Below are 56,619 nucleotides of genomic sequence, written 5' to 3'. Positions count from 1 at the left end.
GCAGTGGCTGCTGAAGCACGGGATCGACCCGCGCTGAGCACCGGCCGGTCCCGCCGCCGCGGGACCGGGACGGGGACCGGGACTGCAACCGCTAGAGCTTCTCCACCGGCGCGTACCGCAGCAGCAGCACCTTGGGCCGCTCGTCGCCGAAGTCGATGGTGGCCTTGGCCTTCTCCCCGCTGCCGTCGACCGCGACGACTGTGCCCAGCCCGAACGTGTCGTGCGTGACCCGGTCCCCCACCGCCAGCGAGATGACCGGGCGGTCCTGGGTGCGCCGCGTCGCGAAACCGGAGGGACCGCTCTTCGACGGGGAACGCGACAGCATCGAGGCCGCCGCCGTCACCGAGGCGGAGGGCGCCGCGGAGGCACCCGTGCGCTTCCACTCGATGAGCGGCTCCGGGATCTCCTCCAGGAAGCGCGAGGGCGGGTTGTACGAGGGCTGGCCCCAGGCGCTGCGCATGGTCGACCGCGTCACGTACAGCCGCTGCCGTGCCCGCGTGATGCCGACGTAGGCGAGCCGCCGCTCCTCCTCCAGCTCCTTGGTCTGGCCGAGCGCGCGCATGTGCGGGAAGACCCCGTCCTCCATGCCGGTCAGGAAGACCACCGGGAACTCCAGGCCCTTGGCGGTGTGCAGGGTCATCAGCGTTATGACGCCGCCGCCCTCGTCGTCGTCCGGGATCTGGTCGGAGTCGGCGACCAGCGCGACCCGCTCCAGGAACTCGGCGAGCGTGCCGGGCTCCTCCTCGGTGCGCTCCTGCTCGAACTCCAGGGCCACCGCCGCGAGTTCCTGGAGGTTCTCGATGCGGGTCTCGTCCTGCGGGTCGGTGGAGGCCTGGAGCTCGGCCAGATAGCCCGTGCGCTCCAGCACCGCCTCCAGGACGGTGGCGGGGCCGGCGCCGGAGTCGACGACGGTGCGCAGCTCCTCCAGGAGCTCGTTGAAGCGCTTGACGGCGTTGACCGAGCGCGAGGCCATGCCGAAGGCCTCGTCGACCCGGCGCAGCGCGGCGGCGAAGGAGATCCGCTCGCGTGAGGCCAGGGCGTCGACCATGGCCTCGGCGCGCTCCCCGATACCGCGCTTGGGCACGTTGAGGATGCGGCGCAGCGGGACGGTGTCCTCGGGGTTGGCGAGCACCCGCAGGTAGGCCAGGACGTCCCGGACCTCCTTGCGCTCGTAGAAGCGGACCCCGCCGACGACCTTGTAGGGCAGGCCGACACGGATGAAGACCTCTTCGAAGACACGGGACTGCGCGTTGGTCCGGTAGAAGACCGCGACCTCGCCGGGGCGGGCTTCGCCGGCGTCGGTGAGGCGGTCGATCTCGTCGGCGATGTACTGCGCCTCGTCGTGCTCCTGGTCGGCGACGTAGCCCGTGATGACGGGGCCCTGCCCGGCCTCGGTCCACAGGTTCTTCGGCCGCCGGGAGGCGTTGCGCTCGATGACGGCGTTGGCGGCGGAGAGGATGTTCTGGGTGGAGCGGTAGTTCTGCTCCAGCAGGATGGTGCGGGCCTGCGGGTAGTCCTCCTCGAACTGGAGGATGTTGCGGATCGTGGCGCCGCGGAAGGCGTAGATGCTCTGGTCGGCGTCACCGACCACGCACAGCTCGGCGGGCTCCTCGCCCTCGCCTTGGCCCTCCCCGCTCCCCGTGCCGACCAGTTCGCGCACCAGGGTGTACTGCGCGTGGTTGGTGTCCTGGTACTCGTCGACCAGGACGTGGCGGAAGCGGCGCCGGTAGTGCTCGGCGACGTCCGGGAATGCCTGGAGCAGGTTGACCGTGGTCATGATGATGTCGTCGAAGTCGAGCGCGTTGGCCTCGCGCAGCCGCGACTGATACATCGCGTAGGCCTCGGCGAGCTTCTTCTCGAACGGGTTCTCGGCCTGGTCGGCGAAGGTCTCCTCGTCGATGAGCTCGTTCTTGAGGTTGGAGACCTTGGCGCTGAAGGACTTCGGCGGGAACTGCTTGGGATCCAGGTCCAGGTCGCGGCAGACCAGGGCCATCAGGCGCTTGGAGTCGGCCGCGTCGTAGATCGAGAAGCTGGAGGTGAAGCCGAGCCTCTTGGACTCCCGGCGCAGGATGCGGACGCACGCGCTGTGGAAGGTGGAGACCCACATCACATTGGCTCGCGGACCGACCAGCTGCTCGACACGCTCCTTCATCTCCCCGGCGGCCTTGTTGGTGAAGGTGATCGCCAGGATCTGCCCGGGGTGCACCTTGCGGGCGCCCAGCAGGTACGCGATGCGGTGGGTGAGCACCCGGGTCTTGCCGGAACCGGCACCGGCGACGATGAGCAGCGGGGAGCCGGTGTGCTCGACGGCGGCGCGCTGCTGCTCGTTGAGCCCGTCGAGCAGCGCGGCCGGGTCGACGGCCGGGCGGGGGGCGCCGTCCCGGTAGTAGGCGTCCCTGTCGACGGGCGCGTCGAAGCGCCCCTCGAAGAGGTCGTCGGGGACCGTGCCGGGCTCGTCCTCGGGAGGCGGCGGGGGCTCCTCCTCCCTCGGTTCGAGGCCGGCCAGGAAGCTGTCGTCAAAGAGGCTGCTCATCGCCTCCCGAGTCTAGGCCGTGGGACGGACAGCGTTGCGCCGCTTGCCCGACCCCGACCCCGTCCCCGTCCCCGTCCCCGTCACGACCCTTCGCGGCCCGGATGGTGAAGGTCACGAAATGATTGCGGACAATTCGAGCACCAGGGTTCCCACAGGCCCCCGCAGTTGACTACCGTGCCGGATCAGGCGGTCCGCTCCACGCGGCGGCGACCGTGCCGTCACGGGCCGCCTCCGCTGAGTCCGGCGACCGCCGGAGCCGGGGACCCAACGACCTTGGGGTGAATCGGTCCGTACGAGCGCGACGCGCCCGCACGGACCGTAGGGCGGCCTTCCGAAGCCCGAACCCGACAGCTAACCCGGTAGGCGGTCCACGGAAGGAGCCGCCTGACTTGGCGACGCACCGCAAGCCGCGCCCGCGCGCGCTGACCGTCCCCGGTCCCCGGACCGCGGTGGGCCTCACGACCGCCGCGCTGGCGACCGTCACTCTCTTCGGCGAGAGCGCGAGCGCGGCGCCCGCCTCACCCGACAAACCCTCCATCACCGAGGTCAAGGCCCAGGTCGACAAGCTCTACCACCAGGCCGAGGCCGCCACCGAGCGCTACAACGGCGCCAAGGAGCAGACCGAGCAGCAGCGCACGCGCGCCGACGCGCTGCTCGACCAGGTGGCCCGAAAGACCGAGACGCTCAACGCCGCCCGCCGCACCATCGGCGAGTACGCCGCGGCGCAGTACCGCGGCGGCGGCCTGGACGGGACGACGACCTTCCTGCTCACCTCCGACCCGCAGCAGTTCCTGGACCAGGCGCACCTGATGGACCGCCTGTCCGACCGCCAGGAGCACGCGCTGGAGACCTTCCGCTCCGAGCAGGCCGAGACCACGGCCAAGCGCGCCGAGGCCGTCGAGAGCCTGCAGAGGCTGACCGAGGCGCAGCAGCGGCTGAACGCGGAGAAGACCGCGGTCAAGCAGAAGCTCGCCGCGGCGCAGAAGCTGCTGAACAGCCTCACCGCCCAGGAGAAGGCGCGGCTGGCGGCGCTGGAGAAGAAGCGCCGGGAGGAGGCCGCCGCGAAGGCCGCGGAGATCGCCGCCAAGGAGAAGGCCGCGCAGGAGGCGGCGGCGAAGGAGGGGGCCTCATCGGGCTCGTCCACCGGCTCGACGGCCCCGGCGTCCGGCACCTACGCCGCCAAGGCGGCCAAGGCGATCGAGTTCGCGCGCGCCCAGCTGGGCAAGCCGTATGTGTACGGCGCCACCGGCCCGAACTCCTACGACTGCTCCGGCCTGACCCAGGCCGCCTGGGGCGCCGCGGGCGTCTCGATCCCCCGCACCACCTACGACCAGGTCGACTTCGGCAGCCGCGTCGGCGCGGACCAGCTGCAACCCGGCGACCTGGTCTTCTTCTACTCGGACGTCACCCACGTCGGCCTCTACATCGGCGGCGGCGAGATGATCCACGCCCCCCACACCGGGACCGTGGTGAAGATCGCCCCGATCACGGAGATGCCGATCTACGGCTACGCCCGGATGGCCTGACCCCCGCCCGGACGGCCTGAGCCCGAGCCCGGCCCGTCCCCGCGGCCGGGTTCAGGTCCACAGCACCGCGATGAAGATGTTGGCGGTGGTCAGCGCACCCACGGTGCCGAAGGCCGCCGCCGGCACCTTCTCCTCGTCCCGCTTGACGTAGACCAGGCCGAGGATCACCACCAGGATCGCGAGCTTCACGCCGATCTTGATGTTGTCGACCGGCTGGTCGTCGGCCTGGTTGAGGCCGACCAGCAGCGCGCCGGTGACCAGCATGGTCAGCGCGCCGTGCAGCATGCCCGGCACGAAACGGGCCTCGCCGCGGCCCATGGCCTTCATCTGGGTGAGGAAGCCGCCCAGCAGGGCGGCGATGCCGATGATGTGCAGACCGACGATCAGGTTGATGAGTACGTCCATGACTCAGGACCCTAGCCAGGCTCTTATCAGCAACCGGCACCGAGGTCGCCCTCTCACGTCATATCGGTCACGGCCGGACCACAAGTGACCAGGTCACCCGTCGAACAGCGGTCATCCGTGGGCAGACCGCGGCCGAATCGGACCAGTCCCGTACAGTCCGGAGCCCCCTCGGGCGGCCAGGTTTAGCGTCCTGCACCAGGTGGCCGATCCCCACTGCCGCGAGGACCCCGTCCCCGGCACGGCCGCCCCCGCCGAAGGTCCGGCGGTGGACGGCTCCCCGTCCGCCCGCCGCCGGACCGCCGGGGGGCGTACGGACAGCCCGGAAGGAGTGACGGCGCGTGGCGTCGCACAGAAGGCCCAAGCAACGCGGCCTGTCAGGCACGACCGCGCGCACCGCGGCCGGTCTCGCCCTGGCGGGCGCGGCCTCCGTGACCTTGTTCGGGGAGGCCGGGCACGCCGAGCCCCGGCTGACCACGGACGAGGCCAGGGCTCGGGTGGACCGGCTGTACGAGGAGGCCGAGCAGGCCACCGAGCGGTACAACGGCGCGAAGGAGAAGGCGGACACGGCCACCGAGCGGATCGAGAGCCTGCAGGACGAGCTCGCCCGCAGGACCGAGCGCCTGAACAGCACCCGCGACGGTCTCGGCTCCCTCGTCACCGCGCAGTACCGCAGCGGTGGCATCGACCCCGCCGTCCAGCTGGCCCTCGCCTCCTCCCCCGGCGACTACCTGGAACGCGCCGGGATGCTGGACCGGATGAGCAGCCGTCAGAATGCCGCGCTGCGCGCCCTGTCGGCCCAGCGGCGGGACATCGAGCAGCTGCGCGCCGAGGCGGGCGCCGAGCTCGACGAGCTGCGCGGCACCCGCGCAGAACTCGCCCGCCACAAGCGCACCGTGGAGCAGCGCCTGGCCTCCGCGCGGCAGTTGCTCGGCCGTCTCACCGCCGGCCAGCGCGCCGAGGTACTGTCCTCGGGGGGCCACGGTTCCGCCGACCCGGCCCGCGTCGGCCGCGGCGCCGCCGGCTCCCGCGCCGGCCTGGCGCCCGCCGCCGCCCCCAACGCGCGCGCCGCCCGTGCCGTCTCCTTCGCCTACGACTCCCTCGGGCTGCCCTACGTCTGGGGCGCCACCGGGCCCTCGTCGTACGACTGCTCGGGCTTCACGCAGGCCGCGTGGCGGGCGGGCGGGGTGTCCCTGCCGCGCACGACGTACACCCAGATCAACGCGGGCACCCGGATCCCCCGCTCCCAACTGCAGCCCGGTGACCTGGTGTTCTTCTACTCAGGGATCAGCCACGTCGGCCTCTACGTCGGCAACGGCATGATGATCCACGCCCCCCGCACCGGTGACGTCGTCAAGCTCGCCCCGGTCGACCAGATGCCCTTCGCGGGCGCCACGCGTCCGGCGTGACACCCGCGGCGTGACACCCGCGGCGTGACACCCGCGGCCGCGGGGCCTCAGACCAGCCGGCGCGCGGTCGCCCAGCGGGTGAGTTCGTGCCGGTTGCTGAGCTGCAGCTTGCGCAGCACGGCCGACACGTGCGACTCGACCGTCTTCACCGAGATGTAGAGCTGCTTGGCGACTTCCTTGTACGCGTAGCCGCGCGCGATCAGCCGCAGCACCTCGCGCTCGCGCTGGGTCAGCCGGTCCAGGTCCTCGTCGACCGGCGGGGCGTCGGTGGAGGCGAAGGCGTCCAGGACGAATCCCGCCAGCCGGGGCGAGAAGACCGCGTCGCCGTCGGCGACCCGGAAGACCGAACTGACCAGGTCGGGACCGGTGATGGTCTTGGTGACGTAGCCGCGGGCGCCGCCGCGGATCACCCCGATGACGTCCTCGGCGGCGTCGGAGACCGACAGCGCCAGGAAGCGCACCGGGTGTTCGGCGTCGCCCATGAGCCCCGCACAGCGCTTGAGGACCTCGACCCCGCCGCCGCCCGGCAGGTGGACGTCGAGCAGGACGACGTCGGGCCGCGTGGCGGTGATGACGGAGACCGCCTGGTCCACGTCGGCGGCCTCGCCGACCACGTCGACCCCGGTCCGCTCGGTCTCGCCGATCTCGGCCTGCACCCCGGTGCGGAACATCCGGTGGTCGTCGACGAGGACGACCCTCACGCGTCGCTCCGTGCTCATGACGACCTCCCTGGTCCCTGGGCCCTGTCCATCTCCAGCTCCACTTCCGTCCCCCCGCCCGGTGCGGAGCGCAGCCGCGCCTCGCCGCCGTTGCGCCGCATCCGGCCGATGATCGACTCCCGGACGCCCATCCTGTCCGACGGTACGTCCTCGAGGTCGAAGCCGGGGCCGCGGTCGCGGACCGATACGAAGACCTTGCTCTCCTCGACCTCCGCGTACACCTGCACGGCTTCGTCCCCACCGTACTTGGCGGCGTTGACCATGGCCTCGCGGGCCGCCTGCATCTGCGCCACCAGCCGTTCGTCGAGCGGGCAGTCGCCGACGCACACCACCTCGACAGGGACGCCGTGCGCGTCCTCCACCTCGGCCGCGGCCCGGCGCACCGCCTCGGCCAGCGTGGCGGGCTCGTCGTCCTTGCCGTTGCCCTCGGGCCGGTAGAGCCAGGCCCGCAGCTCCCGTTCCTGCGCGCGGGCCAGCCGGGCGACCTCGCGAGGGTCCTCGGCGTGCCGCTGGATGAGGGTCAGGGTGTGCAGCACGGAGTCGTGGACGTGCGCGGCGACCTCGGCCCGCTCCTGCGCGCGGATGCGGGCGAGACGCTCGGCGGACAGGTCCTGGGTCATGCGCACGAGGTATGGTCCGGCGATCAGCGCCGCGCCGACCAGCACGGCGAGCGCGGCCTGGAGGATGGTGCCCAGGTGGCTGACCGAACCCTGCACGACGAGGAAGCCGGTCACGCCCACGCCGACCAGGATCACCCCGGCGGCGCCGCGGGCGAACGGCAGCAGCCTCTTGCGGCGGCTCAGCTCGGCCCATCGGGCGCGGCGGGCGTTGTCCGCCTGCCGCCACACCAGGGCGACGCCGAGCCCGATCAGCAGCAGCGGCCAGACGTAGGCGTTGGCCCTGCCGAGGTTGAGGTTGTCCAGCAGGATGCCGAGGCCCATGGCGAGCGCGATGAGCGCGACGATCTGGCCCCGGTCGGGCCTGCGTCCGGCGAGCCAGGAGCGGGCGTCGCGCGGCTCCTTGGCCTCGACGACCCCGCCGACGCCGAGCGGCACCACGAACCAGAAGACCGCGTACAGCAGGATGCCGAGGCCCTGGATGGTGGCCAGGACGACGAAGACGACCCGCACCCAGGCCACGGGCAGTCCGAGGTGCCCGGCCAGCCCGCGGGCGACGCCGCCGATCATCCGGCCCTCGGAGCTGCGGTAGAGCCTGCGGACCGGGGACTCGGCCGGGTCCGGCGGCGCGAAGTACGACGCCCCGTTGGGCGGGCTGGTCGGCGGTCCGGCGGCTGGCATGTCCCGATCGTCACACGTTTCGCCCACGGTGGGTATCAGGGTTGGCCCCCATGCGGCGTCAGGGTCGTTCCGGATACCGGCACACGTCCCGGGCCGCCACCATGGAGCCATGACGGAGCAGTACACGCAGACGGAGGCGGCCGGCTCACCGCCGGGCCGGCGGCTGGCGCGCTGCCGCGAGCGCAAGGTGATCGCCGGCGTCTGCGAGGGCGCGGGACGGTACTTCGACATCGACCCGGTGGTCTTCCGGATCGTGCTCGGCGTCCTGGCGCTCACCGGCGGCCTCGGGCTGGTGGCCTACGGCCTGGCGTGGCTGCTCGTCCCGCTGGAGGGGGACACCGAGAGCGAGGCGCACCGGCTGCTGTCCGGGCGGGTGGAGGGGACCGCGCTGACCGCGGTGCTGGTCGCGCTGGTCGGCTGCGGGCTGTTCCTGTCGATGCTGGGCAGCGGTGGCAACCTGGCCTTCTCGCTGGGACTGCTGGCGGCCTTCGCCGGCGCCGTGTACTGGTCGGTGCACCGGCGCCAGGCGACCGAGACGCCGGCGCAGCCGATGGCACCGCCGCCGACCCAGCCGCCGCCGCGCCCCGCCACCGCGGCGTGGTGGAAGGAGCCCTCGGTCGAGGACGCACCCCCGGTACCGGGGCCGGGCGGCTATCTGTGGGGGCCGGACGACGGTCCGGCGGACGCGGAACGCGACCGCCGCGAGTGGCGGGACCGGCGGCGGGCGGTGCGGCGCGAGAGCGCCTGGCTCGGTGTGCTCGTGTTCTTCCTCGCGGCGGCGGCCGCCGCGGGCGGCCTGGCCGCGTCCTGGTCGTCCCAGCCGCTGGCCACCAGCGTGCAGATCGGCCTCGGCTGCGCGCTGGCCGTGTTCGGCCTGGGCTTCGTGGTCAGCACCTGGTGGGGGCGGCTCGGCGGCGGCACCGTCTTCGTGGTGCTGCTGACCGCGGCGCTGCTGGTGGGCTCCACGACGCTGCCGCGGTCGGTCGGCACCGACTGGAAGCAGCGCACCTGGACGCCCGCCACGCTCTCGGCGGTGCGGGACTCGTACGAGCTGGGCACCGGCCGGGCGACGCTGGACCTGTCGAAGCTGCAGCCGGGCGGACGCACCGTCGCGACGCGGGCCCAGGTCGGCGCGGGGCAGCTGGTGGTCAGGGTCCCGGAGGACGTCACGCTGCGGATGCACGTCCAGGTGGGCGTGGGCGACGTGCAGTTGCCCGGCGAGAAGGAGAAGGACATCGACGTCCAGCCCGGCCTGAACCGCAAGGTGACCCTGGACCCGGTGGACGGACGGAAGTCCGAGGGCACGGTGGAGCTGGACGTCGAAGTGGGCGTCGGACAGGTGAAGGTGGTGCAGTTCCCGTGAGACGGCATCGGTTCGCGCCCTCGGCGCTCCTGACCGGCCTGGTCCTGCTGGGGCTGGCCGCGGTGTTCCTGCTCGACGCCGCGGGCGAGGTGTCGCTGTCCCCGCGCGCCGCGGTGCCCCTGACCTGTGCGGGTCTGGGACTCGCGGCACTCGGGGCGGTCACCGCGCGGGTGGCCCGGGGACGGGCCGCCGCCCGGCGCTCAGGCCGGCCCGCGCCGTCCCCCGCCGCGCCGTCCGGCGATCATGGCGTCGAGGGACAGTAGCGGGGCGCCGGCGAGGAGCAGCGGCAGCCAGGCCATCAGGTAGGCCAGGTCGTTGCCGTAGTAGTACGGCTGGGTGGCCCAGCTGACGGTGAGCCACAGGCTCAGCGAGATCAGCACCCCGCCCAGGGCGGCGATCCTGCTGAGCAGGCCGACCAGCGTGCCGATGCCGACGGCGATCTCGCCGAGGGCGATCGCGTAGCCGAAGCCGTGCGGGTTCTTCAGGGCCAGGTCGACCATGGCCGGGATCGCGGCACTGCCGCGCACCGCGTTCAGGGTGCCCACGAGCGATCCCGGGGCACTGTCGTTGAGGAAGGTGTCGGACATCAGCTTGTCGAAGCCGGCGTAGACGAAGGTCACGCCGAGGAAGATGCGCAGCGGCAGCAGCGCGTAGCGCCGTGCCGTGTCCCGCCACGGTCCCTGGCTGGGGTACCGCTCCGTGTCTCTCGTTCCGCTCATGCCCGTTATGCCCGTCACGCTCATGACGTCCGCCCTCTCACACCGCAGGTGCCGTGAACCCCCTCCCGGACCGATTCTCCAGGAGCGCCCTGAGAGATACGTGGGCGAAGCGGCCGTTGTTCAATCGAAAAGCTCTGAATTATCGCGAGCTATCCGTTCGTAGGTGGGCTGGTAGTTGATCCAGGCGACCAGATCGTGTCCCAATTGCTCGCGCGTGGCGAGCGCGTCCTCGTGCGCGATCCACACCGGCTTGCCCGCCGCCTTGGCGCTGAGCTGCACCTGGCAGGACTTCTCCATCGTCATGAACCACCACGCCGCCGCGTCCACGGTCTCGCCGACCGTCAGGAGCCCGTGGTTGCGCAGCACGACCGCCTTGTACGCGCCCAGGACCTCCGCGATGCGCCGGGCCTGCGCCTCGTCCACGACGACCCCGGTGTAGGTGTCGAACAGGGCGTGGTCCTCGTAGAAGGCGCAGGCGTCCTGGGTGATCGGCTCCAGCCGTTCCCCGACCGCGGCCAGCGCCCGGCCGTAGGTCGAATGGCTGTGCGCGACGGCCGTCACGTCGGGCCGTGCGGTGTGCACATGGGCGTGGATGGTGAAGGCCGCCTGGTTGACGTGGTGCCGGCCCTCGACGACGGCGCCGTACTGGTTGACCAGGATCAGCTCGCCCACGGTGAGGTGCCCGAACGGCACCCCGAAGGGGTTCACCCAGAAGTGGTCCGGCAGCTCCGGATCGCGCACGGTGATGTGCCCCGACACTCCGTCCTCGAACCCCAGCTCCGCGAACGCCCGCAGCGCCACGACCAGCCGCTCCTTGCGGTGCCTGCGCTCGGCCGCGGGGTCCTCGAAGGTGGGCGGGAGGGCGAAGTGCAGCTGATCGGGGGGTACGGGTCGGGGCGCGGTGTCGGTCATGGCGCGGAAGTTACCCCGAGGTACCGCAGATGAACAGGGGCGATACCAGGTTTCCCCGGTATCGCCCCAAGCCTGCCCCACGCCTGGGGCTACTCCCACTCGATGGTGCCCGGGGGCTTGCTGGTGACGTCCAGCACGACGCGGTTGACGTCGGCCACCTCGTTGGTGATCCGGGTCGAGATCCGGGCCAGCACCTCGTACGGCAGCCGCGACCAGTCCGCGGTCATGGCGTCCTCGCTGGAGACCGGGCGCAGCACGATGGGGTGACCGTAGGTGCGGCCGTCACCCTGCACGCCCACCGAGCGGACGTCGGCGAGCAGGACGACCGGGCACTGCCAGATGTCGCGGTCGAGGCCGGCCGCGGTCAGCTCCTCGCGGGCGATCGCGTCGGCCTCGCGCAGCAGGTCGAGGCGCTCCTTGGTGACCTCGCCGACGATGCGGATGCCCAGGCCCGGGCCCGGGAAGGGCTGGCGCTGGACGATCTCCTCGGGCAGGCCGAGCTCCTGGCCGACCATGCGGACCTCGTCCTTGAACAGCTTGCGCAGCGGCTCGACGAGCTGGAACTGCAGGTCCTCGGGGAGGCCGCCCACGTTGTGGTGGGACTTGATGTTGGCCGTTCCGGTGCCGCCGCCGGACTCCACCACGTCCGGGTAGAGGGTGCCCTGCACCAGGAACTCCACCGACTCGCCGTGGGCGCCGGCCTCGGCGACGATCTCGCTCGCGGCCTGCTCGAAGACCCGGATGAACTCCCGGCCGATGATCTTGCGCTTCTCCTCCGGGTCGGACACCCCGGCGAGCGCGGTCAGAAAGCGCTCCTGCGCGTCGACGACCTTCAGCTGGACGCCGGTGGCCGCCACGAAGTCCTTCTCGACCTGCTCGGACTCGCCCTTGCGCATCAGGCCGTGGTCGACGTACACGCAGGTGAGGCGGTCGCCGATGGCCTTGTTGACCAGGGCCGCGGCCACCGCGGAGTCCACGCCGCCGGACAGGCCGCAGATGGCGCGCTTGTCGCCGACCTGGGCGCGGATCGCGGCGATCTGCTCCTCGACCACGTTGTGCGTGGTCCAGTCCGGGGCGATGCCGGCGCCGCGGTAGAGGAAGTGCTCCAGCACCTGCTGGCCGTGGTCGGAGTGCAGGACCTCGGGGTGGTACTGGACGCCGTAGAGCTTCTTCCCGTCGTTCTCGAACGCGGCCACGGGCACCAGGTCCGTGGAGGCGGAGACGGTGAAGCCCTCCGGGGCGGCGGTGCAGGTGTCGCCGTGCGACATCCACACCGACTGCTCCGCCGGGGTGCCCTCGAAGAGCGTGGAACCGGTCTTGCCGACGTGCAGCGGGGTACGGCCGTACTCACGGGCCCCGGTGTTGTCGACGGTGCCGCCGAGGGTGATCGCCATCAGCTGGAAGCCGTAGCACATGCCGAAGACGGGGACGCCCGCCTCGAACAGGGCCCGGTCCAGCCGCGGGGCGTGCTCGGCGTACACGGACGAGGGGCCGCCCGACAGGATGATCGCCGCGGGCCGCTTGGCCAGCATCTCCTCGACCGGCATCGTGCTCGGCACGATCTCGCTGTAGACCCGGGCCTCGCGGACGCGGCGGGCGATGAGCTGGGCGTACTGCGCCCCGAAGTCAACGACGAGGACGGTGTCGGGGGCGGCTGGGGTCGCTGATGCCACGGTGGGCCTTCCGGCGGTGTCGAACGTGGGGTCCCCACCGAGTCTACCGGGGCCCACGGCTTTACTTCCCCGGCCCAAGGGCCCACACTGTGCGACATGCTGCACAGCACGCACTTCGCGTTTACCTATGGCACCGGCTGGTCCGGCTGCCACGGTCGTGCTGTCTGAGCGAGGAAACGCATCCAGACGTCACCAGGCGCCCCGGGCCACAAGGCCCGGGGCGCCTGGCGTTTCCCGTCCCGGGCGGCCCGGGGGGCCCGGCCCCCGAGGAGGAACCCCATGAGCGGCACCCCGGCAGCACCGCGCACCACCGACCCGACCGCCGTCATCGCGGACGCCCGCGAGCGGATCGACGACCTCGACGCGCGGATCATCGCGCTGGTGAGGGAACGGATGACGGTCTCGGCCGGCATCCAGCGCGCCCGCATCGAGTCCGGCGGCCGCCGGGTGCACCTCTCCCGCGAGATGGACATCCTCCGCCGCTACAGCGACCAGCTGGGCAAGCCCGGCACCGCCCTCGCCATGACCCTGCTGGAGCTGTGCCGCGGCCGGGTCTGAAACCCGCGTGGCACCGGCCCTGTGACCCGTTCGGGGGGCATCACCCGTACGGCACGTGACCGCCTACGGATGCCTTCGTTGAATCCGGTGTCCGTGCCAGCCAGGCGCGGTCACCCTGGGCCAGGGAAGCAAGGACGTCGAACACCACGCGTGGACACCGCTCAGACGCAGCTGGGCGGGGTGCCACCGGAGCGATGAGGCGCGCCCGCGCGAGTGGAAGCAATGCGGCCGCGTCGTGGGACCTCGCTCCGGTGATCAGTGACCGGACGGCAGGGGACAGCAGCCCGGTCGCGACTCAAAGTGGCGGTCGGTTCCGGGGACGCCGGGGACCGGCCGCTCTGCGAGGAACACACTACTCATTTCGCGGCACTTGAGCAGGTATCCGACCCTCGATCGAGTGAGTCGGACCACACGTGGTGCTCCCCGCGCGGTCCGGTACCCCGGCGGAGAACGGCCGAGGGGGCCGGGTCCCGGACGGGCGCGGCCCCCTCGGCGTCCGGGTGTCCGGCGGGGTCAGGCCTTGGGCGGGACCGGCGGGACGGGGAGCACCGGCAGCCGCAGGGCGCCGAAGGCGTCCGCGGGGACGACCGGGTGCTTGGGCTCGACGGCGGCGACGCGCCGGTAGGCGTCGCCCTGCGCCGGACGCGGGTCGGCGTCGCCCTTGTTGGGCCACAGGGACATGGCGCGTTCGGCCTGCGCGGTGATGGTGAGCGAGGGGTTGACGCCCAGATTGGCGGAGACCGCGGCACCGTCCACCACATGGATGCCCGGGTGCCCGAACAGCCGGTGGTACGGGTCGATCACGCCGTGCTCGGCGTCCTCGCCGATCACGCAGCCGCCCAGGAAGTGCGCGGTGAGCGGGGTGCCCATCAACTCGCCGACATTGCTGCCCGCGAAGCCGTTGATCTCCTCGGCGAGCAGGCGCGCGGCCTCCGCGCCCTCGGGGATGAAGGCGGGGTTCGGCGCGCCGTGCCCCTGCCGGGCCGTGAGCAGGCCCTTCCCCAGGCCCTTGGGCTTGCGGAAGGTGGTCAGCGAGTTGTCCAGGGACTGCATGACCAGGCCGATGATGGTGCGCTCGGACCAGCGGCGGTTGGACAGCGACCGCATCAGCAGGACCGGGTGGCGCGCGCAGTGCGCCAGGTAGGCCAGCCCGCGCGGAAGCCGGGTGCCGTGCGGGACCTGCAGGATGGACAGGCCGCCCATCGAGTTGGAGCCCTTCCCGTAGCGGACCGGCTCGATGTGGGTGTTCTCGTCGGGGTGGATCGAGGACGTGATGGCCACGCCGCGCGTGAAGTCCACCCGCTGCTCGCCCGTGCGCTTGCGGTAGCGCCGGCTGTCGGTCTGCGCGCCCACCAGCGCCTCGGAGTTGGTGCGGGTCAGCTCGCCGAGCCGCGCGGACAGGCCGGGCAGCCGGCCCGCGTCGCGCATGCGGTGCAGCAGCGTCTGGGTGCCGTAGGTCCCGGCGGCGACGACCACGTGCCCGGCGCGCAGCACGCGCGGCTTGGCTTTGCGGCGGCGGTCGGTGGGGACGACGGTGACGTCGTAGCCGCCCTCGGGGTTCTCCGACAGGGCAGTGACGGTGGTCATCGGGTGGATCTCGGCGCCCGCCTTCTCGGCGAGGTAGAGGTAGTTCTCGTTGAGGGTGTTCTTGGCGCCGTGGCGGCAGCCGGTCATGCACTCCCCGCACTCCGTGCAGGCCCGCCGGGACGGGCCGGCGCCGCCGAAGTACGGGTCGGGGACCTCGACGCCGGGCGCGGCCTTGGCGTCGCCCGCGGCGTCCCGTCCGTCGCCGAAGAACACGCCGACCGGGGCCATGTGGAAGGAGTCGCCGACGCCCATCTTCTCGGCGGTCGCCTTGAGGTGGACGTCCGAGGGGGTCATGGTCGGGTTGAGCCGCACGCCGAGCATGCGCTTGGCCTGGTCGTAGTAGGGGGCCAGCTCCTCCTGCCAGTCGGTGATGTGGCCCCACTGGCGGTCCTCGAAGAAGGCCTTCGGCGGCACGTAGAGGGTGTTGGCGTAGTTGAGCGAACCGCCGCCGACACCCGCGCCCGCCAGGATCATGACGTTGTCGAGCAGGTGGATGCGCTGGATCCCGTACAGGCCGAGCGCCGGGGCCCACAGGTAGTCCTTGATGTGCCAGGAGTTCTTCGGCAGCGACTCCCGGGTCCAGCGGCGGCCCGCCTCCAGGACGCCGACCGTGTAGCCCTTCTCGGTCAGGCGCAGTGCCGACACCGACCCGCCGAAGCCGGAGCCGATCACGATCACGTCGTAGTCGTAGGACATGCGCTCCCCCTCCATCAGCGGAGCCTCAGCGTCTTCATCACGCGGAGGCTGCGGCTCATGAAGGCCGCGTACGCCGCGTCGTCCATGCCCAGCGACGGGGCCATCGGCAGCAGGCGCTGCGTCGCCACGGTCTGCGCCTCGGTGTACTTGAGGATGCCCTCGGAGCCGTGCCTGCGGCCGAGCCCGGAGTCCTTCATGCCGCCCATCGGGGACTGCACGCTGCCGTAGGCCGGCGCGTAGCCCTCGTTGACGTTGACGGTGCCGCTGCGCAGGCGCGCGGCGATGCGGGCGCCGCGGCGGGTGTCCTTGGTCCAGACGCTGGAATTGAGGCCGTACGGGGTCGCGTTGGCGCGCTCGACCGCCTCGTCCTCGTCGGTGAAGCGGTACACGGACACCACCGGGCCGAAGGTCTCCTCCGCGCACACGGCCATCGGCGGCTCGACGCCGTCCAGGACGGTCGGCTCGAAGAAGTACGGGCCGACGTCGGGCCGCGCCCTGCCGCCGGTGAGGACGGTGGCGCCCTTGGCGACGGCCTCCTCCACGTGCCGGGTGACGGTCTCCAGCTGGCGCTCGCCGGCCAGCGAGCCCATCCCTGCGCCGTAGGCGAGGGCGGTACCGAGCTTGAGGGCCCTGGTGCGCGCGGTGAAGCGCTCCAGGAAGGCGTCGGCGACGGAGGCGTGGACGAAGAGCCGCTCGATGGAGATGCACAGCTGGCCCGCCGAGGAGAAGCAGGCGCGGACCGCGCCCTCGGCGGCCTTGTCGAGGTCGGCGTCCTCCAGCACCAGCAGGGCGTTCTTGCCGCCCAGTTCGAGGGAGGCGCCGATCAGACGGGCCGCGGCGCGCGTCGCCACGTCCCGGCCGGTACGGGTGGAACCGGTGAAGGACACGTAGTCGGCGTGCTCCACGACCGCCGGGCCGACGACCGGGCCCTCCCCGACGACGACCTGCCAGACGTCGGCGGGCAGCCCGGCCTCGATCAGTTGCTCGCGCGCCCACAGGGCGGTCAGGGCGGTCTCGGTGTCGGGCTTCATCACGACGGCGTTGCCGGCGGCGAAGGCGGGCAGCGCGTCGCCGATGGAGAGTTCGAGGGGGTAGTTCCACGGCGCGATCTGGCCGACGACACCGCGCGGGTGCCGCAGCTCCCGCACCTTGGTGAGGGTCGGGATGGCGCCGGTGTGCCGCTTGGGCCTCAGGTACGAGGGGGCCTTGACGCCGTAGTGCCGGGCGGCGACGGCGACCGCCTGCACCTCCTCGTGCGCGTGCAGCCGCGTCTTGCCGGTCTCCAGCTGGATCAGGTCCAGCACCTCGGACTGGCGGGCCAGCACGAGGTCGTGGAAGCGGAGCAGCACCGCGGCGCGCCGGCGCACCGGCGTCGCCGCCCAGGCCTTCTGCGCCTCCCGCGCCCTCTCGTAGGCCGCCGCCACGTCCTGCGGCGTCGCCTCGGGGAGCTCCGCCAGCTTCTCGCCGGTCAGTGGCGTGTGGTTCACGGTCCGGCCGCTGCCGACGACGCCCCGCGTCAGCCGCGCCACGAGGTCCGGGGTCACCACGTCCGCGGCGGTCCTGGTGCCGGAGGGGGCGACCGGATTGCCGTTACCGGCAGTAGGAGAGTCCGTCATGGCGGGAGCGTACGACGGGGTGGCACCGCGTGCATACCCGTCAGTAGCCGGTTTTCACAATTACGCCAGCAAAAGCTGGCACGAACGCCGCGAGCCGTCCCCGGCCCCTCCCCGCCGGGGCGTCACCCGGGGGGGTAGGTGACGCGTGCGGTGCCGGAGTAGTCGCGTCCCCGCTCGGCCGGCTGGAGCGGCGAGGAGACCCCACAGGTCGTACCGGCGGCCGTCCTCATCCCGGCACGACGTCCTGGGCCTCCCGGACCCGTCCCCTGCCGCCCACGGCCCCTGCGACGCGCGCCGGACCCGCACAGTTCCGGTCCGGGCGCCCGCGCTCAGGTGGTGCGGTAGGTCTCCGCGGCTTTCTCGAAGTACCGCTTGACGTCGGCGCGCCGGCCGTCCGGCCCGATGACCAGGACGACGTGGTACCTGCCGTCGCGGATCATCACCAGATTGCGCCCGAACAGCTGCCGCCCGGAGCCGTCGCTCCAGCTGAACTCCCCTTCCGCGGCCGCGATCCCGCCCATGTCGAGCCGGCGCAGCCCGGACGCCGAGGACCAGCCGGAGGCGCGGAAACCCGCCAGCTCCGGCTCGTCGTTCTGGTAGACGATCGGGTCGCTGCCCTTGTCGGCGACCGTGTCGCGGCCGGGCACGACGAGCATCTGGTAGTCGCCGCCGGTGTAGCGGACCTGCCCGTCGCCGTTCCTGCCCGCGCGCTGCCAGCCGTTGGGGACGGCGAGGCTGAAGCCCTCCGGGTCGGTGCGCAGCCGGAAGTCGCCGCCGAGGCCCGTGGTGGCGGCGTCGTCCGCGGGGGCGGACCGCGTGGCCGGTGGGGCGCTCGTGGCGGGGGCCGTGCTCCGCGGGGCCTTGGTGCCCGGCGGCTTGGTCGTCTGTGGCCGCTCGTCGCCGCCGGGCACCTGCGCGGGCAGGGTCCGCGTGGCGCCGGCCGCGCCCTCGTCGTCCGTGGCCCCGCCGCGCGGCATGAAGAGCACGGCGTACAGCACGGCGGCGGCCATCAGCAGCAGCACCAGCCCGACCAGGGTGATCCCGAGGCTGCGCGGCCCGCGCGCCGACCGCTGCCCGGGCTCCTTGGTGCGCTTGTGGCGTCCGTGCGCGGGATGGAGGGGCACGGGGTCGGCGGCGGCCTTGCGGCGGCGCACCAGTTCGCCCCGGCGCCGTACGACGGGCAGCTTGTGCGGATCGTCGACAGGCACCGGCACCGTGCTCAGCCCCAGGTCCGGCTCCGGCGCGGACCGGACGAGCGAGCGCAGCCAGCCGCGCAGCTCCTCCACGCCGGGCCGCTCCTCGGGGTCCTGGCGGAGCAGGGACTCCACGACGGGCCGCAGCGGGCCGCACTCCTCGGCGTACGCGGGCGGCTCGGCGACGACCAGCTGGACCAGTTCCGCGGTGCTCTCCTCCGGGAACGGCGGATGCCCCTGGACGCTGCGGAAGAGCAGCGACCCCAGCGCCCACAGGTCGGCGGCCGGGCCGACGGGCGGGGCGAGCTGCCAGTTCTCGTGGACCTCGGTGGCCTGTTCCGGGGCCCACCGCTCGGTGACCGGTCCGACCACGGTGAGCCGGGCCTGCCGGGCGCGTTCCAGCTCCAGCGCGGAGTGCGGCCCGTCCCAGCCGCCGCCGGGCGTCCGGCCGCCGCCGGCCATGGCGGGCACCGGCACCGGGTTGTACCCGCACAGGGCCTCCTGGGCGGCGCCCACGGCCAGGCCCGAGAGCATCGCCCGGCCGTCGTCGCAGACCAGCACGGTCCGGCCGGTGACATTGCGGTGGACCCAGCCGTGCGCGTGAAGCACGCGCAGCGCGGTCAGCACGTCCGAGGCGACCTCGGCGGCACGATACGGGCTGAGCCGCTTGTCGGCGAGGATCGCGGCGAGCGGGCGGGCGGCGATCAGCTCGCTCACTATCCACACGCTGCCGTCCTCGACGAAGATGTCGAAGACCTGCACCAGCCGGGGGTGGTCGGGTATCGCGGCCGCCGCCCGCGCCGCCTCCAGGGCCCGGCGGGCGGTGTCCCCGCCGTCCCCACCATCACCGTGGTGCGGCCCGGGCTCGGCGCTGACGACCTCGGGCAGCAGGACCTGGCGTATCAGCACCTCCTGGTCGCTGAACGTGTCCCAGGCCCGGGTCTCCACCAGTTCGAACTCGTCGGCGGGCGGCCGCGGCAGGCGGTAGCGGTCGGCCAGTACGCGTCCCGCGTAGTCGTCCACGACGCCTCCCCAAAGCGTCAGATCCGATCCGTTCTGGATGCGGACAGTCCGCAATGATTCACGATACGTGCTCGGGCGGCGTCACTTGGCCGGTTTGAAGGTGTTGAAGAAGCTCGCCAGCATGGCCTGGGTCTTCGGACTGTCCCAGTCCGCGGCGGGCGCCGTGAACAAGATCGCGTAGCCGTGGCGGTCGTCCACCACGAAGCCCCGGTTCACCGCGCGCATCTTCGTGCCGCCGGAGGTGAAGGTGAACTGCCAGTCGGCGGCCGTGCGGTAGCCGCGGTAGTCGACCGTCTTGATGAACAGTTGCTGGTAGCCGGGGTATCCGCTCCTCGACCGCGGCTCCTGGTCGCGCCAGGCGGCCGCCGCGTCCCTGCCGGGCTTGCCGGTCCAGTCGATCTGCACACGCGGCCGCTTGCCGGCGTTGAATATCCGGCCGCTGCCGTATCCGTTGTCGCGGCTGTTCTCGGCCCAGCCGTCGGGCAGCGCTATCGAGAAGTCACCGGCCGAGGAGGTGTAGGTCTTCCAGCCGACCGGAACGGCGCCGGTGCCGTCCTTCCCGTTGCCGGAGCCGTCCGAGGAACCGGAGGAGGAACTGCCCGAACCCTTGCGGGAGTTGTCGTCCTTCCCCTTGCCGGAGCCGTCACCGCCCTTGCCCTGGCCGTCTCCGCCCTTGCCGTCCTGGACGCCGTCGTCGCCGGACTTGGGGTTGGCGGAGGCCGGCGGCTTGGCGGGATTGCGGGAGCCCGCGTCGTCGTCGCCCCGGGCGGCCCAGACGCCGATGCCGGTCCCGAGCAGCGCGAGCGCCACCAGGATCGCCGCGAAGAGCACTCCCCGGCGGCGGCGCTCGTCCAGCGACGCCAGGAGCGGCAACCGGGGGGCGGGGGCCGGGGCGGCCGCCGGCACCGGGGCGGGCGCGACCGGCGCGGACACGGTCGCCGGGGCGGCCGCGGGCTCCGGCTTGGCCTTCGCGGCCCGCAGCGCCGCCTGGTCGGCGGCGGCGGCCCGGGCGGCCGGGGGCGCGTCAGTGGGCGTCGGCTGCGGGTCGGAGGGCGGCAGCGGCATGGTGCGCGTGGCCTCGGCGACCGGGACGTCCGGCGCGTGGGCGACGCCCGTGAGCAGGGGGCGCACGCCCGCGTCGTCCAACCGCAGCTCTGGGTCCTTGTTGAGCAGCCCGTGGATCGCGTCGGCCAGCGGGCCCGCGTTGCGCGGGGTCCGCAGCGGCTCGGTCATGACCGCGGTGAGCGTGGCGATGGCCGATCCCTTGTCGTACGGCGGCCGGCCCTCGACCGAGGCGTACAGCAGCGCGCCCAGCGACCACAGGTCGGCCGGCGGGCCCGGCTTCTGGCCGCGCGCCCGCTCCGGTGAGATGTACGAGGGAGCGCCGACGAGCATGCCGGTGGAGGTGACCGACGGGTCGCCGTCGATCTGGGCGATGCCGAAGTCGCTGAGCACGACGCGGCCGTCGTCGGCGATCAGGACGTTGGACGGCTTCACGTCACGGTGGAGGATGCCCTCCTTGTGGGCGGCCCGCAGGACGTCCAGGACGGTCAGCCCGACCTCGGCGGCCCGCTTCGGGGAGAGCGGCCCGTCCTCGCGGATCGCGTCCGACAGCGAGCGGCCCTCGACCAGCTCCATGACGATCCAGGGCCGGTCGTCCTCCTCGACGACGTCGAAGACGGTCACCGCCCCGGTGTTGCGGATCCGGGCGGTCGCCTTGGCCTCGCGCAGGGTGCGGGTGACCAGGCGGCGCTTCTCGTCCTCGTCGATGTTGTGGGGGAAGCGCAGCTCCTTGACGGCGACCGTGCGACCGAGCGTCTCGTCGACGGCCCGCCAGACGGTGCCCATACCGCCCTTGCCGAGGACTGCGCCGAGTCGGTACCGCTCGGCGATGAGACGCTGGTCGGTGTCGTGCGCCTGACCCATGAATTCCCTCTGCAGTCGCTGAAGATGAAGCTCCCTCATCGCCTGCTTGCGGCGACCGCGGGATGGAGGACTCCATCATCCCTGACTCGGGGCCGTGGTCCCACCCCGGCCCCGCCGTGTGCTAGTCGTGGACGACGAGTCCGGCCATCGCGTTGTCGAAGACCGGCCGGAAATCACCCCATTGGGCAGTCGGCGCGGAGAGGTAGACGGCGAACTCCCGTTCACCGGGCTGCCCGAAGCCGAGGTCGATGGCCTGGAAGCCCCGGGCCTTGCCCTTGAAGGTGAACTCCCAGATGGCCGCCGGTTGACCACGCCACCGGGTGCTCTGCATGCGCAGCCGCTCGTAGCCGTCCAGCTTGGGGATGGTCTGCTGCTCCTCCTCCTCGAAGTGCGCCAGCGGGTCGTTCGCCGCGTAGTCCAGCGTGCCGATCCGCATGCCGGCCAGGCCGGTCGGGTCGACGTAGATGACCTGCCGGCCGTCGTCACTCACCTTGCGGGTCCACCCGTCGGGCACCGGCACGGAGAATCCGCGGTCCGGCTCCTCGGCCAGGTGGTAGCCGGCCGGCACGGGCGACGGGCCCGGCGCGGAGGAGGACGGCGAGGGGGAGGGGGAGAGCGAGGACGGCGAGGACGGCGAGGACGGCGCCGAGTGGCCCGGCCGAGCCCCGTCGTCCCGGGCGCCGGCGGGGCCGCCGAAGTACCGGGCGGCGTAGAACCCGCCGCCGGCGAGGGCCGCGGCCAGTACGACGGCCGTCAGCGCCCGTACGCCGGTGCGGCGCCGGCGCTCCGGGGCCGCCGGCGCGACCGCGCCCCCCGACGGGACCGTGGGCACGTGCGGCGGCGCGGGCCGCGGGGCCGGTGCCGGGGGCCGGACGACGGCGGTCGGAGCGGTGCGCGACAGGGCGAGGCTGTCGCGGGGGACGCTCGCGGTCTCGGTCTCGGCGGCGCTCGCCCGCAGCATCCGCTCGGTCTCCGCCGCCGACAGCCGCCGCTCCGGCTCCCGTACCAGCAATCCGGCGATCACCGGTCCCAACGGCCCGGCACTGGCCGCCACCGGCACCTCATCCGTCGCGATCGCGTACGCCGTCTCGATCGCCGTGTCCCGGCGGAACGGCGAACGCCCCTCCACCGCCTGGAACAACGTCGCCCCCAACGCCCACAGATCCGCCTGAGGCCCCGGCGCACCACCGGTCAGCCGCTCCGGAGCCAGGAAGTCGATCGAACCGATCAGCTCACCGGTCCGCGTCAGCGTCGACGTGCCCGACGCCTGCGCGATACCGAAATCCGTCAGCACCACCCGGCCCGACTCCGACAACAGCACATTGCCCGGCTTCACATCCCGGTGCAGCACTCCCGCCGCATGCGCCGCACGCAACGCCGCGATCATGGCCCGGCCGATCCGCGCCGCCTCCCCCGGCCCCACCGGACCCCGCTCCTTCAGCAGGTCACCCAGCGTCGTGGACGGCACGTACTCCATCACGATCACCGGCAGGCCCTCGTCGTCGACCACGTCATGGACCACCACCACATTGGGATGACTGATCCGCGCGGCACTACGCGCCTCCCGCCGGGTCCGCTCGAACAGCGTCTCCAGCTCGTCGTCCTGCAGATGCGGCTGCGGCGGGTGCAGCCGCTTGACCGCCACCGCACGACCCAGCAGCTCGTCGTCGGCCCGCCAGACCGTGCCCATGCCGCCGCGGCCTATCCGCTCGACGAGCCGGTACCTCCCGGCCACCAGGCGTCCGAGGTCGGACATCGCGCGCCCCTTCCTGCCACGTACCAGAAGGAACGATATCCGGCCGGGCCGCCGACCCCGTCAAGGCCGTGGCCCACGCCTCACCCGGCGTACCGACGGGGGCTACAGCGGCACGATGTCCGGGGCGCCCAGCCGGGCGGCGTCCGCGGTCTGGTCGTCGGGCTGGCGCTGCGACTCGCGCTCGGCCTCGACCCGCTTCTCGTAGTGCTCGACCTCCTTCTCCACCTGGTCCTTGTCCCAGCCCAGCACGGGTGCCATCAGCTCGGCGGCCTCACGGGCGCTGAGCGTGCCGCGGTCGAAGGTCTCGATGGAGATGCGGGTGCGCCGGGTGAGCACGTCGTCCAGGTGCCGCGCGCCCTCGTGCGAGGCGGCGTAGACGACCTCGGCGCGCAGGTAGTCGTCGGCCCCGCCGAGCGGGCGGCCCAGCGAGGGGTCGTCCTCGATCAGCTGCAGAAGTTCCTCGGAGAGCGATCCGTAGCGGTTGAGCAGGTGCTCTATCCGCGCCACGTGCAGACCGGTGCGCGCCGCGATCCTGGCCCGGGCGTTCCACAGGGCGTGGTAGCCCTCCGCGCCGGCCAGCGGGATCTCCTCGGTGACGCACCCGGCGACGCGGTGCGCCAGGCCGTGCACGGCAGCGTCCACCGCGTCCTTGGCCATCACCCGGTACGTGGTGTACTTGCCGCCCGCGACCACCACCAGGCCGGGCACCGGATGCGCCACGGTGTGCTCGCGCGACAGCTGGCTGGTGGCCTCCGACTCCCCCGCCAGCAGCGGTCGAAGGCCCGCGTACACGCCCTCCACGTCGTCCCGCGTCAGCGGCACGGCGAGCACGGAGTTGACGTGTTCCAGCAGGTAGTCGATGTCGGCGCTGGACGCGGCCGGGTGCGACTTGTCCAGGCTCCAGTCGGTGTCCGTCGTCCCGACGATCCAGTGGCGGCCCCACGGGATCACGAAGAGCACGCTCTTCTCCGTCCGCAGGATCAGCCCCGTCGCGGAGTGGATCCGGTCCTTCGGCACGACCAGGTGTATCCCCTTGGACGCCCGCACGTGGAACTGCCCACGCTCCCCGATCAGCGCCTGCGTGTCGTCCGTCCACACCCCGGTGGCGTTCACGATCTGCCGGGTGCGCACCTCGTAGACGCCCCCGGCCTCCACGTCCTCGACCCGGGCGCCCACCACGCGCTCGCCCTCGCGCAGGAAGCCGATCACCCGGGCCCGGTTCGCGGCCAGCGCGCCATAGGCGGCGGCCGTCCTGACCAGCGTCATCGTGTACCGGGCGTCGTCCATCTGCGCGTCGTAGTACTGCAGCGCCCCGACCAGGGCGTCCTTCCGCAGGCACGGCGCCACGCGCAGCGCGCTCTTGCGGCTGAGGTGACGATGGTGCGGCAGGCCCCGCCCGTGCCCGGAGGACAGCGCCATCGTGTCGTACAGCGTCACGCCGGCTCCCGCGTAGAAGCGCTCCCAGACGCGGTGCTGCAGCGGGTACAGGAACGGCACCGGCTTCACCAGGTGCGGCGCCAGGCGCTGGAGCAGCAGACCGCGCTCCTTGAGGGCCTCCCGGACGAGGGCGAAGTCCAGCATCTCCAGGTAGCGCAGCCCGCCGTGGATCAGCTTGCTCGACCGGCTCGACGTCCCGGACCCCCAGTCGCGGGCCTCCACGATGCCGGTCGTCAGCCCGCGCGTCGCGGCGTCCAGCGCCGTTCCGGCGCCCACGACGCCCGCGCCCACGACGAGTACGTCGAGTTCCTGTTCCGCCATCCGGGCAAGCGCGGAGCCACGCTCCGCCGGTCCCAGTGTCGCCGTCAGCATCCTGGCCTCCCGTCGTGACGCGGGGTCGCGCCTCAGCGCATTCCCCGTCCCCACGATCGTTACCCGTGTCGTGCCCCCCGGCTACTCCGGGCTCCGCCGGCGCGGGGGGCGTCCGCGCGGGTGCGTCGCGGTTGCTGTGGGGGTTTCCCCGCCCGCCGCAGGCGCAACGCACCCGCACACGACGACCGGCCGCACCCCGGACGGCAAGGACGAGGCACCGGGGGACACCGGACCGCGTGGCGTGCAGTCATATCAGCTACCTGTCTGGTTAGCCTGATTTCGCGCCATTTGGGTACCAGGACGCACCCCGTCGCAGGAGAGGACCCCCATGCCCGCAGACCTCGCTGTCATCGGCCTCGGCCACACCGGGCTGCCCCTCGCGCAGGCGGCCAGCGCCGCCGGCCTGGGGGTGATCGGGTACGACCGGGACGAGCACGTGGTGGAGGCGATCAACGCCGGCAGCCGGGTGCCCTGCGGCGTGCTGGCCGCCGCCGACGTACGGCGGATGCTCGCGGGCGGCTTCCGCGCGACCGCGGACACGGCCGCCCTGGGCCGGGCGCGGGCAGCCGTGCTGTGCGCGCCGACCCCGCTCGGGGAAGGCGGGGAGCCGGACCTGACGGCGCTGGCGGAGGCCGCCCACGCGCTGGCCCGGCAGCTTCGGCCGCACAGCACGGTGGTCCTGGAGTCGCCGGTGTACCCGGGGACGACGGAGGACTTTTTGCGCCCGCTGCTGGAGGAGGGGTCCGGCCTGCGGGCCGGCCACGGCTTCCACCTGGCGTACGCCCCCGCGCGGCACCCGGGCACGCCGAAGGTGATCGGCGGGCTCACCCCCGCCTGCACGGAGGCCGCGGCCGTCTTCTACGGCCGGTTCACCGAACGGATCGTCCGGGCCCGGGGCGTGCGCGAGGCGGAGACCGTGCAGTTGCTGGAGACCAACTACCGGCACGTCAACATCGCCCTGGCCAACGAGATGGCCGTGTTCTGCCACGACATCGGCGTGGATGTCTGGGACGTCATCCGCTGCGCGGAGACGCGTCCCCACGGTTTCCAGGCCTTCCGCCCCGGCCCCGGGGTCGGCGGCCACACCATGCCGCTGAACCCCGGTCACCCGCCGTACCAAGGCCGGGTGCGCGGCCACCCGCTGCGTCTGGTCGAGTACGCGCAGGAGGTCAACACGCGTATGCCGCGCTACGTGGTGCAGCGCGCCGCGGCCCTGCTGAACGAGCACGGCAAGTCGTTGCGCGGGGCGCGGGTGCTGCTGCTGGGCGTGACGTACAAGCCGGACCTGCCGGACCAGGAGCGCTCGCCGGCCCGTGAGATCGGCGCCCGCCTCGCCGAGCTGGGCGCGCAGCTGAGCTACCACGACCCGTACGCCCCGCAGTGGCGCGTGCTGGACCGCCCGGTACCCCGCGCCGACGCCCTGTGGGAGGCGGCGGCGCACGCCGACCTGACGATCCTGCTCCAGCACCACCGCACCTACGACATGCAGGGCCTGGCGGTGAAGGCCCAGTTGATGCTGGACACCCGCGGGGCCACCCCGGCCGGGGCGGCCGCGCGGCTGTGAGCCTCCCGGGCGTCGCTTCATGGCGCTCGGCGCGGAGGCGAGACCCGTCCTCCATGGAGTAGCGCACGTACACGGATGCGCGCGCCTAGGCGGGCGCCGAGCGGCTTCGACGCCCTTCTCGCCGCATGGACGCCGGTATCCGGGACGGCGCGGTGCACTGAGGACGTCCCGGCCACCGACGACGAGGGCCCCGCGGCGACTGCCGTGGGGCCCTCGATCGGTATGGGTGGTGGGTCAGCTCTTCAGGAACTGCTTGAAGTAGGGCCGCAGGTACGGCTCCAGGGAGGTCGAGTATGCGCCCGCCATGTGGCTGTTGTCCCAGTAGACGACCTCACCGCCGATGACCGCCGGGCAGTAGCCCTCGGCGCAGAACGCCGGAATCGTGTCGATGACGTCGAACCCATACTTCTCGGCCTCCTCACGCTCGGCCTTGCGGAACTCCGGGAAGTCGAGCACGACTGTGGACTTGGGGGAGCAGGCGGCCGCCCCGTCGGAGTTCCGGGCCAGGCAGTCCGGGACGGCGAAGTTCGGGTGCGGGGTGTCGGTCATGTAGACGAGCTTGGCGCCGTTGGCCTGGAGCCGCTCGAACGTCTTGTCGGCTCCGGCCCGGGTGGTGGTCCACTGGACTCGGTTGGTGACGACAATGAGGTCCGGGCGGAGCGCGTCGATCTTGTCCAGGGCGGTCTTCCGCCACGCGGTGCACTCGGTGTACTCGCGTCCGAGGTCCGCACGGGTGATCTGGTACACCTCGGGGGCGCAGCCACTCTTGATCACGGTGATGACCTTGACGTGCAATTTCAGACCGAGGTCGTTGAACGCGTTGCCCCACTGGTAGGCGTGCGAGTCGCCGAACAGGACCATCGTCTTCTTGGCAGAGGTGTCGCCGATGACGCAGCTGTCCTGCACGACGAACGCGGTGACGAGCAACTGGTCGATACATCCGTGGTCGCCGCGGTCGTCGGGCGCCTTCAGCAGGGTGTCCTGGCTGAGCACCGGGTGGTCGCGTTCCTCCACGGCCTGCTTGACGGACGCGGCGCCTTGGTGGCCCTGCGCCACGGCGCCGGCCGTGGTCTGCACCGCGATGTTGAGCGGCACCACACGCACGGCGAGAGTCATGACGACGGCGGCGGTGGCGGTCAGGGACACCCCCATGAGGATGCCGCGCCACGGTATCTGGACCATCCGGACGTTCGCCTTGAAGGGCCGCTCGACGAGGTAGTGCATGCAGACGGCGAGGATGAAGGAGAGCACCGCCACCCGCCAGCGGTCGGAATAGCCGAACTCCCGGCTGATGAACTCCGGGAACAGGATGAGCAGCGGCCAGTGCAGCAGGTACCAGCTGTAGCTGGCGTTGCCGATGAAGTCGAAGACCGGGTTGTCGAGGAGCTTTTCCGCACCGAAGCGGGGCGCGGCGCAACCGCCGGCGATCACCAGCGCGGCGCCCACCACCGGCCCGGCCACCGCGTAGCCGGGCAGTGGGGTGTGCTCGTTGATGAGCAGCGCGGTGCCCACGGCGCCGAGGATGCCGACCCAGGTGAGGAAGCCCGCGAACCACAGGTTCATACGGGAGAGGAGCCTGGCGTTCAGAGCGACGAAGACGCCCAGGGCCAGCTCCCAGACCCGGGTCTGGGTGCCGAAGTAGGCGAGCGGCTGGTCGGACTTGGTCTGGGTGACCGACAGGTAGAGCGAGCCGGCGATGGCCGCGGCGAGGAAGAGTCCTATCAGGAAGCGGCTGCGGGTGAGCACCCGGCTGAGCCAGGCGACGACGACGAGCGCGATCGGCGCGACGACGTAGAACTGCTCCTCGATGCCGAGCGACCAGAAGTGCTGGTAGGGGGACTGGCTTCCGTCGTTGGCGAAGTAGTCGGTGCCGTTCTCGGCGAGCCGCCAGTTGATGAAGCTCAGGGAGGCCGCGAAGCCGTCCTTCATGTAGTCGCGGAAGGAGAACGGACCGGCGAAGAACCAGGCGAAGACAGCGGTGACCACGAGGGTGAGCGAGGCGCCGGGCGCGAGCCGGCGGAAGCGCCGGGCCCAGAACTTGCCCAACGAGACCTTGCCGGTCCGGCTGATCTCACCCAGGAGCTGACTGCCGATGAGGAAGCCGCTCAGAACGAAGCTGATGTCGACGCCGCCGTGGATGTCGACGATGCCGCAGTGCATCGCGACCACCATCATGATGGCGACGGCGCGCAGACCCTGGAGGTCCGGGCGGTACTTGCGCAGGCGGTCCGTCTTCTCCGGCTGCGGCTCCGCCCGATGCTGGTGCGGGAGCTGCGGACTGACGGCCGTTGAGGCGTGGGTGGTCACGATTCTCCAGAAAATGCCCGGTTGGGCCCGCGAGGGCCGACCGGCTGCTTCAGTGGACCGTCGGGCAGGCGACAGCCGTTCCGCTGACGCGCACCCCTTGGGCGGGAATGCGGATGCCGCACGACAGCCGCAGCTGGGCGGGCAGCTCGTTCTGCGCGCCGATGTGGGCGTGGCAACCCACGACGACCTCGTGAAGGAACGATTCGCTGCCGATCGAGGAGTCGTGGTCGACCACGGACTCCCGGATGCGGGCGCCCTCGGCCACGGTGACGTTCGCACCGATGATGGAGCGATCGACGACCACGTGCGGACCGATGAGGGCATGCGGGCCGATCGTCGAGCCGCCTGTGACGAGGGCGGTCGGGTCGACGGAGGCCGTGGGATGGATCAGGTTGTCGGCGGGCGTCTCCACGAGGGGGGAGGTCGCCTTGCCGGCGACCAGGTCGGCCGAGCCGTGGACGAAGGCCAGCGGCGTACCGAGGTCGCGCCAGTAGTCATCCGTGGTGTGGCCGAACACGCGCCGTCCCTGCGCGACGAGCCGCGGGAAGGTCTCCTGCTCGACCGAGACCTCGCGGCCGGCGGGGATGGTGTCCAGCACGGACCGGCTGAAGACGTAGCAGCCGGCGTTGATCTGGTCGGTGACGCACTCCTCGGCCGTCTTCGGCTTCTCGAGGAAGGACAGCACCCGGCCGTCCTCGTCGGTGGGGACGAGGCCGAAGGCGCGCGGGTCGGCGACCCGCGTGAGGTACAGGGTGACGTCCGCGTCCTTGTCCTCGTGCCGCGCCAGGATGGCGCGCAGGTCCACGCCGGACAGGATGTCGCCGTTGAGGATGAGGACCGGCGCGTCGGCGGGGCCGCCGCGCAGCAGGCGCGCGGCGTTGCGGATGGCCCCGCCCGTGCCGAGCGGGACGTCCTCGACGGCGTAGGAGATCCGCAACTCCCGGGAGAAGTCCTTGAACTCCTCCTCGAAGAGGCCGGCGAGGTACGAGGTGGCGAACACCACGTGCTCGACCCCCGCGTCCATCAGCTTGGCGATCTGGTGCCGGATGAAGGACGAGCCCGCCACATTGAGCAGCGGCTTCGGGGTGTGGTTCGTCAGCGGGCGCAGGCGGGTTCCCTTGCCGCCCACCAGGATGATGGCTTCTTGCATGACTGCCTCCGCTCGGTCAGCTGGTGGGGGCGGTACCGGGCCCCGCGTAGTCTGAGGTGAAGCAGGACTTGATGGCCTTCTCCGAGAGGGGGCGCCCGGCGAAGTCGAGCCGGGAGGCGACCTTGTCGTCGGGCTTGGTGTGCGGGTCGTCGTCGAACGCGAGTGACCACCAGTAGACGCCTTGCATCTTGCGCTCCTGCACGACCTGGCAGACGGCGCTGTACCAATTCGCCTGTACTTGAAGGTTGACGGCCCGCTTGACGTAGAAGTCACCGGGGGCGTGATAGGCGCCGTCCATGGCGCCGATGCCGGTCTCGGAGACGAGGATGTTCGGCAGCGGACCGGTGTCCTTCTTGTCCAGCCAGTGGTTCCAGCCCTTGACCAGGTCCTGTACTGGAGCGGTGTCGGGCACCTTGACGGGGAAGTAGGCGTCGACGCCGAGGTGGTTGACCGGCATGTTGATCCGGCGGGTGACGTAGGCGTCCCAGTTGGCGTCGTAGGCGACCTCACCGGAGAAGTCCTTCTCGGCGTAGGTGACCAGGCTGTCCCAGCCGGGGTCGCCTTCGAGGGAGTTCAGCTCGGTACCGATCACGAAGGTGTCCGCCTTCGTGTCGTCGGCGACCTTGAGGTACGGGGTGAGGAACTGCTTGTACGAGGCGAACCAGGCGGAGCGCGAGTCGGGCTCGATGTTTCCGCGCCAGCCGTTCGACTGCTCCAGGGTGCCTTCGTCCAGGATCGGGCGGACCGTGGTGCGGAACCCGGCGTCCTTGAAGACCTTCAGCACGCGCTCGAGACGGTCCGGGGACGGGGTCTTGGCGCCGGCCGAGAGCTTGTTGGACGTGGAGTTCTCGATGAAGAACGGGAACGAGACCGACACCGCGTTCGCGCCCAGGTCGATGAGGTACTTCGCCTGCTTGCCCGCCTGCGCCTCGATGAACGTGTCGGATCGTTTCCGCTTCTCCTCCTCCCAGTAGAGCTGTACGCCCCACTGCGCCATGCCCTTCTTCCAGGGCTTGGCGACCTGGAGGGCTTCGGCGGGGGAAGACGGGGAATCGGAGGGAGAGGACGCCGACGGTGTGCCGGCGATGTCGCCCTTGGGAGTGGCGGAGTCCCCGGCGTCGCCTACGACGATCTTGGGTATCGCCGAGCCCGACTCCCAGCGAACCGGATGGTCGCCGAGGACGAAGGGGGTGCCCAGCACGACAGTGAGGACGCTCACCGGAAAGACGGCGAGCAGGGGAAGGCGCGAGCGCATGTCAGTTGTCTTCCGGGCGGTCAGGCGGGCTTGGCGATGACGACGAACTTGTTCTCCTCGCGCCGGACGAACCTCAGGAAGCCCTTGAAGCCGCCGAGTCCTTCCAGCACGGAGAAGACGGGGATGAGAGCGACCACGACGATCGGCTCCCACCACTTGCGCCGGCCGCTGGCCGAGGCGACCGCGTTCAGCCGCAGACCTTCCCAGTAGGTCCAGATGACGTAGGCGAAGTTGAGGGCCCAGAGGATGACCACGGACTGGGTCACGGGCGAGGTGTTCATGTCATTGATGAGCCAGCCGAAGAGCAGCACGGCACCGATGTGCTGGAGCGGGCCGAGGATCCAGGTCGCCACACAGATGGCGAGAAACCACCGGTAGCGGAGCGGAATCGTCCGGTTGAAGCACAGGGCGACCAGACCCCAGGCCCACCGGTCGCGCTGCTTCACGAAGTCCTTGGCGGTGGCCGGAGAAGCACCGTAGCAGCGGCCGTTGAACCAGTCGCTGCGTCCCGGATAGCGACGGCAGAACGTGAGGGCGAGTTGCGCGTCCTCGACAATCGCCTTCGGCCCGAAGTCCCAGCCGATCGTCGCCTCGACCGAAGCCCGGAGAACGAGGAGTTCGCCGTGCACGCCGGCTACCGGGGTTCCCATTCCGGTGAGCGCCCGGAATCGCGCGATGTCGTCCGCGGGGCGCACGGCGTCGGCGAGCCAGGTGAACATGTTGACCGCGCTTTCCCGCGGATAGGTGAGAATTCCCTGGGCCATGTGCTTGGCCTCGTCGGGCGTCGCGCGCCGCTGGCGGTTGATGAACTGCGCGAGCGCCGCCGCGGTGTCGGGGCCGACCCCGGTGTCGTCGTCCATGTGCAGCACCCACACGTCGTCGAGCGCCTCGCCCTCGGCGATGCGCAGCTCGTGCGCGTAGTGGTTGGCGCGTGCCTTGAAGCGGGTGCCGTTGGCCGTGGCGTACGCCTTGGGCACCGTGACGACACGGATCAGCGGGTGGAGGGTGGCCAGCCGGTCGATGTCCGCCGCGGCCTCGCAGCCCTCCTCGGTGAGGACGTCCACACGCATGTACGGGAACCATTCCGGCAGGTGCTCGACGTACGAGAGCACGGAGCGCTCAAGCGCCGGATAGGTGTCGTGCCGTCCGATGGTCGGCACCAGCACGATGAGGAAGTCCTGCTCGACAGGGGCGGGCGGCACCATGTTGACGCTGCGCCTGATCCTGCGGCGGATGAGCCACGCGCCCTGGATGCCCACCAGCACGCCCACGACGGGCAGCGACCAGACGATACTCAGCGCCCAACTGAGCGGGGTCCGGCTGGGCGAGTACGACCACAGACCGAAAGCCAGCAGCAGCATGAAGGGGATCAGGAACGGCAGGATCCCCGGCTTCCAAGCGGCGGTGCGTTGTGCCAACTTGGCGTTGTGCCGCGAGTGCGGCACAACCCCATCGACCTGTGTGACGGCCATGGCGACTGTTGAACTCCCCTGAAGATGACAATGCGTTGAGGCAACGAGAATCCCGGTCATGACACGGCTGGGCGTATCACGACAACGTCCCGTCCGAGCCCCTACCCCTCAACGACTTTCGGACGTTTTGGCCAGTGGCGCTCAGATGCCCCCCAGGCGCCGAAGCCGCTGACCGAACAGGAACACGATCCTCGCATGCCTGTGCCATACAAGGGAACCCGATGGAGAACCTGTGTTCAAAAGTTAACCTTATGGTGCACCTGATGCTCCAGAGGCAACCTCGCCGACCTGGGCTTTCAGGGCTCCGCTGATCGACTTCCCCGGGTATGAGAACCTTCACACCACGTCCGTACAACCTTTTACGGTTGCCGTCGCGCGGCTCCTCGCGCATGAGCGCCAGTGCGTTCGATCAGTGATCAAGCGGGGGCTTGTGCAGTGATTCCCAGTCGAAGCGTCCGCCTTGTGTCGAAGTGCCGCCGGTGAGAACCGCCGGCGCGTAGTAGGTCCGCTGCACATCCGATGGCGAGTTGTGCTCTGTCAGTCCGCTTCCCCATACGTTCCAGATCACCCATGGCGTCCCCGTGAGCGTGGCGGGCTGCGCGGCGGACAGCGGGACATGGAAGGACTCCGCCATCATGCGCGGCTTGTCGTAGCGCGCCAATCCCCGGTACCAGATCTGCGTCCACGGCTCCCCCCGGAACGGCCGCTCCGGCGTGTCGCTGTAGTCGTCGACTCCCACCACGTCGACGTATTCACCGCCCGGGTAGTACGCCCGGGGATCGGTACCGTGCTTCCCCGCCCAGGAACTGGGCGCCCAGACGAAGATCAGGTTGTGCAGGCCTCTGGTGCCGACAAGGTAGTCGTACGTCGTCCGCCACAGTTTCCGGTACAACTCGGGGCGCTGGCCGGCCCACCAGAACCCGCTGGAGCAGTCACGCGCGTTCATCTCGTGGTACGGCCGCAGCAGCACCGGTACATCACGAGCAGCGAGGTAGGCCAGGTGGTCGGCGAGGAAGGACAGGTCGACCAGCAGATCGTGCTGCTCGGCCGTGCCGGGCGTCACCACCCGGGCAAACCAGTCCGGGTCGTGGGCCGCGGGTGAGTTACGGCACCGCGTGTGGACGTAGTCCTTCACCGGGCTGCCCGGATAGGGCTCGTGGAACGACATACCGACGATGCCGGCCGGGCCGCCGCCGTTGCCCGGCAGTGTCACCGTGGTGCCGCCGGAGCAGTCCCGGCGGGGGGCGGAGGCGGAGTCCATCCCCTCCCACACGCCGGCGGCCAAGTCCACGGCGTCGTTGGTGTATCCCCAGTACGGGCGGCAACTCGGCCACGCGGCCGAGTAGGGGCGCGGCTCACCGACACCCCAGGACGACTGTCCGTATCCCGGACCCAGGTCCACCTCCAGGAAACCTGGGAGCCGCCCGGTGATGTCGGCGGGCTTGCGGTAGTAGTAGCCGGGCGGCTTGCGCCCCGGGTAATCGCCGTAAGCGGCGTTGTAGCGTTCGTTCTGCAGCTCATCGTGCTGGCCGATGACGGTGTGGGTGGGCCGGCCGGCGCGGGCGTCGTTCTCCAGCCCGGCGAGCATCGCGTACACCGCACGAGCCGACGAGGACGCCTGGGGGTCCCGGGTTCGCACATCCGTCCCGATGTGCTGCGCAGCGACTGTGCCCATCCGCGCCGAGTCCTGCCCGATCAGCGGCAGCAGGACTCCCAGCACTCCGCCGACCAGGGCACATCTGACCCATCTTCTTCGTATCAGGAGAAGTCCCCCCAAGGACTGCGAGGCCGGCCTCCCGAGGCGCCGGCACGATCGTTTGTCAGGTCGCCGGCGCCTCTACTCGGGTTGCAGGCAGGTCACACCCGCTCAGCGGTGGTGCGTCGGCGACACCGTGACCTCGACCCGCTGGAACTCCTTCAGTTCGGAGTAGCCGGTGGTCGCCATCGCGCGGCGCAGCGCGCCGAAGAAGTTCATGGATCCGTCGGGCTCGTGGGAGGGGCCGAGCAGGATCTGCTCGGTCGTTCCCGCGGTGCCCAGGTTCATGCGCTTGCCGCGCGGCAGTTCCTCGTGGGTGGCCTCCATGCCCCAGTGGAAGCCGCGGCCTGGCGCGTCGGTGGCGCGGGCCAGCGGGGAGCCCATCATCACCGAGTCGGCGCCGCAGGCGATCGCCTTCGGCAGGTCGCCGCTGGAGCCGAAGCCGCCGTCGGCGATGACGTGCACGTAACGGCCGCCGGACTCGTCCATGTAGTCGCGGCGGGCCGCGGCCACGTCGGCGACCGCGGTGGCCATCGGCACCTGGATGCCGAGGACGTTGCGGGTGGTGTGGGCGGCGCCGCCGCCGAAGCCGACGAGGACGCCCGCGGCGCCGGTGCGCATCAGGTGCAGCGCGGCGGTGTAGGTGGCGCAGCCGCCGACGATGACCGGGACGTCGAGTTCGTAGATGAACTGCTTCAGGTTGAGCGGCTCGTGGGAGCCCGACACGTGCTCGGCGGAGACCGTCGTGCCGCGGATGACGAAGATGTCCACGCCCGCGTCGACCACGGCCTTGGAGAACTGCGCGGTGCGCTGCGGGGAGAGCGCGGCGGCCGTGACCACACCGGCGTCGCGCACCTCCTTGATGCGCTGGCCGATCAGCTCCTCCTTGATCGGCGCCGCGTAGATCTCCTGCAGCCGCCGGGTGACGGAGGCGTCGTCCAGCTCGGCGATCTCGGCGAGCAGCGGCTCGGGGTCCTCGTAGCGGGTCCACAGACCCTCGAGGTTGAGCACGCCCAGGCCGCCGAGGTTGCCGATGCGGATGGCGGTCTCCGGGGAGACCACGGAGTCCATCGGCGCCGCGAGGAAAGGCAGCTCGAAGCGGTAGGCGTCGATCTGCCACGCGATCGAGACCTCCTTGGGGTCCCGCGTACGGCGGCTCGGGACGACGGCGATGTCGTCGAATGCGTATGCCCTGCGGCCGCGCTTGCCCCGCCCGATCTCGATCTCAGTCACTGTCGCTATGCCTTTCCTTCGTGGCCTGCCCGTCCAGTATCCCAGGCAGGGCAGCCGGAAGCCCGCGGCCGTACGGGGCCGCGGGCTCCGGATTGTCCGCTCGTACCGTCAGCGCGTGTGGTAGTTCGGCGCCTCGGTGGTCATCTGGATGTCGTGCGGGTGGCTCTCCTTGAGGCCGGCCGCGGTGATCCGCACGAAGCGGCCCTTCTCCTTCAGCTCGGGGATCGTCGCGGACCCGACGTACCCCATGGAGGAACGCAGGCCGCCGATCAGCTGGTGGGCCACCGCGGAGAGCGGGCCGCGGTAGGGCACCTGGCCCTCGATGCCCTCGGGGACGAGCTTGTCCTCGGACAGCACGTTGTCCTGGAAGTAGCGGTCCTTGGAGTAGGACTGCGCCTGCCCGCGCGACTGCATCGCGCCGAGCGAGCCCATGCCGCGGTACGACTTGAACTGCTTGCCGTTGATGAAGAGCAGCTCGCCCGGCGACTCCTCGCAGCCGGCGAGGAGGCTGCCCAGCATCACGGTGTCCGCGCCGGCCGCGATGGCCTTGGCGATGTCGCCGGAGTACTGCAGGCCGCCGTCGCCGATCAGCGGGACGCCGGCCGGGCCGGCCGCGAGGGAGGCCTCGTAGATCGCCGTCACCTGGGGCGCGCCGACGCCCGCGACCACGCGGGTGGTGCAGATGGAGCCGGGGCCGACACCGACCTTGATGCCGTCGGCGCCCGCGTCGATCAGCGCCTGGGCGCCGTCACGGGTGGCGACGTTGCCGGCCACCACGTCGATCTTGATGTTGGCCTTGACCTTGGCGACCATGTCGAGGATGCCGCGGCTGTGGCCGTGGGCGCTGTCGATGACCAGGAAGTCGGCACCGGCCTCGACCAGCCGCTGGGCGCGGAGGAAGGACTCGTCGCCGACGCCCACCGCGGCGCCGACCAGCAGACGGCCCTCGGCGTCCTTGGCGGCGTTGGGGTACTGCTCGGCCTTCACGAAGTCCTTGACCGTGATCAGGCCCTTGAGGCGGCCCTCGTCGTCGACGAGCGGCAGCTTCTCGATCTTGTGCTTGCGCAGCAGGTCCATCGCGTCGACGCCGGAGATGCCGACCTTGCCGGTGACCAGCGGCATCGGCGTCATGACCTCGCGGACCTGCCGGGAGCGGTCGCTCTCGAAGGCCATGTCGCGGTTGGTCACGATGCCCAGCAGCTTGCCGGAGGGGTCGGTGACGGGGACGCCGCTGATGCGGAACTTGCCGCACAGGGCGTCGGCCTCGGCGAGGGTGGCGTCGGGGTGGACGGTGATCGGGTCGGACACCATGCCGGACTCGGACCGCTTGACCAGGTCGACCTGGTTGACCTGGTCCTCGATGGACAGGTTGCGGTGGAGGACGCCCACACCGCCCTGGCGGGCCATCGCGATGGCCATCCGCGCCTCGGTGACCTTGTCCATCGCCGCCGACAGCAGCGGGATGTTCACACTGACGTTCCGGGAGACCTTCGAGCGGGTGTCGACCTGGTTCGGCACGACGTCCGACGCACCCGGGAGCAGCAGCACGTCGTCGTAGGTGAGTCCGAGCAGCCCGAACTTCTCGGCTACTCCGTCGGCGTTCAACGTCATGACACCTTCCCCATGGTCTTGCCCGGCGAGATGTTCAATGCTAATGGCTCCCGCGGGTAACCAGTTCCGCCCCTGGAGCGGGGCCGGGGGCGGCGTCCGCTAGGCGCTCAACCCGGGGGCGCCCGCGGCGGCTTCCTCCGCCAGCGCCCGCAGCCGGGACAGCGCACGGTGCTGGGCCACCCGGACGGCGCCCGGCGACATGCCGAGCACCTGACCGGTCTCCTCGGCGGTGAGACCCACGGCGACGCGGAGCAGCACCAGCTCCCGCTGGTGCACCGGAAGGTTGGCGAGCAGCTTCTTCGCCCACTCCGCGTCACTGCTGAGCAGCGCCCGCTCCTCGGGCCCGAGCGAGTCGTCCGGCTGCTCGGGCATCTCGTCGGAGGGCACGGCCGTCGAGCCGGGACCGCGCATCGCGGCCCGCTGGAGGTCGGCGACCTTGTGTGCGGCGATGCCGAAGACGAAGGCCTCGAAGGGCCGCCCCTGGTCCCGGTAGCGGGGCAGGGCGCACAGCACCGCGAGGCACACCTCCTGGGCGAGGTCGTCCACGAAGTGGCGCGCGTCACCCGGCAGCCGCGACAGTCGGGTCCGGCAATAGCGCTCGGCCAGCGGGTGCACATGGGCGAGCAGGTCGTGCGTCGCCTGCTCGTCGCCGTCCACGGCTCGACGTACGAGTGCCCCTATGGCTGTCTCATTGCCGGTGGCCTCGTCGCGCATCCGTCCATAGTGCATCCCCGCAAGCCGCTCCGTGGGCTCGGACCCGTGGTTGTGCTCCGAAGCGTTATGCGGCGCGCCGTGTGGAGCGCTTCGAGGGACCGCACCGGCCGTAGTCATGTCACGCACCCGCCGCCCCGCCCGACCGTGTCCCCGAGAGTCCATACCTCAAGCATGCGCCCTCGGCGCGGAAACCGGTACGAGCGGGGCAGCCGCACGGCCGCCCCGCAGCTCTTCGGCCCCTCAGCCCTCACGAGGCCGCCGCCTCAGCGCACCAGGCCCCAGCGGAAGCCGAGCGCCACCGCGTGGGCCCGGTCCGAGGCGCCGAGCTTCTTGAACAGGCGTCGCGCGTGCGTCTTGACGGTGTCCTCGGAGAGGAAGAGCTCGCGGCCGATCTCGGCATTGGAGCGGCCGTGGCTCATGCCCTCCAGCACCTGGATCTCGCGGGCGGTCAGCGTCGGGGCGGCGCCCATCTCGGCCGAGCGCAGCCGGCGCGGGGCGAGCCGCCAGGTCGGGTCGGCCAGCGCCTGGGTGACCGTGGCCCGCAACTCGGCGCGCGAGGCGTCCTTGTGCAGGTATCCGCGGGCACCGGCGGCGACCGCGAGGGCCACCCCGTCCAGGTCCTCGGCGACCGTGAGCATGATGATGCGGGCGCCGGGGTCGGCGGACAGCAGCCGCCGTACGGTCTCGACGCCGCCGAGGCCGGGCATCCGGACGTCCATGAGAATGAGGTCCGAGCGGTCGGCGCCCCACCGGCGGAGGACTTCCTCGCCGTTGGCCGCGGTCGTCACACGCTCCACGCCGGGCACGGTCGCGACCGCGCGGCGCAGGGCCTCTCGGGCAAGCGGGGAGTCGTCGCAGACGAGAACGGAAGTCATGACCGTCCTCCGCAGCTGATCCGCGTCACGTTGAGCCTCCAGGCTGAATCGTTCACCGGTGGGGACGACAGCCTCGGGCGCCTGCCCGATTAGTTCGACCGCCAACCACTTCCGCACCTTCAACGACCCTCACTCGAAAGAGTTACGGAGTTTGGCGGCCCACTCCCGCACTCTCCGTGCGCGGACCGACACGGATCAGCAACATCGCAGGTCGCGGGCGTTCGCCGGGCCTCAAAAACCGGCACAACGGGCGCCCGCTTGCAGCACACGCCAGCCGCCGACCGGGGGGCAATGTCAGATTTTGCCTGTTTGGAGGCTTTTTACCCGCATGGCGGGAGTTCGTTGGCGATTTTGTGATGAATCATATTTACATCTACTTCGACAGTAGATGTAACGTCGACAACACCTTCCCAGAGCTTCGCGCCTGGACGGTGTCCCTGCAGCCCACCTCTCGAGGAGATGAGCAATGGCAGACTTCTCCCGCCTCCCGGGCCCCAACGCCGACCTCTGGGACTGGCAGCTGGTAGCCGCCTGCCGTGGTGTCGACAGTTCCCTGTTCTTCCACCCCGAGGGAGAGCGCGGCGCCGCCCGGAGCGCGCGTGAGGCGGCGGCGAAGGAGGTGTGCATGCGCTGCCCCGTCCGCGCCGAGTGCGCGACGCACGCTCTGACGGTCCGCGAGCCCTACGGGGTCTGGGGCGGACTCACCGAGGACGAGCGCGAGGAGATGATGGGCCGGTCCCGCAACCGGGTCATGAGCTCGCACGCCACCGGCAGTCACTGACTCACCGGACATCAGCCACAGAGGAAACGTTTCATCACATGCGACGGGGCCCGCGGTGCCGCGGACTCGGACCGTCGGGGGGCGCGCGGGGCCGCGGGTCGCAGCCGCTCCGGCGTACGGTCGTGCCGTGGCTCGCACGCCAATACGCGGCCGTATCCCCTCCAGCGCCCGGCCGCGCCGAGACCCGTCCCCGACGCCACCCGGCCGATCGCCGCCGGACAGTCGTCCGTGGCGAAGTCGATGCGCCGCTCCAAGCGCTCGTGCCCGCGCGCGCGACCGGGTGCCGACGACGTAACCAGCCCGCCGTCCACGGCTCGTCCGCGAGGTCGCACAGCCGCACCCGCTCCAGCGCCTCATCCGCCGGCTGACCGCCTGCTGGGTGCGGCCCCGTTCCCGCTCGGCGCCCGACAGTGAGCCGGCACGGGCCACGGCACGCAGCACACGGAGGTGGCGGGCCTCCAACACGCCCCGAGCGGGGGCGTCCCCCGGGGGTCGCGTTCCGTGATCGACGATGGACTTCGGGCCGCCCGGGGCGCAGGCTGAGGAACCATGGACATCGCCGGGGAATTCGCGCTGGACGCCGGGATCACCTACCTCAACACCGCCTCGTCGGGCATCGGCCCGCTCCGCTCCGTCGAGGTGCTGCGTACCGCCGTGGCCGCCTGGTCCGACGGCACCGACGACTGGGTGCGCGACGAGCGCGCCCTGGGCGCCGCCCGCGCCGCATACGCCCGCCTCACGGGGGTCACCGCCGACCGCGTCGCGGTCGGCTCCTCCGTCACCACCCATGTCGGCATGATCGCCGCGGCCCTCCCCGCCGGGGCCGAGGTCGTGCTGGCCGACGGCGACTTCAGCTCGCTGGTCAACCCCTTCACCTCCCGCGCCGACATCACGGTGCGCACCGTGCCCCTGGAGGGGGTCGCCGACGCCGTACGTCCCACCACCGGCCTCGTGGCGGTCAGCGCGGTGCAGTCCGCGGACGGCCGGGTCGCCGACCTGGCGGCGGTGCGCGAGGCCGCGTCGCGGCACCGGGCGCGCGTGCTCGTCGACGCCACCCAGGCGGTCGGCTGGCTGCCGCTGAGCGCGGACGGCCTCGACTACGTCGTGTGCGGCGGCTACAAGTGGCTGCTCGCCCCGCGCGGGGTGTCCTTCCTGACCGTGCGGGAGGGCGCCGAGGACGGGCTGTCGGCGCAGTTCGCCGGGTGGTACGCGGCCGAGGACCCGTGGGCCGACTGCTACGGGCCGGTCGCACGTCTCGCCGATTCCGCCCGGCGGTTCGACGTGATGCCGCCGCTTCTGCCGTATCTGGCCGGGGCGGCCTCGCTGGGGCTGATCGAGGAGCTGGGCGTCGAGGCCGTCGGCGCCCACGACGTCGCGCTGGCCGAGCGCTTCCGGGCGGGTCTGCTGCGGCTCGGCCACAAGCCGGTGCCCTCCGGCGCGCGGGCCTCGGCGATCGTGGCCGTCCCGGGCCTCGGCGACGCGGCGCGGCGGCTGGCCGCCGCAGGCATCCGGGTCTCGGCCCGCGCGGGGAACCTGCGGGCGGCCTTCCACCTGTACAACACCGAGGCGGACGTGGACCGGCTGCTGCGGGTGCTCGCGGGCTGAGGCCTGTCGTCGCCCCGGCCGCCGGAAAACACCTCGCCGGGGGCCGGGCGGGCGCCGTACCGTCGCGGGATGAAGCTGCTCTCGGTGAACGTGGGCCGGCCCCGTCCGAACCCGTGGAAGACCAGTGGAACGACCGGTATCGACAAGCACCCGGTGCCGGGCCCGGTGGCGGTGACGGCGCCGGGCCCCAAGGGCACCGGCGCGGTCGGCCTGGCCGGCGACCGGGTGTACGACGTGGCGCACCACGGCGGCACCGACCAGGCGGTCTACGCCTACGCCCGGGAGGACCTCGACACCTGGGAACGCGAACTCGACCTGCCGCTGCGCAACGGCATGTTCGGGGAGAACCTGACCACCTGGGGGCTGGACGTCAACAGTGCCCTGATCGGCGAGCGCTGGCGGATCGGCGGGCAGGGCGGCGCCGTCCTGGAGGTGTCCTGCCCGCGGGTCCCCTGCGCCACCTTCCAGGGCTGGCTGGAACAGGGCGGCTGGATCAAGCGGTTCACGCGGGCCGCGCTGCCCGGCGCCTACCTCCGGGTCGCCGAGGCCGGACAAGTCCGGGCCGGCGACCCGGTCGAGGTCGTCCACCGCCCGGACCACGAGGTCACCGTCGCGCTGACCTTTCGGGCGGTCACCCTGGAGCCCGCGCTGCTCCCCCGGCTGCTGGCGGCGGACGCGCTTCCGCGGGACGTGCGCGCCGCGGCCCGCAGACGCACGGGGGCTGACTAGCCTGCGGCCATGACGACTTCACTGATCACGGGAGCCACCGCGGGAATCGGCGCGGCGTTCGCGCGCCGGCTGGCGGAGGACGGTCACGCCCTCGTCCTCGTCGCCCGCGACGAGCAGCGGCTGGAGGAGTGCGCGGAGCGGCTGCGGCGCACGTACGGGGTGGCGGTCGAGGTGCTGCCCGCCGACCTGTCGGCGGACAAGGGCATCGAGGCGGTCGAGGCACGGCTGCGCGACCGGGAGCGCCCGGTCGACGTGCTGGTCAACAACGCGGGCTTCGGCAACCGCGGCGGCTTCGGCGACGTGCCGATGACGGACGAGCTGACCATGCTCAAGGTGCACTGCGAGGCGGTGCTGCGGCTGACCGGCGCCGCGACCGCGGCCATGCGGGAGCGCGGGCGCGGCTTCGTGATCAACGTGGCCTCGGTGGCGGCCTTCCTGCCGCGCGGCACGTACGGGGCGAGCAAGGCGTGGGTGGTGAACTTCACCCAGGGCGTGGCCCGCGAACTGGCGGGCACCGGGGTGCGGCTGCTGGCGCTGTGCCCGGGCTTCGTCCGCACCGAGTTCCACCAGAGGGCCGGGATGGACACGAACGGCATCCCCTCATGGGCGTGGCTGGACGCCGACAAGGTGGTCATCGCCGCCCTGCGGGACCTCGCCCGCGGCCGCTCGCTGAGTGTGCCCGACCCCCGCTACAAGGCCGCGGTGCTCGCGGCCAGGCTGGCGCCGGGCGGGGCGCTCGGCCGGTTCTCGTCGAAGGCGGGGCGGCGCTTCGGGCCGGTCTACCCCCGCGACTGAGGGCCCGTCTCCGGCAGCCCGAAGGCCCCCGTTCCCAGGTGCGGGAACGGGGGCCTTCGCGGTCCAGCTCAGTGGGAGTGGCCGTGACCGTGGCCGTGACCGGCCTCGGCGGGCTCCTCCTCCTTCTTCTCCACCACCAGGGTCTCGGTGGTGAGGAGCAGGGAGGCGATGGAGGCGGCGTTCTCCAGGGCGGAGCGGGTGACCTTGACCGGGTCGATGACGCCGGACTTCACCAGGTCGCCGTACTCGCCGGTCGCGGCGTTGAAGCCGTGGCCCTTCTCCAGCTCGGACACCTTGGAGGTGATGACGTAGCCCTCCAGGCCGGCGTTCTCGGCGATCCAGCGCAGCGGCTCGACCGCGGCGCGGCGGACGACCGCCACACCGGTGGCCTCGTCGCCGGTCTTGCCGAGGCCGTCCTCGAGCACCTTGACCGCGTGGACGAGCGCGGAGCCACCACCGGAGACGATGCCCTCCTCGACCGCGGCGCGGGTCGCGGAGATGGCGTCCTCCAGACGGTGCTTCTTCTCCTTCAGCTCGACCTCGGTGGCCGCGCCGACACGGATGACGCACACGCCGCCGGCCAGCTTGGCGAGGCGCTCCTGGAGCTTCTCGCGGTCCCAGTCGGAATCGGTCGAGGCGATCTCGGCCTTGATCTGGTTGATCCGGCCGGAGATCTCCGAGGACTCGCCGGCGCCGTCGACGATGGTGGTGTCGTCCTTGGTGACGGTCACGCGGCGGGCGGTGCCGAGCACGTCCAGGCCGACCTGGTCGAGCTTGAGGCCGACCTCCTCGGCGACGACGGTGCCACCGGTGAGGGTGGCGATGTCGCCCAGCATGGCCTTGCGGCGGTCGCCGAAGCCGGGGGCCTTGACCGCGACCGCGTTGAAGGTGCCGCGGATCTTGTTGACCACCAGGGTCGACAGGGCCTCGCCCTCGACGTCCTCGGCGATGATCAGCAGCGGCTTGGAGGTGCCGGCCTGCAGGATCTTCTCCAGCAGCGGGAGCAGGTCCTGGATGGAGGAGATCTTGCCCTGGGTGATGAGGATGTACGGGTCCTCCAGGACGGCCTCCTGGCGCTCCTGGTCCGTCACGAAGTACGGCGACAGGTAGCCCTTGTCGAAGGCCATGCCCTCGGTGAAGTCCAGCTCCAGACCGAAGGTGTTGGACTCCTCGACGGTGATGACACCGTCCTTGCCGACCTTGTCGATCGCCTCGGCGATCAGCTCGCCGACCTGCTTGTCCTGGGCGGACAGCGCGGCGACGGCGGCGACGTCGTCCTTGCCCTCGATCGGGCGGGCGGTCGCGAGCAGCTCGTCCGAGACGGCCTTGACGGCCGCGTCGATGCCCTTCTTCAGGGCGGCCGGGGAGGCTCCGGCGGCGACGTTGCGCAGACCCTCGCGGACCAGCGCCTGGGCGAGCACCGTGGCGGTGGTGGTGCCGTCACCCGCGATGTCGTTGGTCTTGGTCGCCACCTCCTTCACGAGCTGCGCGCCGAGGTTCTCGTACGCGTCCTCGATCTCGACCTCACGGGCGATGGTGACACCGTCGTTGGTGATGGTCGGGGCGCCGAACTTCTTGTCGATGACGACATTGCGGCCCTTGGGGCCGATGGTCACCTTCACGGTGTCGGCGAGCTTGTTCACGCCGCGCTCAAGGGCGCGACGCGCGTCCTCGTCGAACTTCAGGATCTTGGCCATACCGGCGGAATTCCTCGTCTTTGGGTTCTCGTCGAAGACCGCGCCCCGGGCCCCCGGTCCGTACGAGGACTCGGTGTGCCCGGGGCGTGGTCACGGCATTTCTCGCTTGCGCGCGGCGCCGGTCCTACTTCTCGACGATCGCGAGGACGTCGCGAGCCGAGAGGACGAGGTACTCCTCGCCGCTGTACTTGACCTCGGTGCCGCCGTACTTGCTGTACAGCACGATGTCGCCGACCTTGACGTCGAGCGGGATGCGGTTGCCGTCCTCGAAGCGACCCGGGCCGACGGCCAGGACGACGCCCTCCTGGGGCTTCTCCTTGGCGGTGTCCGGGATGACCAGACCGGAAGCGGTGGTCTGCTCGGCATCGAGCGGCTGGACCACGATGCGGTCCTCGAGCGGCTTGATGGCAACCTTGGTGCTGGTGGTCGTCACGATCCGACCTCCCCCTTCAAAGGGCTCACGGGAGTGTCTGTCTGGGGTGGCGACCTGGTAGGCCCGTCGTCGCGGGTGCCGGACCTGCCCGTCGCGTTTGTGCTGGCACTCGACATGGCCGAGTGCCAGGTCCGAGATTATGACGCGCTTAGCACTCGGTCAAGCGGAGTGCCAACGCCGCGCCGTACGAGCCGCTCCCCCTGAGCTCAACGGAGTGCCCGGACGCACTGTTCCGGGCGCGCGGCTTCGCCGAGCCGCTCACGGGGCCAGTCCAGGACACGCCGGTCCCGCGGGACAATGGACGGCGTGGATCTTGACGCGTTCTCGGCTCTTCTGACCGACGAGGGGCAGTCACTGCTGGCCTCCCTGCGGGACTACGACCCCGCCGCCGAACTGGCGACCGCGACACGGCTGCGGCGGGAGCACGACGCCGGGCTGGTGGCGGCGGCGCTGACGCAGGCCCGGCTGCGGCAGCGAGCGGCGGCGAAGTTCGGGGAGGACGCGTACCGGATGTACTTCACGCCCGACGGGGTCGAGCAGTCGACGCGGGCCTCCGTCGCCCGGCACCGGGCGGAGCGGTTCGCCGCGCTCGGGGTGCGGCGGCTGGCGGACCTGTGCTGCGGGATCGGCGGGGACGCCGTCCCGCTGGCCCGCGCCGGGGTGGAGGTGCTGGCGGTCGACCGTTCCGAGCTGACCTGCGCGGTGGTGCGGGCGAACGCGGAGGCGCTGGGGCTGGCCGGCCTGATCGAGGTGCGCTGCGCCGACGTGACGGAGACCGCCACGGACGGCTTCGACGCGGTCTTCGTCGACCCGGCCCGACGCGGCGGACAATCAAGAGGTGCAGCGCGCAGCGCTTCGCAAGAAGGGCGGTGGCGGGCGACGGGCGGGCGGATCTTCGACCCCGAGGCGTACTCCCCGCCGCTGTCGTGGGCGGTGGCGGCGGCGCGGAAGGCGCCGCTGGCCGCCCTGAAGGTGGCGCCGGGGATCCCGCACGAGGCGGTGCCGCAGGAGGCCGAGGCGGAGTGGGTCTCCGACCACGGCGACGTGAAGGAGGCCGTGCTGTGGTTCGGCACCGCGCCGGGCGCCCGCCGCGCGACTCTGCTGCCGTCGGGCGCCACGCTGCCGGCGGCCGGCCTGCCCGACCCGCAGGTGCGCCCCGTGGGGCGCTGGCTGTACGAGCCGGACGGCGCGGTCATCCGGGCCCACATGGTGGCCGACGTGGCGGCGCAGGTCGGCGGCGGGCTGATCGACCAGACCATCGCGTACGTCACCTCGGACGAGCCGCACTCGACGCCCTACGCGACCGCCTACGAGATCACCGATGTGCTGCCCTTCAACCTCAAGCGGCTCAAGGCGCTGCTGCGCGAACGCGAGGTCGGCGTGCTGACCGTGAAGAAGCGCGGATCGGCCGTCGAACCCGAGGAGGTACGCCGCCGGGTCAAGCCCCAGGGCCCCCACGCGGCCACGGTCTTCCTGACCCGCGTCGCGGGCGCCCCGAGCATGCTGCTGGGCGCCCCGGCCCCCACGGACACCCGCACCCCCCGCTGACAGCGACCCAGGCACACGCGCGGACCGCTCAACCCTCCACGAACGGCTACAGCGCCCCCAGCAGACCTCTCGCCATCCCCGGCACCTCGGTGAGCGCACCGGCGAGGGCGGTGGGTCCGCAGTCGTCCAGGGCGGGGCCGGTGTAGCCCCAGGCCGCGCCGATCGAAGGGATCCCGGCGGCCGCCGCGGCGGCCACGTCGGAGGGGCTGTCCCCGACGAAGCAGGCGCGCCCCGGCGGCACCCCGAGGCGGTCGAGCGCGAGCAGGACGCCCTCCCCCGAAGGCTTGGGCGCGGCGTCGCCCCACCCGACCACCACGCCGAAGTACGCGGACAGCTCCGCGGGGACGAGCCGCGCCACCCGGCTCGCCGGCTGCATGGTCACCACCCCGATCGCCATGCCGGAGGCCGCGAGCTCGCGCAGCACGCCGGCCGCGTCCGGGAACGGCGACGCCCCCCACCGGGCGAGGGCGAGCGCTTCCTCCCAGGCGGCACCGAAGACGGTCTCCTCGTCGGTCACGCCGAGCCGCGCGAGCAGTTCGTGATGGGGGAGGTGGTCGAGTCCGGCCGGCAGACGGCTCTCGTCCACGGGCGCTCCCAGGGCCGCGCGGGCGACGTCGAGGATCGCCCGCCGCATCGCCCGCCGGCTGTCGAGAAGGACGCCGTCGAGATCGAAGAGGACGGCGCAGCCGGAGTCGGTCATCGGGTCTTCTCGCCACCTGCCGGAACGCCTCCCGGACACCGGTCGTCCGGCAGGACGCCTGCTCAGGAGGCGCCAAGGCAGAAGCCCGGTTGCGATCGACGCCGGGCTCATCATACGACCGGCCGTCCCGCGACCAGGGCCTACGCCCCCTCCGCCACCGACTCGAAGCGCCAGCGGTGCACGGCCCGCCGGGCCAGGCCCTCGGCCGGCTCGGGCAGTTCGGGCAGCTCCGCGTCGTACGGGGCGTCCCACCAGGTGATGACCAGGACCCGGTCCTGCGGGGCGGAGAAGGTCTCCCGGCGCAGCGGGGCCGGCGACAGCGACCGAGCGCGGGCCCACGCCAGCAGTTCGGGCCCGCGCCCCTCGACGGCGCGGGCCTCCCACATCAGGGCGACGGTCATGAGTAGAGGTTGCTCTTGCTGAGCTCGTGGACGTGGTCGTGGTCGTGCGTGTGGCCGGGCACGGACACGTCCGTGACCTGGAGCGAGGAATCCGCCGGCAGGTCCCACGTGGAGGACGGCCGGCCGCGGGCCACCATCTCCGCGCCGAGGGCCGCGACCATGGCGCCGTTGTCGGTGCACAGCTTGGGCCGCGGCACGCGCAGGACGATCCCCGCGCCCTCGCAGCGCTCCTGCGCCAGCGAGCGCAGCCGGCTGTTGGCCGCGACGCCGCCGCCGATCATCAGGTGGTCGACGCCGTTGTCCTTGCAGGCCCGGATCGCCTTGCGGGTGAGCACGTCGACGACGGCCTCCTGGAAGGACGCGGACACGTCCGCGACCGGCACCTCCACGCCCTCGCGCCGCTTGGACTCGATCCACCGGGCCACGGCCGTCTTCAGGCCGGAGAAGGAGAAGTCGTAGAGCGGGTCGCGGGAGCCGGTCAGGCCGCGCGGGAAGCGGATAGCGGCCGGGTCGCCCTCGCGGGCCGCGCGGTCGATGGCCGGGCCGCCGGGGAAACCGAGGCCCAGCACCCGGGCTACCTTGTCGAAGGCCTCGCCCGCCGCGTCGTCGATGGTGGAGCCCAGCGGGCGCACGTCGCCGGTGATGTCGGGCGCCAGCAGCAGCGAGGAGTGGCCGCCGGACACCAGCAGCGCCATCGTCGGCTCGGGCAGCGGCCCGTGCTCCAGCTGGTCCACGCAGATGTGGGAGGCGAGGTGGTTGACCCCGTACAGCGGCTTGCCGAGCGCGTAGGCGTACGCCTTGGCCGCGGACACGCCGACCAGCAGCGCGCCCGCGAGCCCGGGACCCGCGGTGACGGCGATCCCGTCGAGGTCGGAGGCGGCGACGCCGGCCTCCTTCAGCGCGCGCTGGATCGTGGGGACCATCGCCTCCAGGTGCGCGCGGCTGGCGACCTCGGGCACGACGCCGCCGAAGCGGGCGTGCTCGTCGACGCTGGAGGCGATCGCGTCGGCGAGCAGCGTGTGCCCGCGCACGATGCCGACACCGGTCTCGTCGCAGGACGTCTCGATGCCGAGGACAAGGGGCTCGTCAGCCATGGATGGTCTCTGTTCCTTGTAGTCCCGGTACGTCAGTGGATGCCGGCAGCTCGCCGAGCCTCATCACGAGCGCGTCGACGTTGCCCGGCTGGTAGTAGCCGCGCCGGAAACCGATCGGCTCGAAGCCGAAGCGCTCGTACAGCCGCTGGGCGCGGACGTTGTCGACGCGCACCTCCAGCAGCACCTCGTGGCACTCGAAGGCGGTGGCCTGGCGCAGCAGTTCGGCGAGCAGCAGTGTGCCGAGGCCGGTGCCCCACTGCTCGGTGGCGACGGCGATGGTCTGCACGTCCCCGGTGCCGGCGACGGCGGCCAGGCCCCCGTAGCCGGCGATCCGTCCGGCCTCGTCCTCGGCCACCACGTAGTGCCGGGTGGCCGACGGATGCCGCGCGTCGGCCAGTTCGGACCAGAACATGCCGCGCGACCACGCGTCGTCCGGGAAGAGCCGGTGCTCCAGCTCCATCACCGGGTCCAGGTCCCACCAGCGCATCTCGCGCATCACCGCGGTCACTTCGGCAGGACCGCCTTGTAGCCGGCCGGCACCTGGGCGTCCGGACGGCGCAGGTACAGCGGCAGCGCGGGGAGGAAGTCCTCGCCATCCGCCAGCTTCACCGCGGCGAGGGCGGCCAGCGCGGCGGCGGACTGGTCGGCGGGCGGCCGGACGTCGGTGAAGACCCCGGGGTAGAGGGCGGCGCCCGCGCCGACCGCGGGCACCCCGCCGACCTCGCCCGCGATGTCGCCGGGCCGGTCCACGGCCGGGTCGGTCACCCGGGCCCGCGGGCCCTCGTACCGGGCCCAGTAGACCTCCTTGCGGCGGGCGTCCGTCGCCACGACGAACGGCCCCTCGATCCCGGCGGCGTACGCCAGCCCGTCGAGGGTGCAGATCCCGTGGACGGGGACGCCCAGCACGTCGGCGAAGGAGACGGCGGTCACCAGGCCGACGCGCAGCCCCGTGTACGGGCCGGGTCCGACGCCGACCACGATCCCGGTCACGTCGCCCAGCCCGGTCCCCACCTCCCGCAGCACTCGGTCCACGGCGGGCATCAGCAGTTCCCCGTGCCGTCTCGCGTCGATCTCCGTCGACTCTGCGAGCACGCGCCGGCCGTCGTGCAGGGCGACCGTCACGGCGGGGGTTGCGGTATCGAAAGCAAGCAGCAGCACGCGTTCAGCCTACGGCGTTCACCGGGGTGGCCCCGCCAGGACGGGGCCACCACCGCGGCCCGGGACGGCGCTCCCGTCAGCGTGCGGCCCGGCTGCTAACGTCAACCCAGCGTGACGCCCACCTCCGGAGGAAAGCCGTGGCAAGGATCGGTTCAGGGACGATCGTGACCGGACTGACCGCAGCCGCGCTGGCCGGCGTCGGCGTGCTCGCCGTCCAGGCCTCCAGCTCCGCGGACGAGATGCCCAAGGGCGTCCGCAGCACGGACACCGGCGGCGCCCGCGACACCTCCGTGGCCGCCTCCGCCTCGCCCGAGCCGGCGAAGAAGAACGAGCTCCCCGCGGCCTCCGGCAGCGGCACCAGGGTCGTGTACTCGCTCGGCGCGGACCGCGTGTGGCTGGTCGGCGACGACGGGAAGGTGCGCACCACGTACGTGGTCGTGCCCGGCACCGTCGATCCCGCCCCCGGCACCTACTCCGTGACCTCCCGCAGCGCCGGCGGGGTCGGCGGTGACGGTGTGGCCGTCGAGAACGTGGTGCGGTTCACGACCGTGGACAACGTGGTGATCGGCTTCAGCGCGGCGAAGGACGGCTCGCTGCCCGACCCCCCGCCCCCGGGCCGGCAGACGGGCGGCATCCGCGAGAAGCGGAAGGACGGCGCGACGCTGTGGAAGTTCGCGACTGTCGGCAGCAAGATCGTCGTCGTCCGCTGATTCCCCCGGAAGAGTGAACGCCCAAGGGGTCGTTCGGCGGGCGCACAGGGCCTGCCGTCGAATTCACGCCGGTCGCCCGGAGGCCGGGGCCCGCATTGTCCGGCGCGGTGCGTCGCACGGCGGACAGCCGTCCTCGTAGTGGGCCACCCGGACGATTCGACAACGCAGCCGGGCGGCGCGGGGCAGGCGTGAATGTGACGGCAGGCCCTGGCTATGCCGCGTCCGCCTCAGGGCGGGTCCTGGTCTCGTCCTGCGCCGCGTGCGGCTCCGGCTCCTGCTCCTCGGGCTCGCCGCCCGGTGGGGTGCACACCGCGTTCGCCGCCGCGGCCGCCGCGAGCAGCGCCTGCATCGAGTAACCCGGCTCCGGCTCCGGGGCCGTGTGGGCCGACATGGATGCCTCCTGGGTCCGACGGGGTCGGGTCAGGCAGCCCTAACCAGCTCCTGGAGTCCAGCAGAACACGGGAGACGTGCCGTACGCAATATCTTCCCGACACCATGTCGGAACGGTTGCGCGCTCAGACGCCGAGCCCGGCCAGGTCCTCACCGGCCCAGCGCGCGCCGACCCCGGTGACGACGACCTCGCGCACGTCGTGGTCCTCCTGCCCGTTCGCCGCGACCTCGCCCACCGCGCGGTGGATCACCAGCTGCAGCCGGTCGTCGGAGAGCTCCTCGACCTTGCCCTCGCCCCACTCCACCACGACCACCGACTCCGGCAGCGAGACGTCGAGGTCCAGGTCCTCCATCTCGTCCAGCCCGCCGGAAAGCCGGTACGCGTCCACGTGCACCAGCGCCGGACCGCCGCGCAGCGAGGGGTGGACCCGTGCGATCACGAAGGTCGGCGACGTCACCGCGCCCCGCACGCCCATGCCCTCGCCGAGGCCACGGGTCAGCGTCGTCTTGCCCGCCCCCAGGTCACCGCTGAGGACGACGAGGTCGCCGGCGCGCAGCAGCGGCGCCAGACGGTGTCCCAGCTCGCGCATCTGGTCGGGGGTCTTTACCGTGACCCGGATCGCTTCCATGCCGATGGCTTCCATGCCCATGTGCCCGAATGCTACGCGCCGCCGGAGACCACCCGTTCCGCCCTGTCGGGCGTCGCGGGCCGCGGCACCGCCAGTTCACGCAGCGCCTGCGGGACCGGGGCGCGCGAGGCGTCGGCCGCCTCGGCGAGCAGCGCGGCCAGGTGCGTGTTGACCAGCTCGGGGTGTTCCATCATCACCAGGTGCCCGGCCCCGGGCACCACCACCAGCTCGGTGTCCGGCAGACGCTCGGCGATGGCCCGGCTGTGCTCACTGGGCGTCAGGAGGTCCTTGTCCCCGGCCAGTACGAGCCCGGGCAGGCCGTCCAGCACGTCCAGGGCCTCGCTCTTCTCGTGCTCGGTGAAGGCCGGGTAGAACTCGCCGACGACGTCGATCGGGGTCGACTCGATCATCCGCTCGGCGAACCGCGCGACGCCCGGGTCCACGTCGGAGCCGAAGGAGTAGCGCTTGATGATCCCGGCGAAGAGGTCGGCCGTCGCCCGGCGCCCCCGTTCCACCAGGTCGACCTGCGTGCCCAGGATCCGCAGTACCCCCGGCGCCAGCGCCCGCAGCGCCCGCGCGCCCGCCGCCGGCAGGCCGAGCGTCACGCTGGCCAGCCTGCCGGAGGACGTACCGACGAAGGCGAAGCCGGCCACGCGCGCGTCCACCAGATCGGGGAACTGGTCGGCGAACGCCATCACGGTCATGCCCCCCATGGAGTGCCCGACGAGCACCAGCGGGCCCTCCGGCGCGGCGGCGTCGAGGACCGCCTTCAGGTCGCGGCCGAGCTGGTCGATCGTGGCGGGCTCGCCGTCCGCCTGGTCCTTGCCCCGGCCGGAGCGGCCGTGGCTGCGCTGGTCCCAGTAGACGGCGCGTATCGCCCCGCGCAGCGCGGCGCGCTGGAAGTGCCAGGAGTCCTGGTTGAGGCAGTAACCGTGGCTGAAGACGACGGTCAGCGGCGGCGCCTGGCCACCGCGGCGGAAGATCTGCCAGCGTCGCGGCGGCGCGGCCGCGTCGGCCGCCGCCGGGTCCGCCTCCTCGACCTCGTAGTAGAGCTCGGTGCCGTCCTCCGCGGTGACCCGCCCCGGAACGCCGCGCAGCGAGCCGTAGGGCCCGGCCAGGTCGAGGGCGAGCCGGGCACGCTTGCGCATGCCCCGGCCGACCGTGGCGCGCTCCAGCGCCACGCCCGCGGCGGCGCCCGCCGCGACCACGCCGATGGCCGCGCCGACGATCCCGGCGCGCTGCCAGCGACCGGAAGCAGCGGCCGCTTCGGCCACCGCCTCGATCGCCCCCGTTGCCTTGCCGCTGTCCGTCATGGCCGTATCGCTGCTTCCCCTCCGCTACGCGCTCACGTACCCACGTAGACGCGCGGCACCCGGGTCCCGATCCGAGTGACGATCTCGTACGCGATGGTGCCCGCCGCCCGCGCCCAGTCCTCGGCGGTCGGCTCACCGCGGTCACCAGGGCCGAACAGTACTGCCTCGTCTCCCGCGGCGGCACTGTCGCCGCCGAGGTCGACCACGAACTGGTCCATCGCCACCCGCCCGGCGACCGTCCGCCACTTGCCCGACACCAGCACGGGGCCGGTGCCCGAGGCGTGCCGCGGGATGCCGTCGGCGTACCCGACGGGCACCAGGGCGAGGGTCGTCTCGCCGGGCGTCGTGTAGTGGTGCCCGTACGAGACCCCGTGGCCGCCGGGGACGCGCTTGGCCGAGGCCAACCGCGCCGACAGCGTCATCACCGGCCGCAGCCCGAAGTCGGCCGGGCCGCCGACCTGCGGGATCGGCGAGATCCCGTAGATCGCCACCCCGGTCCTGACGAGGTCGAAGTGCGCCTCGGGCAGGGTCAGGGTGGCCGGGGAGTTCGCCATGTGCCGGACCTCGGGGCGCAGCCCGGCGCGCTCGGCGGTCTCCAGGGCGCTGCGGAAGACGGCGAGCTGCGCGGCGATGGAGGGGTGACCGGGCTCGTCGGCGCACGCGAAGTGCGACCACAGCCCGGTGACCGTCACCAGGCCCTCCGTCTCGGCGGCGCGGGCGGCGGCGACCAGGTCGGGCCACTGCGCGGGCTGGGCGCCGCCCCGGCCCAGGCCCGTGTCGGCCTTCAGCTGGACGCGCGCGGTCCGGCCCGCGGCCGCGGCGGCCTCCGAGACCTCGCGCAGCGCCCACGGCGAGCTGACCGTCACGTCGACGTCCGCCTCCACGGCGGCCTGCCACGGCCCGCCCGGCGTCCACAGCCAGCACAGCACGGGGGCCGTGATCCCGGCCGCGCGCAGCGCCAGCGCCTCCTCGGGCGTCGCCGTGCCGAGCCAGCCGGCGCCCGCCTCCAGGGCGGCCCGGGCGCAGGGCACCATCCCATGGCCGTAGGCGTCCGCCTTGACCACGGCCATGAGCCCGGAGCGGGGCGCGCGGGCGCGGAGCGCCGCGACGTTGGACCGCAGGGCGGCGAGGTCGATCGTGGCCTGGGCGCGCAGATTCGTCTCATCCATCGCGCCCAGTGTCTCAGGCCGGCCCCGTGCGGCCGTCACGTGGCGGGTTTCGCGCCCCACACGTACACCGCCTCGTGGAGCTTCAGGAGGTTCCACAGCAGGCGCGCGTTGCGGTTGGAGAGGTTGACGCAGCCGTGCGATCCGGGCGCCTTGTAGACGCTGCCGGGGGTCGCGTGCATCGCCTGGCCACCGCTGAAGAACTGGCTGTACGGCATCGGGGCGTCGTAGATGTCGGAGACGTGGTTCTTGTGGCGCCAGTAGACGGTGAAGTAACCGGTACGGGTGAGGTAGCCCTTGCGGCCGCTGCGGATGGCAACCGGGCCGAAGACGACCTTGGTGCTGCTGCTCTGCACCCACAGCAGCTGGCGGTTGAGGTCGATGCAGACCAGGCGCTTGCCCCGGGCCGGGGCCGGGCACCGGCGGGAGGCGTTCGGGCCCTTCCTGGTGGCCTCGTCGAGCCGGAGCCAGCCCCAGGTGGTGGGGCCCGCGAAGCCGGTGGCGGGGACGATGCCCTTGGACTTCTGGTAGTGGCGGATCTCCGCGCAGTCGGCCTCGGACTGCTTGCCGTTCACACGCAGCCGCAGCCTCTTCTCGACCTCGCGCTGGTAGGGGCCGGTGAAGGCCGTGCAGTACTCGCGACGTTCCGGGTTCTCCCGGTGCTCCTCGGCGTTGTCCGGGGCCTCGTCGGCGTTGTCCCGGTCCTCGTCGGCGTAGTACGGGTCCTCGTCGGCGTTGTCCGGGTCCTCATCGGCGTAGTACGGGTCCTCGTCGGCGGCCCGCTTTTCCTCGGCGGCCCGCTCCTCCTCGGCGGCCCGCTTTTCCTCGGCGGCCCGCTCCCGCTCGAATGTGCGCGCCCGCTCGACGTCCTCGGCCGGAACGAACTCCACCAGCTGCGGGTCCACCCAGTCGTCTTCCGTGTCCTCGGTGGGCACGACACTGCGTGTGGGCTCGGCCGTCGACGTGCCGATCCTGCGGGGCAGGGCGCCCTGGTCGGGGGTGTCGACCTGCCGGGAGGCGTCCGGGCCGAAGGGGACCCCGGGGACGAGACGGTCGACCGGCACCGGCCACTCGTCGTCCGCGGCGGCAGTCGTGTGCATACCGAGTGCGGCGAGGGCGGTCACCGCGGAGGTGAGCAGCCGCACCCTGCTTCTGGCATACGTTCCCATGAACACACAAATTGACGTGCCGATGCCCGGCGGAACGCCGCGTCGGCGGAGTCCACCCGTTTCGCCCAGTTGACGGCGGCTCAGGACCTGATGTCGCGCCAGGCGGCGGGAAGGGCCGCGGCCACGTCGTCCGCGGCGATCGGCGCGCCGACCGGGCCCGCGGCGACCCGCGCCGACAGGCCGTGCAGGTAGGCGCCGGCGGAGGCCGCGTCTCGCGGGGCGAGCCCGGCGGCCAGCAGGGACCCGGTGATCCCGGAGAGCACGTCACCGCTGCCCGCCGTGGCCAGCCAGGACGTCCCCGTGGGGTTGACCCGGACCGGCACCCCGGACTCCGGGGACGCGACGAGCGTCGTGGAGCCCTTGAGCAGCGCCGTCGCGCCGAACTCGTCGGCCAGCCGCCGCACATGGTCCAGCCGCGCCGCCTCCACCTCCTCGCGGGCCACCCCGAGCAGTGCCGCCGCCTCCCCCGCGTGCGGGGTCAGCACGGTGCCGGCGGCGCGGGAGCGCACGACGGCCCGGTCCAGCAGCCGCAGGCCGTCCGCGTCGACGAGCACGGGCACGTCCGAGGCGAGCACGTCGTCCACCGAGCGCTGGGCCTCCGGCCCGTCGCCCAGCCCCGGGCCCACCACCCAGGCCTGCACCCGGCCGGCCTTGTGCGGTGGCCCGGACGACACCAGGGCCTCCGGGAAGCGGGCCAGCACGGCCGCCGCCCCCGGGCCCACGTACCGCACCGCCCCCGCGCCCGCGCGCAGCGCCCCCGCCACCGCGAGCACGGCGGCGCCGGGGTAGCGCTCCGAGCCCGCGACGACGCCGATCACACCGCGCCGGTACTTGTCGCTCTCGGCGTCCGGACCCGGCAGGAGGGCGGCCACGTCGGCGTGCTGCAGCGCCTCCAGGTCGGGCGGCGTGCCGTCCAGCCAGGGGCCGAGGCCGATGTCCACCAGGCGCAGGGCACCCGCGTGCTCGGCGGCGGGGTCCACGAGCAGGCCCGGCTTGTACGTGCCGAAGGTCACCGTCATGTCCGCCCGCACCGCCGCGCCCCGGACCTCGCCGGTGTCGGCGTCCACACCGCTGGGGAGGTCCACGGCGACCACGACCGCCCGGGACGCGTGCGCGGCCTCCGCCAGCGGCGCCGCCTCGGGGCGCAGGCCGCCCTTGCCGCCGATGCCCACGATGCCGTCCAGTACGAGGTCGGCGCGATGGATCAGCGCCTCGGCGCCGTCCGGGGCGACCGCACGGCCGCCCGCGGCGCGCAGGGCCGCCAGGCCCCGGCGGTGCGCCTTCCGGGGCGCCAGCAGGACAGCGGTGACGCCCGCCCCCCGCCGCGCGAGGCGCGCCCCCGCGTACAGGGCGTCGCCGCCGTTGTCCCCGCTCCCGGTCAGCACGACGACGCGGGCCCCGTAGACCCCGCCCGCGGCGCCGAGCGCGTTCGCGCACGCCGCGGCCAGCCCGGCCGCCGCCCGCTGCATCAGGGCCCCCTCCGGAACCCGCGCCATGAGCGCCCGCTCGGCCGCCCGTACGGTCTCCACGCTGTACGCCACCCGCATGCGGCCATGTTCCCACCGCGCGGGGTTCGTTGCGCGCCGGCGGTGCTCGTGGGTGCACCCGGTGGCGGGGGGGGGGGGGGGGGGGGGGGGGGGGAGAGG

48 protein-coding genes and 1 riboswitch (1 of these 49 only partly in view) are annotated in these 56,619 nt (G+C 72.3%); of the genes, 13 read left to right on the top strand and 35 right to left on the bottom strand.

The window, feature by feature from the left end; translation table 11 throughout:
• On the top strand, window positions 1-37 hold the end of the coding sequence (locus tag ACRWNP_RS28950) for a M23 family metallopeptidase (protein ID WP_431966465.1). Its footprint begins 1,346 nt before the window's first position; the window shows 37 of its 1,383 coding nt (coding positions 1,347-1,383); the start codon falls outside the window, past its left edge; its stop codon occupies window positions 35-37.
• 54 nt (window positions 38-91) lie between these two features.
• Here ACRWNP_RS28950 and pcrA read toward each other — a convergent pair whose 3' ends face one another.
• Entirely contained in the window at window positions 92-2,533 is a 2,442-nt protein-coding gene (gene pcrA, locus ACRWNP_RS28945; protein ID WP_431966463.1) for a DNA helicase PcrA, read from the bottom strand.
• Between the two features lie 222 nt (window positions 2,534-2,755).
• A riboswitch (cyclic di-AMP (ydaO/yuaA leader) is annotated at window positions 2,756-2,914 on the top strand.
• Window positions 2,915-2,922: 8 nt separating this feature from the next.
• Between pcrA and ACRWNP_RS28940 the strand changes: the two genes are divergently transcribed.
• On the top strand, window positions 2,923-4,059 hold the full coding sequence (locus ACRWNP_RS28940) for an NlpC/P60 family protein (protein WP_431966461.1): 1,137 nt from the start codon (window positions 2,923-2,925) through the stop codon (window positions 4,057-4,059).
• 51 nt (window positions 4,060-4,110) lie between these two features.
• On the opposite strand, the gene ACRWNP_RS28935 is transcribed toward ACRWNP_RS28940, so the two are convergent.
• A complete protein-coding gene (locus ACRWNP_RS28935; RefSeq protein ID WP_431966459.1) occupies window positions 4,111-4,464 on the bottom strand; it encodes a hypothetical protein in 354 nt (117 codons plus the stop codon).
• 338 nt (window positions 4,465-4,802) lie between these two features.
• Here ACRWNP_RS28935 and ACRWNP_RS28930 point away from each other — a divergent pair, with 338 nt between their 5' ends.
• Complete coding sequence (locus ACRWNP_RS28930; RefSeq protein ID WP_431966457.1) at window positions 4,803-5,870, top strand: NlpC/P60 family protein; 1,068 nt, start codon at window positions 4,803-4,805, stop codon at window positions 5,868-5,870.
• Window positions 5,871-5,917: 47 nt separating this feature from the next.
• Here ACRWNP_RS28930 and ACRWNP_RS28925 read toward each other — a convergent pair whose 3' ends face one another.
• On the bottom strand, window positions 5,918-6,589 hold the full coding sequence (locus ACRWNP_RS28925) for a LuxR C-terminal-related transcriptional regulator (RefSeq protein WP_431966455.1): 672 nt from the start codon (window positions 6,587-6,589) through the stop codon (window positions 5,918-5,920).
• Complete coding sequence (locus ACRWNP_RS28920; RefSeq protein ID WP_431966453.1) at window positions 6,586-7,887, bottom strand: PspC domain-containing protein; 1,302 nt, start codon at window positions 7,885-7,887, stop codon at window positions 6,586-6,588. Before ACRWNP_RS28920 ends, ACRWNP_RS28925 begins: the two co-directional genes overlap by 4 nt.
• Before the next feature lie 109 nt (window positions 7,888-7,996).
• Here ACRWNP_RS28920 and ACRWNP_RS28915 point away from each other — a divergent pair, with 109 nt between their 5' ends.
• Both ACRWNP_RS28915 and ACRWNP_RS28910 read left to right on the top strand, forming a co-directional pair.
• Window positions 7,997-9,250 carry a PspC domain-containing protein gene (locus tag ACRWNP_RS28915; protein ID WP_431966451.1) on the top strand — a complete coding sequence of 418 codons (1,254 nt, stop codon included), beginning with the start codon at window positions 7,997-7,999 and terminating at the stop codon, window positions 9,248-9,250.
• A complete protein-coding gene (locus ACRWNP_RS28910) occupies window positions 9,247-9,513 on the top strand; it encodes a hypothetical protein (protein ID WP_431966449.1) in 267 nt (88 codons plus the stop codon). Before ACRWNP_RS28915 ends, ACRWNP_RS28910 begins: the two co-directional genes overlap by 4 nt.
• On the opposite strand, the gene ACRWNP_RS28905 is transcribed toward ACRWNP_RS28910, so the two are convergent.
• From ACRWNP_RS28905 to guaA, 3 genes are all read right to left on the bottom strand, one after another.
• A complete protein-coding gene (locus ACRWNP_RS28905) occupies window positions 9,451-9,969 on the bottom strand; it encodes a DoxX family protein (protein ID WP_431966446.1) in 519 nt (172 codons plus the stop codon). The genes ACRWNP_RS28910 and ACRWNP_RS28905 overlap by 63 nt on opposite strands.
• A 120-nt stretch (window positions 9,970-10,089) precedes the next feature.
• Window positions 10,090-10,881 (bottom strand): class II aldolase/adducin family protein, encoded by a 792-nt coding sequence (locus tag ACRWNP_RS28900; RefSeq protein WP_431966444.1) that lies wholly within the window; start codon window positions 10,879-10,881, stop codon window positions 10,090-10,092.
• 89 nt (window positions 10,882-10,970) lie between these two features.
• The gene (gene guaA / locus ACRWNP_RS28895) at window positions 10,971-12,554 is read right to left on the bottom strand and encodes a glutamine-hydrolyzing GMP synthase (RefSeq protein WP_431966442.1); all 1,584 of its coding nucleotides are present in this window, start codon (window positions 12,552-12,554) and stop codon (window positions 10,971-10,973) included.
• A gap of 279 nt (window positions 12,555-12,833) precedes the next feature.
• On the opposite strand from guaA, the gene ACRWNP_RS28890 reads away from it, so the two are divergent.
• Window positions 12,834-13,112: a chorismate mutase gene (locus ACRWNP_RS28890; protein WP_431966440.1), complete on the top strand. Its 279-nt coding sequence runs from the start codon at window positions 12,834-12,836 to the stop codon at window positions 13,110-13,112.
• 513 nt (window positions 13,113-13,625) lie between these two features.
• Here ACRWNP_RS28890 and ACRWNP_RS28885 read toward each other — a convergent pair.
• The 6 genes from ACRWNP_RS28885 to ACRWNP_RS28860 form a co-directional block, all read right to left on the bottom strand.
• The gene (locus tag ACRWNP_RS28885; protein ID WP_431966438.1) at window positions 13,626-15,410 is read right to left on the bottom strand and encodes a GMC family oxidoreductase N-terminal domain-containing protein; all 1,785 of its coding nucleotides are present in this window, start codon (window positions 15,408-15,410) and stop codon (window positions 13,626-13,628) included.
• Window positions 15,410-17,011, bottom strand: a complete 1,602-nt coding sequence (locus tag ACRWNP_RS28880; protein ID WP_431966436.1) for a succinic semialdehyde dehydrogenase — start codon at window positions 17,009-17,011, stop codon at window positions 15,410-15,412. Before ACRWNP_RS28880 ends, ACRWNP_RS28885 begins: the two co-directional genes overlap by 1 nt.
• Before the next feature lie 329 nt (window positions 17,012-17,340).
• On the bottom strand, window positions 17,341-19,227 hold the full coding sequence (locus ACRWNP_RS28875; protein WP_431966434.1) for a serine/threonine protein kinase: 1,887 nt from the start codon (window positions 19,225-19,227) through the stop codon (window positions 17,341-17,343).
• An 81-nt stretch (window positions 19,228-19,308) separates the two neighbouring features.
• On the bottom strand, window positions 19,309-21,153 hold the full coding sequence (locus tag ACRWNP_RS28870) for a protein kinase domain-containing protein (protein WP_431966432.1): 1,845 nt from the start codon (window positions 21,151-21,153) through the stop codon (window positions 19,309-19,311).
• A gap of 121 nt (window positions 21,154-21,274) precedes the next feature.
• Window positions 21,275-22,909 carry a serine/threonine-protein kinase gene (locus ACRWNP_RS28865; RefSeq protein ID WP_431966430.1) on the bottom strand — a complete coding sequence of 545 codons (1,635 nt, stop codon included), beginning with the start codon at window positions 22,907-22,909 and terminating at the stop codon, window positions 21,275-21,277.
• Between the two features lie 102 nt (window positions 22,910-23,011).
• Window positions 23,012-24,718, bottom strand: a complete 1,707-nt coding sequence (locus tag ACRWNP_RS28860) for a glycerol-3-phosphate dehydrogenase/oxidase (RefSeq protein WP_431966428.1) — start codon at window positions 24,716-24,718, stop codon at window positions 23,012-23,014.
• A 328-nt stretch (window positions 24,719-25,046) separates the two neighbouring features.
• Between ACRWNP_RS28860 and ACRWNP_RS28855 the strand changes: the two genes are divergently transcribed.
• Entirely contained in the window at window positions 25,047-26,282 is a 1,236-nt protein-coding gene (locus ACRWNP_RS28855; protein WP_431966426.1) for a nucleotide sugar dehydrogenase, read from the top strand.
• A 234-nt stretch (window positions 26,283-26,516) separates the two neighbouring features.
• Here ACRWNP_RS28855 and ACRWNP_RS28850 read toward each other — a convergent pair whose 3' ends face one another.
• From ACRWNP_RS28850 to ACRWNP_RS28810, 9 genes are all read right to left on the bottom strand, one after another.
• Complete coding sequence (locus tag ACRWNP_RS28850; RefSeq protein ID WP_431966424.1) at window positions 26,517-28,589, bottom strand: acyltransferase family protein; 2,073 nt, start codon at window positions 28,587-28,589, stop codon at window positions 26,517-26,519.
• A 49-nt stretch (window positions 28,590-28,638) separates the two neighbouring features.
• A complete protein-coding gene (locus ACRWNP_RS28845; RefSeq protein ID WP_431966422.1) occupies window positions 28,639-29,739 on the bottom strand; it encodes a sugar phosphate nucleotidyltransferase in 1,101 nt (366 codons plus the stop codon).
• A 16-nt stretch (window positions 29,740-29,755) separates the two neighbouring features.
• Window positions 29,756-30,994: a glycoside hydrolase family 113 gene (locus ACRWNP_RS28840; RefSeq protein WP_431966420.1), complete on the bottom strand. Its 1,239-nt coding sequence runs from the start codon at window positions 30,992-30,994 to the stop codon at window positions 29,756-29,758.
• Between the two features lie 20 nt (window positions 30,995-31,014).
• Window positions 31,015-32,412, bottom strand: coding sequence for a glycosyltransferase family 2 protein (locus ACRWNP_RS28835; protein WP_431966418.1), 1,398 nt, complete (start codon window positions 32,410-32,412; stop codon window positions 31,015-31,017).
• 463 nt (window positions 32,413-32,875) lie between these two features.
• On the bottom strand, window positions 32,876-34,141 hold the full coding sequence (locus ACRWNP_RS28830) for a glycoside hydrolase family 26 protein (RefSeq protein ID WP_431966416.1): 1,266 nt from the start codon (window positions 34,139-34,141) through the stop codon (window positions 32,876-32,878).
• A gap of 192 nt (window positions 34,142-34,333) precedes the next feature.
• Entirely contained in the window at window positions 34,334-35,455 is a 1,122-nt protein-coding gene (locus ACRWNP_RS28825) for a GuaB3 family IMP dehydrogenase-related protein (RefSeq protein WP_431966414.1), read from the bottom strand.
• Window positions 35,456-35,563: 108 nt separating this feature from the next.
• Entirely contained in the window at window positions 35,564-37,066 is a 1,503-nt protein-coding gene (gene guaB, locus ACRWNP_RS28820; RefSeq protein ID WP_431966412.1) for an IMP dehydrogenase, read from the bottom strand.
• Between the two features lie 99 nt (window positions 37,067-37,165).
• Window positions 37,166-37,780, bottom strand: coding sequence for a sigma-70 family RNA polymerase sigma factor (locus ACRWNP_RS28815; protein WP_431966410.1), 615 nt, complete (start codon window positions 37,778-37,780; stop codon window positions 37,166-37,168).
• A gap of 263 nt (window positions 37,781-38,043) precedes the next feature.
• Entirely contained in the window at window positions 38,044-38,655 is a 612-nt protein-coding gene (locus tag ACRWNP_RS28810) for a response regulator transcription factor (RefSeq protein WP_003948568.1), read from the bottom strand.
• A gap of 466 nt (window positions 38,656-39,121) precedes the next feature.
• On the opposite strand from ACRWNP_RS28810, the gene ACRWNP_RS28805 reads away from it, so the two are divergent.
• From ACRWNP_RS28805 to ACRWNP_RS28790, 4 genes are all read left to right on the top strand, one after another.
• Window positions 39,122-39,436 (top strand): WhiB family transcriptional regulator, encoded by a 315-nt coding sequence (locus ACRWNP_RS28805; protein WP_319138961.1) that lies wholly within the window; start codon window positions 39,122-39,124, stop codon window positions 39,434-39,436.
• A gap of 549 nt (window positions 39,437-39,985) precedes the next feature.
• Entirely contained in the window at window positions 39,986-41,041 is a 1,056-nt protein-coding gene (locus tag ACRWNP_RS28800) for an aminotransferase class V-fold PLP-dependent enzyme (RefSeq protein ID WP_431966408.1), read from the top strand.
• Window positions 41,042-41,110: 69 nt separating this feature from the next.
• Window positions 41,111-41,770, top strand: a complete 660-nt coding sequence (locus tag ACRWNP_RS28795) for an MOSC domain-containing protein (protein ID WP_431966406.1) — start codon at window positions 41,111-41,113, stop codon at window positions 41,768-41,770.
• A gap of 9 nt (window positions 41,771-41,779) precedes the next feature.
• Complete coding sequence (locus tag ACRWNP_RS28790; RefSeq protein ID WP_431966404.1) at window positions 41,780-42,565, top strand: SDR family NAD(P)-dependent oxidoreductase; 786 nt, start codon at window positions 41,780-41,782, stop codon at window positions 42,563-42,565.
• 68 nt (window positions 42,566-42,633) lie between these two features.
• Here ACRWNP_RS28790 and groL read toward each other — a convergent pair whose 3' ends face one another.
• Together groL and groES are read right to left on the bottom strand one after the other, a co-directional pair.
• Window positions 42,634-44,262 (bottom strand): chaperonin GroEL, encoded by a 1,629-nt coding sequence (groL, locus tag ACRWNP_RS28785; RefSeq protein ID WP_431966402.1) that lies wholly within the window; start codon window positions 44,260-44,262, stop codon window positions 42,634-42,636.
• A gap of 124 nt (window positions 44,263-44,386) precedes the next feature.
• The gene (groES, locus tag ACRWNP_RS28780) at window positions 44,387-44,695 is read right to left on the bottom strand and encodes a co-chaperone GroES (protein WP_319158003.1); all 309 of its coding nucleotides are present in this window, start codon (window positions 44,693-44,695) and stop codon (window positions 44,387-44,389) included.
• A 297-nt stretch (window positions 44,696-44,992) separates the two neighbouring features.
• Here groES and ACRWNP_RS28775 point away from each other — a divergent pair, with 297 nt between their 5' ends.
• Window positions 44,993-46,243, top strand: coding sequence for a class I SAM-dependent methyltransferase (locus ACRWNP_RS28775; RefSeq protein ID WP_431966400.1), 1,251 nt, complete (start codon window positions 44,993-44,995; stop codon window positions 46,241-46,243).
• Between the two features lie 46 nt (window positions 46,244-46,289).
• Here ACRWNP_RS28775 and ACRWNP_RS28770 read toward each other — a convergent pair whose 3' ends face one another.
• The 5 genes from ACRWNP_RS28770 to tsaB all read right to left on the bottom strand — a co-directional run bounded on the left by ACRWNP_RS28770 (window position 46,290) and on the right by tsaB (window position 49,596).
• Complete coding sequence (locus tag ACRWNP_RS28770; protein ID WP_431966398.1) at window positions 46,290-46,943, bottom strand: HAD family hydrolase; 654 nt, start codon at window positions 46,941-46,943, stop codon at window positions 46,290-46,292.
• Window positions 46,944-47,083: 140 nt separating this feature from the next.
• Window positions 47,084-47,344, bottom strand: coding sequence for a hypothetical protein (locus ACRWNP_RS28765; RefSeq protein ID WP_431966396.1), 261 nt, complete (start codon window positions 47,342-47,344; stop codon window positions 47,084-47,086).
• Window positions 47,341-48,438 (bottom strand): tRNA (adenosine(37)-N6)-threonylcarbamoyltransferase complex transferase subunit TsaD, encoded by a 1,098-nt coding sequence (gene tsaD, locus ACRWNP_RS28760; RefSeq protein WP_431966394.1) that lies wholly within the window; start codon window positions 48,436-48,438, stop codon window positions 47,341-47,343. The genes ACRWNP_RS28765 and tsaD overlap by 4 nt, the downstream gene beginning before the upstream one ends.
• Entirely contained in the window at window positions 48,431-48,934 is a 504-nt protein-coding gene (gene rimI / locus ACRWNP_RS28755) for a ribosomal protein S18-alanine N-acetyltransferase (RefSeq protein ID WP_431966471.1), read from the bottom strand. The genes tsaD and rimI overlap by 8 nt, the downstream gene beginning before the upstream one ends.
• Window positions 48,935-48,942: 8 nt before the next feature.
• Entirely contained in the window at window positions 48,943-49,596 is a 654-nt protein-coding gene (tsaB, locus tag ACRWNP_RS28750; RefSeq protein WP_431966392.1) for a tRNA (adenosine(37)-N6)-threonylcarbamoyltransferase complex dimerization subunit type 1 TsaB, read from the bottom strand.
• Between the two features lie 164 nt (window positions 49,597-49,760).
• Between tsaB and ACRWNP_RS28745 the strand changes: the two genes are divergently transcribed.
• Entirely contained in the window at window positions 49,761-50,306 is a 546-nt protein-coding gene (locus tag ACRWNP_RS28745) for a hypothetical protein (RefSeq protein ID WP_431966390.1), read from the top strand.
• A 211-nt stretch (window positions 50,307-50,517) separates the two neighbouring features.
• Here the strand turns inward: ACRWNP_RS28745 and ACRWNP_RS28740 are convergent, their stop codons facing one another.
• The 6 genes from ACRWNP_RS28740 to ACRWNP_RS28715 all read right to left on the bottom strand — a co-directional run bounded on the left by ACRWNP_RS28740 (window position 50,518) and on the right by ACRWNP_RS28715 (window position 56,520).
• Window positions 50,518-50,697, bottom strand: coding sequence for a hypothetical protein (locus ACRWNP_RS28740; protein ID WP_431966388.1), 180 nt, complete (start codon window positions 50,695-50,697; stop codon window positions 50,518-50,520).
• 124 nt (window positions 50,698-50,821) lie between these two features.
• Window positions 50,822-51,346 carry a tRNA (adenosine(37)-N6)-threonylcarbamoyltransferase complex ATPase subunit type 1 TsaE gene (gene tsaE / locus ACRWNP_RS28735; RefSeq protein ID WP_431966386.1) on the bottom strand — a complete coding sequence of 175 codons (525 nt, stop codon included), beginning with the start codon at window positions 51,344-51,346 and terminating at the stop codon, window positions 50,822-50,824.
• Window positions 51,347-51,357: 11 nt separating this feature from the next.
• Entirely contained in the window at window positions 51,358-52,638 is a 1,281-nt protein-coding gene (locus ACRWNP_RS28730; RefSeq protein ID WP_431966384.1) for an alpha/beta fold hydrolase, read from the bottom strand.
• Between the two features lie 32 nt (window positions 52,639-52,670).
• Window positions 52,671-53,807: an alanine racemase gene (gene alr / locus ACRWNP_RS28725; RefSeq protein ID WP_431966382.1), complete on the bottom strand. Its 1,137-nt coding sequence runs from the start codon at window positions 53,805-53,807 to the stop codon at window positions 52,671-52,673.
• Between the two features lie 35 nt (window positions 53,808-53,842).
• Window positions 53,843-54,973 carry a L,D-transpeptidase gene (locus ACRWNP_RS28720; protein WP_431966380.1) on the bottom strand — a complete coding sequence of 377 codons (1,131 nt, stop codon included), beginning with the start codon at window positions 54,971-54,973 and terminating at the stop codon, window positions 53,843-53,845.
• A gap of 80 nt (window positions 54,974-55,053) precedes the next feature.
• On the bottom strand, window positions 55,054-56,520 hold the full coding sequence (locus ACRWNP_RS28715; protein WP_431966378.1) for an NAD(P)H-hydrate dehydratase: 1,467 nt from the start codon (window positions 56,518-56,520) through the stop codon (window positions 55,054-55,056).
• Window positions 56,521-56,619 lie beyond the last annotated feature (99 nt).

This window comes from Actinacidiphila sp. bgisy160 (assembly GCF_965342435.1).
GTDB lineage: Bacteria > Actinomycetota > Actinomycetes > Streptomycetales > Streptomycetaceae > Actinacidiphila.
The sequence above is the reverse complement of the archived record's forward strand: the minus strand, read 5'-3'. Positions and strand labels throughout refer to the sequence as shown.

What these genes read in the sequence shown, in the direction of transcription:
- pcrA (WP_431966463.1), bottom strand. Translation starts at nt 2,533, where the DNA reads ATGAGCAGCCTCTTTGACGACAGCTTCCTGGCCGGCCTCGAACCGAGG.
- ACRWNP_RS28935 (WP_431966459.1), bottom strand. Translation starts at nt 4,464, where the DNA reads ATGGACGTACTCATCAACCTGATCGTCGGTCTGCACATCATCGGCATC.
- ACRWNP_RS28925 (WP_431966455.1), bottom strand. Translation starts at nt 6,589, where the DNA reads ATGAGCACGGAGCGACGCGTGAGGGTCGTCCTCGTCGACGACCACCGG.
- ACRWNP_RS28920 (WP_431966453.1), bottom strand. Translation starts at nt 7,887, where the DNA reads ATGCCAGCCGCCGGACCGCCGACCAGCCCGCCCAACGGGGCGTCGTAC.
- ACRWNP_RS28915 (WP_431966451.1), top strand. Translation starts at nt 7,997, where the DNA reads ATGACGGAGCAGTACACGCAGACGGAGGCGGCCGGCTCACCGCCGGGC.
- ACRWNP_RS28905 (WP_431966446.1), bottom strand. Translation starts at nt 9,969, where the DNA reads ATGAGCGGAACGAGAGACACGGAGCGGTACCCCAGCCAGGGACCGTGG.
- ACRWNP_RS28900 (WP_431966444.1), bottom strand. Translation starts at nt 10,881, where the DNA reads ATGACCGACACCGCGCCCCGACCCGTACCCCCCGATCAGCTGCACTTC.
- ACRWNP_RS28890 (WP_431966440.1), top strand. Translation starts at nt 12,834, where the DNA reads ATGAGCGGCACCCCGGCAGCACCGCGCACCACCGACCCGACCGCCGTC.
- ACRWNP_RS28885 (WP_431966438.1), bottom strand. Translation starts at nt 15,410, where the DNA reads ATGGAGGGGGAGCGCATGTCCTACGACTACGACGTGATCGTGATCGGC.
- ACRWNP_RS28880 (WP_431966436.1), bottom strand. Translation starts at nt 17,011, where the DNA reads ATGACGGACTCTCCTACTGCCGGTAACGGCAATCCGGTCGCCCCCTCC.
- ACRWNP_RS28870 (WP_431966432.1), bottom strand. Translation starts at nt 21,153, where the DNA reads ATGGGTCAGGCGCACGACACCGACCAGCGTCTCATCGCCGAGCGGTAC.
- ACRWNP_RS28865 (WP_431966430.1), bottom strand. Translation starts at nt 22,909, where the DNA reads ATGTCCGACCTCGGACGCCTGGTGGCCGGGAGGTACCGGCTCGTCGAG.
- ACRWNP_RS28860 (WP_431966428.1), bottom strand. Translation starts at nt 24,718, where the DNA reads ATGCTGACGGCGACACTGGGACCGGCGGAGCGTGGCTCCGCGCTTGCC.
- ACRWNP_RS28855 (WP_431966426.1), top strand. Translation starts at nt 25,047, where the DNA reads ATGCCCGCAGACCTCGCTGTCATCGGCCTCGGCCACACCGGGCTGCCC.
- ACRWNP_RS28845 (WP_431966422.1), bottom strand. Translation starts at nt 29,739, where the DNA reads ATGCAAGAAGCCATCATCCTGGTGGGCGGCAAGGGAACCCGCCTGCGC.
- ACRWNP_RS28840 (WP_431966420.1), bottom strand. Translation starts at nt 30,994, where the DNA reads ATGCGCTCGCGCCTTCCCCTGCTCGCCGTCTTTCCGGTGAGCGTCCTC.
- ACRWNP_RS28830 (WP_431966416.1), bottom strand. Translation starts at nt 34,141, where the DNA reads ATGGGCACAGTCGCTGCGCAGCACATCGGGACGGATGTGCGAACCCGG.
- guaB (WP_431966412.1), bottom strand. Translation starts at nt 37,066, where the DNA reads ATGACGTTGAACGCCGACGGAGTAGCCGAGAAGTTCGGGCTGCTCGGA.
- ACRWNP_RS28815 (WP_431966410.1), bottom strand. Translation starts at nt 37,780, where the DNA reads ATGCGCGACGAGGCCACCGGCAATGAGACAGCCATAGGGGCACTCGTA.
- ACRWNP_RS28810 (WP_003948568.1), bottom strand. Translation starts at nt 38,655, where the DNA reads ATGACTTCCGTTCTCGTCTGCGACGACTCCCCGCTTGCCCGAGAGGCC.
- ACRWNP_RS28805 (WP_319138961.1), top strand. Translation starts at nt 39,122, where the DNA reads ATGGCAGACTTCTCCCGCCTCCCGGGCCCCAACGCCGACCTCTGGGAC.
- ACRWNP_RS28800 (WP_431966408.1), top strand. Translation starts at nt 39,986, where the DNA reads ATGGACATCGCCGGGGAATTCGCGCTGGACGCCGGGATCACCTACCTC.
- ACRWNP_RS28795 (WP_431966406.1), top strand. Translation starts at nt 41,111, where the DNA reads ATGAAGCTGCTCTCGGTGAACGTGGGCCGGCCCCGTCCGAACCCGTGG.
- ACRWNP_RS28790 (WP_431966404.1), top strand. Translation starts at nt 41,780, where the DNA reads ATGACGACTTCACTGATCACGGGAGCCACCGCGGGAATCGGCGCGGCG.
- groL (WP_431966402.1), bottom strand. Translation starts at nt 44,262, where the DNA reads ATGGCCAAGATCCTGAAGTTCGACGAGGACGCGCGTCGCGCCCTTGAG.
- ACRWNP_RS28775 (WP_431966400.1), top strand. Translation starts at nt 44,993, where the DNA reads ATGGACGGCGTGGATCTTGACGCGTTCTCGGCTCTTCTGACCGACGAG.
- ACRWNP_RS28770 (WP_431966398.1), bottom strand. Translation starts at nt 46,943, where the DNA reads ATGACCGACTCCGGCTGCGCCGTCCTCTTCGATCTCGACGGCGTCCTT.
- ACRWNP_RS28765 (WP_431966396.1), bottom strand. Translation starts at nt 47,344, where the DNA reads ATGACCGTCGCCCTGATGTGGGAGGCCCGCGCCGTCGAGGGGCGCGGG.
- tsaD (WP_431966394.1), bottom strand. Translation starts at nt 48,438, where the DNA reads ATGGCTGACGAGCCCCTTGTCCTCGGCATCGAGACGTCCTGCGACGAG.
- rimI (WP_431966471.1), bottom strand. Translation starts at nt 48,934, where the DNA reads ATGCGCGAGATGCGCTGGTGGGACCTGGACCCGGTGATGGAGCTGGAG.
- ACRWNP_RS28740 (WP_431966388.1), bottom strand. Translation starts at nt 50,697, where the DNA reads ATGTCGGCCCACACGGCCCCGGAGCCGGAGCCGGGTTACTCGATGCAG.
- tsaE (WP_431966386.1), bottom strand. Translation starts at nt 51,346, where the DNA reads ATGGGCATGGAAGCCATCGGCATGGAAGCGATCCGGGTCACGGTAAAG.
- ACRWNP_RS28730 (WP_431966384.1), bottom strand. Translation starts at nt 52,638, where the DNA reads ATGACGGACAGCGGCAAGGCAACGGGGGCGATCGAGGCGGTGGCCGAA.
- alr (WP_431966382.1), bottom strand. Translation starts at nt 53,807, where the DNA reads ATGGATGAGACGAATCTGCGCGCCCAGGCCACGATCGACCTCGCCGCC.
- ACRWNP_RS28720 (WP_431966380.1), bottom strand. Translation starts at nt 54,973, where the DNA reads ATGGGAACGTATGCCAGAAGCAGGGTGCGGCTGCTCACCTCCGCGGTG.
- ACRWNP_RS28715 (WP_431966378.1), bottom strand. Translation starts at nt 56,520, where the DNA reads ATGCGGGTGGCGTACAGCGTGGAGACCGTACGGGCGGCCGAGCGGGCG.